Origin of the sequence: Arthrobacter sp. BPSS-3, assembly GCF_044628475.1 — a bacterium.
Taxonomy (GTDB): domain Bacteria; phylum Actinomycetota; class Actinomycetes; order Actinomycetales; family Micrococcaceae; genus Arthrobacter.
Genome location: NZ_JBIMMV010000002.1, coordinates 62,848 through 118,925, shown reverse-complemented (window position 1 = coordinate 118,925; position 56,078 = coordinate 62,848). Strand labels below are relative to the sequence as shown.

The window sequence follows — 56,078 nt, the reverse complement described above, 5'->3', positions numbered from 1 at the left end:
GTCGCCCGCGATGAGGACGACGTCGACCTTTTCGTCGCGGACGAAGGCGACCAGCTGGTCGACAAAGGACCGTTGCGCGTCAAGCATTCCGACGCCGTGGAACGACCGGCCCAGATGCCAGTCCGAGGTGTGCAATAACCGCATATAACTACGCTAACGGCTGGCACTGACACTCAAGCGCAGGCCCGGCGTCGAGGCCATGTATCGGTGTGTGAGAACGCTTACGGGGTGCGCTTGTCGAAGAAGTCGCGGGCCTCGTCGGCGCGGGCAGGGGCAGCCTTCGCCGGGGCTGTGGGTGCGGTCTCCACGACGTCGACGTCGCTACCCTCGGCTTCCGGATCGGCGGGATCCACGCCCGCTACCTGCCGATCCTCAACCTCCGGGTCGACGATGTTTGGGTCCCCGGCCACGGCAGTGGAATCGGCGGCCACGGCGTCGGGGGCGACGACGGCAGCCTGGGAGAATCCGCGGAAGACCAGGCCGGCAACAGCCGCGCCCACCAGCGGGGCCACCCAGAAGAGCCAGAGCTGGCCCAGGGCATCCGGGCTGCTGAAGATCGCGGAGGCGGTGGCACGGGCCGGGTTGAAGGGGGTGTTGCCGATGCTTTGTCCCAGCTGCAGGAGGCCGGCGTAGCTCAGGCCCACGGCATAGGGCGCGGCGGTCCGGGCGGGGTTGCGGCCGGCGCTGGTGCCGAGGAAGACCGCCACCAGCAGGGCCGCGCCGAGCACCTCCACCAGGAGGACGCCGGGCATCGGGGCCTGGATGATCGAGCGTGAGTCGAAGCCGGCGGCAACCGTGTCGAAGGCGCTTTGGGTGCCGTTGAGCTTGGGTACCGTGCGCAGCACGCCGAAGAGGGCCAGGGCACCGAGCAGGGCACCCACCAACTGCGCCGCCACGTACGCGGCACCCTCAACCAGCCGGGTCCGGCCGGCAATTATGTGGCCCACCGTGACGGCGGGGTTGAAGTGGCCGCCACTGAGGTACCCGAAGGCAAGCATGGCGGCGGTAAGGCCCAGGCCGGCGGCCAGCGGGGCCGGAAGCGGGTTGTACTGCGGCACCGCGAACATCGGGACGCCGAGTCCGATCACGACCGCCAGCAGCGTCCCTAGGCCCTCGGCGGACAACCGGGCCAGCAGCCCGGGCCGTCCGACGGCGGGCTGAACAGCAGCCGGTGCCTGGTCGGAGGGCGGAACGGCGGCGGGCCGGGCATCGGGCGCGGGGTGTGTCATCTCGTGGGGTTTCCTTCGCTTCGGGTCGGGTGCCGCCAGCAGTCTTCCAGCGAAGTCTGGACGTTCGCTGGATCCGGGCCGTATGGCAGGTCCCGTGCAAGGTCCGCGGCAACCGCGTCAGGCCCGTGGGTCCGGGACGGTAAATTTGAAACCATGAACGAGCAGCCCCCGGTCCCGTCGCACGAATCCCGCATCCACGGCTGCCTGCTGGGCGGTGCCCTCGGTGACGCGCTGGGCGCCTCCGGCGGCAGCGCCGCCGGAACGGACGGAACCGGCGTCCTCTCCGGCCGCACCCGGATGACCCTCTATACGGTGGACGGCCTGCTGGAGGCACTGGAGTGGGCCAATTCGGGGGTGGCAGCGGACGCGAACGCCTGCCTCTGGTTGGCCTACCTGCGCTGGCTGGGCACCCAGGGGATGTCGCTGCCGGAGGCGGCCCCGTTCCAGCCGCCGTGTTGGATTGACGGTCACGGCCTGCCGCGGGAGTCCCGCTCCCCCGACCCGGATTCCGTCGCCGCCCTGGTCACCGGCGAGATGGGGACGGTGCAGCGGCCGCTGAACCCGGACTCACGCGGCGGCGGCGCCCTGCTCCGCTCGGCGCCTTTCGGCCTAGTGCCCCACTTGGACGCCGCTGCCGTCTACAAGCTCAGCGCTGACGCGGCGGCACTCACGCACGGGCACCCCTCCGCCCGGCAGAGCGCCGGGGTCCTGAGCCTCACCATCCGGGCCCTGGCCCTGGGCGCGGGCCTGGCGGAGGCCGCCGGCGAGGCGGTCACCCATCTGGCAGGGGCCCCGCTCCCCCGCGGCGAGGACGCCGACACCGGCGTGCTGGAAACGCTCACCGCGGTACTCCGGGCACCGGAAATCTATGCCGCCTCCGCCGGCGGCGCGGACGCCGCGGGCCTCCTCGCCGTCGCACTGTCGGCGGTTTTGACGACGGCGCCGGACGCCACGCACGACGGCAACGACCCGGAGACGGGCCGGACCCACTTCCGGGCGGCCGTCACCGCGGCGGCTGAGCGGGCGGACGATGCCGCCGGCGCGGCCGCCCTCGCCGGTTACCTCCTGGGCGCCCACTACGGAGCGGCGGCCCTCCCGGCGGACTGGCTGGCGGAACTGGAAGCCCCGGAACCGGAGGCCGTGGCACTGGTGAAGGGCATGGCCGAGCGGCTGGCGGCGGTTACCGGCGCCTGAACGAGACGTTGTTGCAGGCCTCGCAGACGTCGGCCGGGATGAGTCCCCGGCGCTGCAGCAGGCCGAAGATGGCGCAGCCTAGGCAGAAGCCGGCGAACGCCTCGAGCGAGGCCGCCACGATCAGCAGGCCCAGGAGGACCCAGGCGGCGGGCGCCACGCCCGTGGCGAAGAGAATGGCCGCCGTCGTCGAGAGGGCGGCGCCGATGCCCTGGGCGAAGCGCTTGGGCGGCCCAGGGACCAGCCGCTTCCGGCCGAGCGCCGGCGTGAGCACCTTGACCGAGAGGATGCCGAAGGGCGAGATCCGCGGCCCGAAGAGCACCCGCAGCCAGAAGCCGACGGCGATGACGGCCAGGCCCCAGCCGGAGCCCGTGAGCAGGGTCGCCACGGACAGCAGCACCACGAGCGCCGCCGTGATGCGGGCGGAGTATTCGTTCACCGGATTGGGGAAGGCGAAGACCCTGCCCCAGTCCACTCCGCCGCGGGCGGGCGGAACGGTGACGAGGTTGGCCTGAGCAGTGTCGAAGCTGACCGGGCCCCGGGAGGCCGGCCGGGCAGGTGAAGAGATCAGTTTGCTCATCATTTAAGGCTAGAAGCCCCGGGCGCGGGGCCGAAATGAATGTTGCGTCATGTGAAGCCGGCCGGAACCGACGGCCTCAGACCGCCCGGGCCGCGGGGACGGAGTGGCCGCCCACCATCTGCAGGAATTCACCCTCGGACAGGACCTCGATGCGCTGGCCGCGCTGGTGCAGCTCCAGCACGCGCCGGGCCTTGCCCGTCAGCCGGCCGGAACGCAGGTCCGCCGCGACGAAGCCGTCGCCCACCACCAGCACGGTGGTGCGCCCGGTCACCCGGCTCTCCGGCGCGGCGCCCAGCTCGGCCGAGCGCACCTTGGCCTCCTGCCTCGGGATGGCCAGTTCGCCGGTGAAGACCACGGTCTGGCCGAAGAGCGGGTGCCCCGGTTCGGCCAGCGGGTTCGGCGGCGGGTTTTCACCCTCCTCCGGCCAGCCGGCGCGGTACGGGCGGGTCACTGCCGGGCCCTGTCCGGCGGCGAGCGCTTCCAGCGCCGACTGGCTGGCCTTGGACAGCGGGTCGCGCCGCGGGTCGAAGGCCGGTTGCCGGGACACGGTGAGCCCCAGGGACAAGTAGAGTTCGGCGATGCTGGCGGCGCCGTTGCGGGCCGCGATATCGATCAGGATCCCGGCGCAGGCACGGGCGTCCTCGGCGGCGTCGTGGTGGTTGACCAGCGGCACGCCCGCCTCTTCCGCCGCGTAGGGCAGGGAGTTGGAGACCAGCGAATAGCAGCGGCGGGAGAGCATCACGGTGCAGACGTAGTCGTAGGCCGGCCCCGGCAGGCCGGAGACCTCGAGGCCGGACCGGATGACGCCCAGGTCGAAGGCCGCGTTGTGGGCGGCCAGGATGTCCTCGCCGATGAATGCGCCGATCTCCGGGAAGAGCTCACCGAAGCGGGGCCGGCCGGCGACGTGCTCGGGCCGGATGCCGTGGATGCGCACGTTGTGGTGGTCGAAGATGTCGTGGCCGGCGGGAGGACGCATCAGCCAGGACGCCTCCTCCACCACGACGCCGTTGCGGACCTTGCTCAGGCCGACCGAGCATGCGGAGCCCCGGAACCCGTTCGCCGTCTCGAAGTCGATCGCCGTAAAGTCCAAAGCCACGCCCCATACTTTACCGCCGGAACCGGCAGGCCCTTCTCCAGTACGCTTGGAGGGTGAACCCAAATACCCTGCACGACCTCGCCGTGTCCACCCTCGGCGGCGCCGGCCCGGTCCAGCCGCACATGGCCTCGTTCCTGCCCGATTGGCTCAACCCCCAGGTCTTCCTGGCCGATCCCGCCCTGGCCCCCTGGGTCGTCCTGCTGGTCTGCGGCATCATCTTCGCCGAGACCGGCCTGCTGGTCGGTTTCTTCCTGCCGGGTGATTCCATGCTGTTCACCGCGGGCCTGCTGGTCGCCACGGGCACCATCCAGTTCAACATCTGGGCGTTCGCCGCCCTGATCGTGGTATCCGCGATCATCGGCAACCAGGCCGGCTACCTGATCGGCTCCAAGGCCGGCCCCGCGATCTTCAACAAGCCCGACTCCAAGCTCTTCAAGCGCGAGAACGTCGAGAGCGCCCACGCGTTCTTCGAGAAGCACGGCGGCAAAGCCCTGATCCTGGCCCGCTTCGTCCCGATTATCCGCACCTTCGTGCCGGTGATCGTAGGCGTCGCGCAGATGAGCAAGCGCAAGTTCTTCCTCTACAACGTCATTGGCGCGGCGCTGTGGGGCGGCGGCGTGACGCTGCTGGGCTACCTGCTGGGCGACACCGTGCCGTGGGTCCGCGACAACCTGGACATCATCTTCATCGTGATCGTCCTAGTCTCCGTGGTGCCGATCGCCATTGAGGTCATCCGCGGCATGATCGCCAAGCGCCAGGCCGCGAAGTACGGCACCGACGTCGTCGATGAATTCATCGAGGAACACGAGCCCGAAGAAGAGCGCAAGACGCCCTGACCCCCGCCGCGGCCTGAACCGTCACAACGCACAAAGGATGGCGTCCCACCGAGGTGGGGCGCCATCCTTTTTTGCAGTGCTAAACGCGGTTACCGTCCGGCCAGTGCCTCCACGATCGCCGGCAGCAGCGCGCGGAAGGCGTGCCCGCGGTGGCTGATGGCGTTCTTCTCCTCCGGGCTGAGCTCGGCGCAGCTACGGTCCAGCCCGCTCGGCTGCAGCACCGGATCGTAGCCGAAGCCGCCGGCGCCGCGCGGCTCGCGCAGCAGGGTGCCCTCCAGCTGGCCGTACTCCACTACCTCACGTCCCTCCCCCGCCGCCGACGCGGGAACGGCCAGCGCGGCGGCGCAGACGAACGCGGCGCCGCGGAAGCCGTCCGGGACGTCGGAGAGCTGGTTCAGCAGCAGTTCGAGGTTCGCGGCGTCGTCGCCGTGCCGGCCGGCCCAGCGGGCGGAGAAGATCCCCGGCGCCCCGCCGAGCACGTCCACGGCCAGGCCGGAGTCGTCCGCAATCGACACCAGCCCGGTGGCCTCCGCCACGGCGCGGGCCTTCAGCAGCGAGTTCTCGGCGAAAGTCACGCCGGATTCGACGACGTCGGGAGCCCCCACGGCGCCGGCGTCCACCACCTGCGTGTCCACGTCCAGGCCCGGGATCTGCCCCCGGAGCAGCTCCCGGAGCTCCCGGAGCTTGCCCTGGTTGTGGGTGGCGAGAACGAGGACAGGTGCGGCTGCCTCGCCGCTCACGGGGCCTCGGCCAGGGTCTCGCGCTGGATCGCGGCGAGCTGTTCGGTGCCCAGCAGGGCCAGGTCCAGCAGCTTGTTCAGCTCGTCCCGGTCGAACGGGGCGCCCTCGGCCGTGCCCTGGACCTCGACGAACTTGCCGGAGCCGGTCACCACCACGTTCATGTCGGTCTCGGCGCGGACGTCCTCGACGTAGGGCAGGTCCAGCATCGGGATGCCGTCGATGATGCCCACCGAGACGGCGGCGATGGTGTCGGTCAGCGGCTCGGCGTTGCGGGCGATCAGCTTGTTCTCGCGGGCGTAGCGGATCGCCTCGGCGAGGGCGACGTATGCGCCGGTGATCGCCGCGGTGCGGGTACCGCCGTCGGCCTGGAGCACGTCGCAGTCCAGCACGATGGTGTTCTCGCCCAGGGCCTTGGTGTCGATGATGGAGCGGAGGGAGCGGCCGATCAGGCGGGAGATCTCGTGGGTGCGGCCGCCGATCTTGCCCTTGACGGATTCGCGGGCGGAGCGGGTGTTCGTGGCCCGGGGCAGCATGGCGTACTCGGCGGTGACCCAGCCGCGGCCCTCGCCTTTGAGCCAGCGGGGCACGCCCTCGGTCAGCGAGGCGGTGCACAGCACCCGGGTGTTGCCAAATTCGATCAGCGCGGAGCCTTCGGCCTGGTTGGACCAGCCGCGGGTGATGCTGATGGGGCGGAGCTGGTCCGGGGTCCGGCCGTCGGCGCGGAGAACGGGGGCAGTGGGAGCTTCGGAAGTCATGCCCCCTAGCTTATCGACAGCCGGGCGGCCCGGTCAGACGGTGTAGTGCACCCCGGCGACGGCGACGGCGACGTGCGGTCCGAAGACCTCCTTCGCCTCCGCCATCACGGTCGTGTGCGAGGTCCAGACCGGGATGTGCGTGAGCAGCAGCCGGCGGGCCCCGGCGGCGACGGCGGCCTCGCCGGCGCGCTTGCCGGTCAGGTGCACGTCCTTGATGCCGTCGTCGCGGCCCTCCTCGAAGGCCGCCTCGCAGAGGAACAGGTCAGCGTCGCGCGCGGCATCCTCGAGCCCGGTGCAGGAGTCGGTGTCGCCGGAGTAGCTGAGCACCCGGGTCACCGGGTTGCCGTCCTTGTCCGGCTCGGTGACCTCCACGCGGAGGGCGTAGGCCTCCTCGACGGGGTGGTTGACCGCGTACGGGGTGATGGTGAATGGCCCCATCGTCACCGGGCTCCGTTCGGCCCAGTTGCTGAAGTCGAATTCCTCGTGCATCCCCGGGTCAAGGTCCAGCCCGTAGGCCGTGGCCATCCGGTCCGCCGTCGCGGCCGGCCCCCAGACGGGGATCCGCCCGCGGCCCCATCCGCCCGGCTTCCAGCGCACCGCCACGTGCAGGCCGCAGAGGTCCATGCAGTGGTCGGGATGCAGGTGGGTGAGGAAGATGCCGTCGATGTCCTCGAGGTCGGTGTAGCGCTGGATGGCGCCGAGCGCCCCGCTGCCGAGGTCCAGCACCACCTTCCAGCGCCGCTCGCCGTCGTCGGCGGTCAGCAGGTAGCACGACGCCGGCGAGCCGGGGCCGGGGAACGAGCCGGTGCACCCGACGATGGTGAGCTTCACAGGCCGCTGGTCCGCGGCGGGGAGATCTGCGCGGCGGAGGAGACGAAGTTGGAGATCCGGGGCCGGCCGACGGCGGCCTGGGCGGCGGCGATCATCTCCGGGGTGATGCGGGCCAGGCTGCCGGTGGGGTACTGCGCCGCGACGTGGTCCACGTGCCGGACGCTGAGCACCTCCGGGCCCAGGAAGCGGCGCGCCAGGTGTTCGAACTGCGCGGCGTCCCCGGTGGCGATGAAGTTGTGTTCCGGGGCGGTGCTGCCGGCGCGTTCCAGCCCGCGGGAGGCCAGGGCCCGGTAGACGTCCTTGGCGGTTTCCTCGGCGCTGGAGACGAGCGTGACGTCCTCGCCCATGACGAAGGAGATCACGCCGGTCAGCAGCGGGTAGTGCGTGCAGCCGAGCACCACGGTGTCCACCTTGGCGGCGATCAGCGGGGCGAGGTATTCGCGGGCCACGGCCAGCAGCTCGGGGCCGGTGGTGATGCCGGCCTCGACGTAGGGCACGAAGGCCGGGCACGCCGCGGAGGTGATCTGCAGGTCCGGCGCCGCGGCGAAGGTGTCCTCGTAGGCGCGGGAGCCGACCGTAGCGGAGGTGCCGATGACGCCGACGCGGCCGGTGCGGGTGGCGGAGACGGCCCGGCGGACCGCGGGCTGGATGACCTCGATGACGGGGATGCCGTAGCGGGCGGTGTAGCGTTCGCGGGCGTCGCGGAGCACGGCGGCGGAGGCGGAGTTGCAGGCGATGGTCAGGAGCTTGACCCCGGAGTCGACCAGTTCGTCCATGACGCCAAGGGCGTTGGCGCGGACCTCGGCGATCGGCAACGGGCCGTAGGGGCCGTGCGCGGTGTCGCCGACGTACAGGATGGACTCGTTGGGCAGCTGGTCGATGATGGAGCGTGCCACCGTGAGGCCGCCGACGCCGGAGTCGAAAACGCCGATGGGGCGTTCGGCCAGTGCCGAGGTCTCGGGGTCCGTGCTCGATGCTGAAGTCATGGTTCTACGAGAATAGGGCTTCGCCCCGGGCCGGACCATGACATTGTGTCGAGCAACTCGTGTGCAATGGATCACACGGCGGCGGCGGAACGGCGGGCGGTGCCGCGGTTCAACGCCAGGTGGCCGCCGAGGAATCCCGCGGCCGCGGCCACCGCATTACCGGCCAGGCCCAGCCGGACCCCGGCCGCGTGCCGGCCGCGCAGCCGGGCGATCAGCGAGCCCAGGAAGAGAAAGGTTGCGGCGTCGGTGCCGAGGGCGTGGCCGGCGCCGATCCGGTGCTCCTCCCCCTCCGTCTCGGACCAGTCCGCGGCACCGGCAAACGCCGTCGGAACCGCCGCCGCGAGGCCCGCAGCGGTCAGCACCGTGGCCGCAGGCCGGGAGGCAGGACCGCCGGCTATATCCAGGATCGCGGCGCTGAGCCAGCAACCCAGGGTGACGTCGGTGAGCATCGGGTGGACCGAGTGGCCGAGGGTTCCGCTGTGCAGCGGGGTGCGCCGCGCCCAGTCGATGACCGGCCCGTAGATCGCCTCCTGCGCGGCGCCGATCCGGCCGGCCGCGGCACTGCGGCCCAGGGCCCCGGTGAGGCGCTCCGGGAGGGAAAACTCGTCGCGGGAAAGTCCGTCCACGGCGGATCACGCTACGCCGCGGGCTGGGGGGTGTACAGGGCCGGGCGGCCTAGGCCTCGAGGGACGCCAGCATCGCCTGGACGAGGGATTCCTGCAGCCAGGTGGTGAAGTTGTAGACCAGGGCCAGATAGCTTTCGACGTCTTCGGCCTGGGACCAGTCCTGCATCCGGTGCACGTGTTCGGCGTCGGCGTCGTCGCGGATGTCGAGGCGCTCGGCGAGGACCAGGCGGACATCGTTCAGCGCGGTGGACCAGTGCCGGGCGTCGGCGGGGGTCAGCACCAGTTCCTCCTTGTCGAGGCCCAGCGAGGCGGCCTTCAGGGCGCCGATCTTGCTCTCCCGCAGCGAGCGCTCCGTGTACCGGCGGAACTCCAGGGAGGCCTCGGCGTCGTTCTTGGAGACGTTGGGCAGCAGCCGGCGCAGGGCGCGGTCGGAGGGTTCACGCGCCTCCGTGTCCAACCCCACGAGGGCCGCGAGTGGATCCTCATTGGCGCGTTCGTGCGGCTCCAGCATGGAGATGACGTCGTCGAAGAGGCTGCGCAGCAGGTCGCGCTCGGCCGGTTCGAGGTAGCCGGTGATGCCCTTGAGGCCGTATTTGAATGCCTTAGCCACGTTTTCCCTTGCCCTTGCCCGATCCGTTGCCGGGGCCGCCGCTGGCCTTCTCCACGGTGGCCCAGAGGCCGTAGCCGTGCATGGCCACCGCGTGCTGTTCGACCTGTTCCTTGCTGCCGTGCGCCACGATGGAGCGGCCCTTCTTGTGGACCTCCAGCATGAGCTTGGTCGCCTTGGCCTCGGAGTAGCCGAAGTAGCTGCGGAAAACGTAGCTGACGTAGCTCATCAGGTTCACGGGATCGTTCCAGATTACGAGGTTCCAGGGGATGTCCGGGGCCGTCAGGACGTCGGTGGACGTCGCCGTTCCGGTGTGGGTGCCGGCCTCGGTATCGGGGCCAAGCGCAACGCTGAGGGTCATTGGTCCATTCTATGGCGATGAAGGAGCCCGGCTGGAGCCGGTGGGTGGGCCCCCGACGGCGAGGGCCCCGCGTCGAAGCGGAGCGAGACGAGGGAGCCGGTGGGGACTAGAGTAAATTTCGTGAGCACCTCCGCCGGCTGGGACCACCCCCGCACGTCCTTGTACACCGACCATTACGAGCTGACCATGCTTCAGGCCGCCCTGCACTCGGGCGCGGCCCACCGCAAGTCGGTGTTCGAGGCCTTCGCCCGCCGGCTGCCCGAGGGCCGCCGGTATGGCATCGTCGCCGGTACCGGCCGCCTGCTGGAGGGCATCGCGAACTTCCGCTTCGGCCCCGGGGAAATCGACTTCCTGCGCAGCACCGGCGTGGTCAACGAACAAACCCTGGAGTACCTCGCGGACTTCTCCTTCTCCGGCGACATCTGGGGCTATGCCGAGGGCGACGCGTACTTTCCCAACTCCCCCATCCTGATCGTCGAGTCGACCTTCGCCGAGGCCTGCGTCCTGGAGACCTACATCCTCTCGATCCTCAACCACGACTCCGCCATCGCCTCCGCCGCGTCCCGGATGATCACCGCTGCCGGCACCCGGCCCTGCGTGGAGATGGGCTCCCGCCGCACCCAGGAGGAATCCGCCGTCGCCGCCGCCCGCGCCGCCGTGATCGCCGGCTTCGCCAGCACCTCCAACCTGGAGGCCGGCCGCCGCTACGGCATCAAGACCGTCGGCACCGCGGCCCACTCCTTCACCCTGCTGCACGACACCGAACGGGACGCCTTCGAAGCCCAGCTGGCCTCCATGGGAGCGGGCACGGCGCTGCTGGTGGACACCTACGACGTCGAGGCCGCCGTGCGCACCGCCGTCGACCTCGCCGGCGACAAGCTCGGCGCCGTCCGGTTGGACTCCGGCGACCTGGTGGCCCAGGCCCAGTGGGTACGCCAGCTGCTCGATGACCTCGGCAACGTCAACACCCGCATCATCGTCACCTCCGACCTCGACGAGTTCGCCATCGCGGCCCTGCAGTCCGCCCCGGTGGATTCCTACGGCGTCGGCACCTCCCTGGTCACCGGATCCGGCGCGCCGACGGCAAGCCTGGTCTATAAGCTCGTCAGCCGCACCAACGACGACGGCGAGTTCGTCGCGGTCGCGAAGGCGGCGAAGAACAAGGCGAGCAAGGGCGGCCGCAAGTACGCGTTGCGCCGCCTCAACGACCGCGGCATCGCGACCCAGGAGATCGTCGGCATCGGCCACCGGCCCGAGGACGACGGCAACGACCGCCAGCTGCTGCAGCAGTTCATCAAGAACGGCGAGCTGCTTCCCGGCTGGACCGGCCCCGAGGGCGTGGTGCGTGCCCGCGACCGGCACGCCGCCTCCATGGCCGAACTTCCGCCCGTGGTCAACCGGCTGCAGCGCGGCGAACCGGCCATCCCCACCGTCTACGAGGAGGACTGAATGTCCCGCGCCCTGATCATTGTCGACGTACAGAACGACTTCTGCGAGGGCGGTTCCCTGGCCGTTGAGGGCGGGGCGGCACTGGCCGCGGAGATCAGCGAATACGTCGACGCCCACCACGGGCAGTTCGACCACGTCGTGGCCACCCAGGACTGGCACATCGATCCGGGCGCGCACTTCTCGGACGCGCCGGACTTCGTCGAGAGCTGGCCGCGGCACTGCGTCGCCGGCACCCGCGGGGCGGAGCTGCACCCGGACCTGGACACCGAATACATCCAGGCCTATTTCCGCAAGGGCCAGTACACGGCCGCCTACTCCGGTTTCGAGGGCCTGCTTGCCCCGGACGACGCCGTACCCACCGGCGACCGGACGCCCGGCGCGCTGCCGGCGGCCGGCCCGGCCGGCGGCCAGGAGGGTGACGAGGACGCGATCGGGCTGGACGACTGGCTGCAGAGCCACGACGTCGAAGAGGTTGTGGTCGTGGGGATCGCCGCCGACTACTGCGTCAAGGCCACGGCCCTGGACGCGGTCCAGGCCGGCTATACCGTCACCGTCCCGCGCAACCTGACCGTGGGCATCGCCGACGACCTCGAGGACACCTTCGCCGAGATGGAACTCGGCGGCGTCGAGCTGGACTGAGATCGCGGCCCCGGCGCCGCGCACAGTAGACTCGGAATCCTTGCCAGTAACGTCGGAACAGTAAATCCCGGAGTACATCATCATGAAGAAGACCCTGACCGTCCTGCTCGCTGCCGGGACCATCCTCGGAGCGGCCGCCTGCTCGGCCCCGAAGATGACCACCGCCGAGACCTGCGACCGGATCAAGACGATCACCAGCTCCCCGTCCTCCAGCTCGGACAAGTTCGGCATGACCCGCCTGGCAAACCAGATCCGCCCGATCCAGGCCACCGCCTCCGAGGAACTGCAGGCACCGCTGCAGTCGATCGTTGATTACCTGGACGAGGCCGCCAAGAAGGACCCGGACCAGGGCAAGCTCGACGAGCTCAAGGGCAAGTACACCTCGGCCGGCCAGACCTTCTCCCAGGCCTGCGGCGGCGGCGCCCAGTCCGGCCAGCCGAACCAGTAGCAGCGCCCCCGAACGACACGAAAAAGGGACCGGATCACTCCGGTCCCTTTTTTTTGTGTCGTGCCCCCGGGGCGCCCGGGCGCCGGGGGCTACCGCGGGCGTGCGGCTACTTCCGGCCGATGAACCAGTCCTGCAGCTTCCGCAGCCGGCTCTGTAGCTGTTCCTCGTTGGCCTGGGCGACGGGCGGGCCGCCGCAGACCGTGCGCAGCTTGGTGTGGATGACCCCGTGCGGGGTGCCGGTCCGGGCGGACCAGGCGGCGACGTTCTTGGCCAGTTCGGTGCGCAGGTCCATCAGCATCCGGTGGTCCGGGACCGCCGGTGCCGGCTCGGAGGCCGCCGCCTGGGGGGCGCGCTTGTTCTTGCGGCTGAGCTGTTCGTGCTGGCGCTGGCGCAGCAGCGTGCCCACCTGTTCGGCGTCGAGCAGGCCGGGAATGCCGAGGAAGTCCAGCTCGTCCTCGGAGCCGACCTCGCCGCCGGTGCCGAATTCGCCACCGTCGAACAGCACCCGGTCGAAGGACGCCTGGGAATCCAGCGCCTCGAACTTGCCCTTCATCAGCGTGTCCGAGGCCTTCTCCTCGCGGTTCGCCTCGTCCATCAGCGAATCCTCGGGGTTGAACAGCCCGTCCGCGTCTTCCCTCTCCGGGCGGTCCAGTGCGTGGTCCCGCTCGGCCTCCATCGAGTTCGCCAGCGCCATCAGCTGCGGTACCGAGGGCAGGAACACCGACGCCGTTTCGCCGCGCTTGCGGGCACGCACGAAGCGGCCCACGGCCTGGGCGAAGAATAGCGGCGTGGAGGTCGACGTCGCGTACACGCCCACCGAGAGGCGGGGCACGTCGACGCCTTCGGAGACCATCCGCACCGCGACCATCCAGCGCTTCTCCCCGGCGGAGAACTCCTCGATCTTGGAGGAGGCCTTGGCGTCGTCGGAGAGGATCACGGTGGGTGACTCGCCCGTGATCCGCTTCAGCTGCCCGGCGTAGGCCCGGGCGTCCTCGTGGTCGGTGGCGATGACAAGGCCGCCGGCGTCGGGCACGGTGCGCCGGACCTCACTCAGGCGCTTGTCCGCCCCGGCCAGCACGGCCGGGATCCATTCGCCGGCCGGGTTCAGCGCGGTGCGCCACGCCTGGGATGTGATGTCCTTGGTGACGGCGGCTTCGCCGAGGGAGGCCGCCATCTCGTCGCCCGCGCTGGTGCGCCAGCGCATCTGCCCGGAGTAGGCCATGAACATCACCGGACGGACCACGTGGTCGCGCAGCGCCTTGCCGTAGCCGTAGGTGTAGTCGGCCTTGGAGCGGCGGATGCCGTCGCGGTCCTCCGCGTACTCGACGAACGGGATCGGGGAGGTGTCCGAGCGGAATGGGGTACCGGTCAGGGACAGCCGGCGCGCGGCCGGGTCGAAGGCCTCGCGGAGCCCGTCGCCCCAGGAGAGCGCCTCGCCGCCGTGGTGGATCTCATCCAGGATCACCAGGGTGCGGGCGGCCTCGGTCTTGGCCCGGTGCAGCATCGGCTTGCTGGCCACCTGCGCGTACGTGACGGCGACGCCGATGAAGCCGCGGCCGTGCTGGCCGTCGGCGTTCTTGAAGTTCGGGTCGATGGCGATGCCCACCTTCGCGGCGGCGTCCGCCCACTGGCGCTTGAGGTGGTCCGTGGGCGCCACGATGGTCACGCGGTTGACCACGCCCGAATCGATCAGCATGGAGGCCACCCGGAGGGCGAACGTAGTCTTACCGGCCCCGGGGGTTGCGACGGCAAGGAAGTCCCGGGGGTTGGTGGCGAAGTAGTTATCCAGCGCCTCCTGCTGCCAGGCACGCAGTTTCGGCGCGGTTCCCCACGCGGCCCGCTCGGGATAGGCGGGCGGCAGCACGGGACCGCCGAACAGTGTTTCCGTCACTTAGCGGGCCTCCCGTCCATACGCGTCTGTTGGTTCGGGAAAAGCCCCACTAAGCACAAAAACACCAATCTTTTTCGGTTGAACCGGATGCCACGCCCTACTTGCCGGAGCCGCCGTCGTCACCGCCGGGGCGCAGCCCCTCGTAAACCTCTTTGCATTCGGGGCACACAGGGAACTTCTTCGGATCCCGTCCAGGGGTCCAGACCTTGCCGCAGAGGGCAATGACGGGTTCCCCGGAGAGGGCCGACTCCATGATCTTTTCCTTGCGGACGTAATGCGCGAAGCGCTCCCGGTCTCCCGGTTCCACTTCCTGGCGCAGTTCCTCACGCTCGATCGTCGCCGTCGACGTCCCGGCGCCGGAAAGCTCACGCATCGGGTCGTTGTCGAGGTCGTTGTCCAGGGCGTTCTGGGGGGCCGTCGTCAGGGGTTCCGTCATGCTGGTCATGGCTTCCATCTTAGCCGCTGGCTAGAACGTCCGCCGGGGCATGGCCCGTTCGTACTGCGGCGGCCAGGCCAGCTCGTGGCCCAGTTCGAAGGCCGCGCGCAGCCACCAGTGCGGGTCGCGCAGCGCCGCGCGGGCGATCAGCACGCCGTCGGCCTGGCCGGTCGCCACGGCGTGTTCCGCCTGGCCGGCGGAGGTGAGCAATCCCACCGTGCCGGTTTTGACGCCGGCCTCGCGTCGGATCTTGGCGCTGAAGCCGGTCTGGTAGCCGGGACCCACCGGAATCGTCTGGTGCGCTACGGCGCCGCCGCTGGAGACGTCCACCAGGTCCACGCCGCGCTCGGAGGCGGCGCGGGCGAGCCGGACGGAGGCCTCGGCGTCTACGCCGCCCTCGGCCCAGTCCGAGGCGGAGATCCTCAGCAACAGCGGCATCGAGTCCGGAATGACCCCGCGCACCGCGTCCACCACGGCCAGCATGAGCCGGTTACGGCCCGCCTCGTCGCCGCCCCATTCGTCGGTGCGGTCGTTGATCAGCGGGCTCTGGAACTGGTGCAGCAGGTAGCCGTGCGCACCGTGGATTTCGATGGTGTCGAAGCCAACCTCCACTGCCCGCCGGGCGGAGGCAACGAAGTCGGCGATCACGCCCTCGATCTCGGTCCCGGTCATGGCCGACGGCGGCGCGTAGCCGTCGAAGGCACCGGTGCCCGGGCCCACCGGGTCCCAGCCGCCCTCGGAGGCAGGGACGGTGCCGGTCTTGCCGGAGAACGGCCAGTAGCTGGAGGCCTTGCGGCCGGCGTGGGAGAGCTGGGTGCCGATCTTGGTCTCCGCGGTGCCGTGCCGGTGCACGAAGTCCACGATCCTGGTCCAGGATTCGGCCTGGGCATCGTTATAGAGGCCGGCGTCCCGCGGGCTGATCCGCCCGGCGGGGTTGACGGCGGCCGCCTCGGTGAGGATCAGGGCCGCTCCCCCGGTGGCGAACGATCCGAGGTGCATCAGGTGCCAGTCGGTGGGGACGCCCTCGGCGGTCTCGGGTTCGCAGCTGTACTGGCACATCGGCGATACCCAGCCGCGGTGCTCGAGCCGCAGGGAGCGCAGGGTCAGCGGGCTGAAGAGTGCGGACGCCATTAGAACAGCACCCGGGCCAGGTTCTGGCGGGCCTTGGCCACACGCTCGTCGGTGGCGCCGACGACGTCGAAGAGTTCCAGCAGGCGCACCCGGGCGGTCTCCCGCTCCGGTCCGAAGTTCCGGCCGATGAAGGCCACCATCCGGCCCAGGCCGTCCTCCACGTGCCCGCCGGCGACGTCGAGATCGGCGACGGCCAGCTGTGCGTCCAGGTTGTCCGGTTCCTCCGCGGCCTTGGCACGGACGGCGTCGGCGTCCTCGGTGGACAGGGCCTGCAGGCGTCCCATCAGCTCCACCTGGGCCAGGCCCACCTTGGCGTCGGCGTCGGCGGGCATCTCGGTGAGGGCCTGGCGGTACGCGGCGGCCGCACCGTCGAAGTCACCTGCCTCGATCGCGTCGAAGGCCTTCTGGTGCAACGGGGGCAGCGGCGGGGCCTCGGCCTCCGCGGCGGCCGGACCGCCGCCGCCGATCCGGCCGGTGACGCCGTTGGCGGCGGCCACCTTGAGGAGTTCATCGAAGAGGCTGCGGACCTGCTGCTCGTCGGCGCCGCCCTGGAAGAGCGGCACGGGCTGGCCCTTCACCACGGCGACGGCCGTGGGAACGGCCTGCACCTGAAACGCCTGGGCCAGTTGCGGGAAGGCCTCGATATCGGCGGCGCCGAGAACCAGGCGGCCCTCGTAACTGGTGACAATCTGCTCCAGGGCGTCCACCAGATCCCCGGACCCGGGTGAATAGGAGGCCCACATGGCGATAACGACGGGCACCCGGGCGGAGAGGTCCACCAGGTCCTGGAAGTTGGCCTCGGTGACGTTGACGCGCAACGGGGCGGCGCCGCCGTCCGCTGGCTGCTGGGCGGATCCGGGCTGGGCGGCTCCGGTGTGCGTGGACCCCGGTCCGGCGGGCGGCGCGGGGCGTTGCTTCAGCGAGGAAAGATCGACGGCGCCCCGCAGGTTGATCGGGTTTGCGGCTGCGGGCGGGACCGGGCGGGATGCGGGCGAAGTCATGGAACCACTCTATCGACTCCGCCCGCGGCCGGGACTACTTGAAGCTCGCCCCGACCAGGCCGCGGGTGGCGGCCACCAGCTTCATCGGATCCTTGGACCCCGCCGGCGGCACGTAGACCGCCACGGACTCGGCAAAGTTCAGGACCATGCCGGTGCTGGTCTCCTTGCCGCCGGCCAGGGCCGCGGCGTCGTCCCCGATGGTCAGCTTGTCGCCGGAGTTCTTCGGCGTGCCGTCGAAACCGAAGTTGAGCCGGCCCAGGACCAGGGCCCCGCCGTCGGCGGTGCGGAACACAACGGTGTCCTCGGGAACGGCCTTGTGGGTGAAGGCAAAGTTTCCGTTGGCACCGGACTTCACCACGTCGGCCTGGTAGGCCAGGGTGTCGGCGATGTACGGCGAGGACTGGCCCTCGGCGAGCTTGTCCTTGAAGGCCGAGTCGGCGTTGGTCAGGCGGTCGCCCAGGCCGGCGAGGGCCTCCTGGCCGCTGTAGAGCAGGCCGGACTTGTCGTCGGCGCCCAGCGTCTCGGTGCCGCCGCGGTTGATCGCAGGGAAGGTGGTTCCCGGCTGCAGCGGCGTCGCGCCGACCAGCTTGTAGTTCTCGCGCGGGGACGCCTGGACCAGCGTCAGCAGCTGCGGGACCACGTTGCCGTCGCCCTGGGTGACTGCCATGACGGAGCGGGGCCAGTCTCGCTTGGAGCTCACCACGGTGGTCAGCAGCTTGGTGGCGCGCACGGGCATCCGGGATTCGTAGCTGCCCACCTGCGAGCGGATCTTGTAGTTCTGCGTGCGGACCTCGAGTTCGGTCCCGCCGACCCGCGGGGCGAGCTTGGCCGCGTCCTTGGCGGCGTCACCGGCGTCTGTGGCCGCGGAGACCTGTTCCAGGATCCGGCGGAACTGGGCATCCAGCAGGATCGGGGTCCCGCCGGCGGAGGGGGCGGCCGTGCCGGCGCTTCCGCTCGGGGCGGGCGACGGCGACTGGCTGGCCTGGGCGGCAACGCCCGTGCCGGCGACGGCGGTGGCGGTCAGCAGGGCCACGGCCGCACCCGCGGCGCGGCGGCGCGTGGACAGGGTCGCGATGCGGGGGGCCTGTCCGGCGTCTCCGGCGGCCGGAGTGGAGCCGGCCTCACGGGCCTTGGCCCGGTCGGCGGCGCGGGCCCGGGCCCGGCGTGCGAAGGCGCTGCCGGCGGTGGCCTCCTTGGCCTCGACATCGCCGGAGCCGGAGTTATCGGAGCCGCCATCGCCGGAACCGCCGTCGCCCGGGGTGCCGGAGCGCGGCGCGCCCTGCTTGGGCTTCAGCACCAGCAGCGCGACGCCGCCGACTACCAGCAGCCCGCCGATAACCATCAGCGGGATGGCCCACGGCGTGGAGGTGTCATTGGGGAAGGTCATCGAAATGTCCGAGGGGGCGGCCTTGGTGCCGTCGGTGGCCAGCAGCAGCGACCAGTCACCGTCGGCCGGCGGAGTCCACGAGTAGTCCAGCTCGCCGTTGGCGTTCTCGGTGGAGACCCAGAGGTCCGAACCGGCGGGCGACGGCGCGGTGGCCTCGCCGTCGGCGTGCTCGACGGTGAGGGACTTGCGGTCCTCGGAGAGCCCGGAAATGGTGTTGTGGGCCGTCTTGCCCACCCAGGCGTTGACGTCGTCGGGGCGGCCGGAGGCCAGCAGGAAGTTGCCTTCACCCTTGACGTGGATCTTGACCGTGCCGCCGTGCAGGGTGCGCAGCTTCTGGTCGACCACCGTCAGCGGCGCGGCGGTGCCGTTGGCCGGGACGCTGGCCGTCACCGTCGCCGGCGGAGCCCAGATTGTCTTCTGCCCGATCCCCGCCAGCAGTGTCAGGAGGCCGAGCAGCACAAGTGCAACTGCAGTCTTGAAACGCAAAATATTACCTATCATCAGCGGACACGTAGTTTTAAGAGTAACCGTTTTGTTACCTCCGAGTCAGATCGGGCGGCTTGTCAAGCCCCTTTCCCGGCCCGTCCCGGCCCGTCGATCCGCCCGGTAGCAAGGCTGCTGATAGTGTTTGCGGTGATCGTCACACCGGCCCCGCAGCCGCGGAATTCCGGGGAAAATTGAGAGAAAAAGGCTTGCAGCGCAGTGACTGACCCCACGGATTCGTCCCCCTCAGGACAGGCAGCTCCCCCGGAATCCGTCGCGCGGCCTGCCCAGGCTCCGGCCGGGTTCCTGGCCGCGATGGCCCGCCGCCTGCGGCAACCCCTGCCCGGCGCACAGCCCCGGCTGCGCTTCGATTTGCCGCCCGAGCAGCTGGACGACGCCGACGCCGCTCTTGAGGACACCGAGGAGACCCGCTTCGGCCGTCCCGGGCCGCGGATTTCCGCGCAGCATCCGCTCTACGTCGGGTTCATGGGGACCGTGGGCGTCGGCGTGGCCTTGCTGGTCTACTGGATCGGCTCCAACATCACCCAGCTGCTGCTCTGGATCCTGACGGCACTCTTCATCGCCCTGGGCCTCGATCCCGTGGTGCGCTGGCTGGAGAAACGCAAGGTGCCCCGCCCGGCCGGCATCCTGGTCTCGGTCGCCGTCCTGGCCCTGGCCGTCGCCGGGTTCTTCGCCACCCTGATCCCGACCATCGTCGCCCAGGTGACCCAGATCGTCCAGGAGGCCCCCAAGTGGATCCAGGACTTCATCGACTCGGACTTCTTCCGCGGCCTCGACAGCCAGTTCGGCGTCCGGGACCGGATCACGCAGGAGCTCGAGAAGTTCGTCAACAACCCGGACGCGATGGGCGGCATCTTCGGCGGCGTGGTGGGCGTCGGCTCCACCATCGCCAACGGCCTCTTCGGCGCCCTGATCGTCCTGGTGCTGAGCCTGTACTTCCTCTCCGCGATGCCCTCGATGAAGCTGTGGGGCTACCGCCTGGCTCCGCGCTCCCGCCGGCCGCGCGTGGAGGCCCTGTCCGAGGAGATCACCGGCTCGGTCGGCAACTACGTCATCGGCCAAGTCTGCGTGGCACTGCTCAACGCGCTCTTCGCCTTCATCGTGATGACCATCGTGGGCGTGCCGTTCGCGGTGCTGCTCGCCTTCGTCGTGGCGCTGCTGGCCTTCATTCCCCTGGTCGGCGGCATGATCGCCGGCATCCTGGTCACCCTGATCGCTCTGACCGCCGGCTGGCAGACCGCCGTCGTCTTCGCGATCTGCTACTTCGCCTACCTGCAGTTCGAGGCCTACTTCGTCTCGCCGCGCATCATGCAGAAGGCCGTGGCGGTGCCCGGCGCGGTGGCGGTCATCTCGGTGATTGCCGGCGGCAGCCTGCTGGGTGTACTCGGCGCGCTGATCGCGATCCCGACGGCCGCGGCCATCATGCTCCTGGTCAAGGAAATCTTCATCGTCCGCCAAGACAAGCACTAACCCCGGCAAGCACTAACCCGGCAAGCACTAACCCCGGCAGGCGCTCACCGCTCAGGCGTGCGCCGTGGCCACCGGGCCGTCCCACTCCTCGGGGAGCGGCTGCGCCGTCCCCGGCAGGACCTCGGCGACGATCTCGTTCAGCACCCGTCCGGCGTACTTCTCCCCCACCCAGAGGTGCTTGGCGCCGTCGACGCCGACGACGTCGGCCTGGGGCACCAGGGCGAAGCGTTCGGCCGCGGCGGCAGGCTGCAGGTAGTCGTCGTGTTCGGGGACCAGCACCTTGAGCGGCTTGCCCGCGGCAGCCCATTCCTTGAGGTGCACGTCCGTGGCGCGGTGCAGCGGGGGCGAGAGCAGGATGGCGCCCTCGATCTCTCCGGCTACGGGATCCACCGCGCCGTACATGAGCGCCAGCTCGGTGCCAAAGGACCAGCCCACCAGCCAGCGGTTCGGCAGGCCACGGTCCACCGCGAACCGCACCGCCGCCTCGACGTCCATCCGTTCGCCGATGCCCTCCTCGAAGCTGCCGCCGCTGGTTCCCCGGGGCGAGGACGTGCCTCGGGTGTTGAAGCGCAGCACGGCGACGCCGGACAGGGCCGGCAGCCGGTAGGAGGCCTTGCGGTAGACGTGCGAATCCATGAAGCCGCCGTGCGTGGGCAGCGGATGCAGGGTGATCAGGGTGGCCCGGACCTCGCCGGACTCCGGCAGCGCGAGTTCGCCCACCAGCAGGTGACCGTCCGCGGTGCGCAGCTCGATGTTCTCCCGCCGTGCCGGCAGCACCGTGGCGGCCCGGATGGGGGTCGGGGCGGCGGGCTGGGTGAAGTCGTACGAGGCCGGGTCGAAAGTCATGCCCTCCAGCTTAGCGAAGCTACGGGCGGCACCCGCGAGAGCAGTGAGCGCCTAGCGGTACCGGTACGTGCGCGAGGTCCAGCAGTTGGTGTGCCAGTGGCGCCGTTCGGCCAGCCCGGCGGCGGCACCGAAGAGATGGTCCTCGGACCAGACCACCAGGTGGGCGGTTCCGGGCGGGACGGCGTGGAGACAGCCAGGGCAGACATAGGTCTTGCCGGCGCGGCTGGCCGAGATGGACCGGACCATCCATTCCCCGTCCGGGGCGCTCTCCCGGCGGGCAATCCCGGTCCGGGCGCGTTCCAGGTCCAGCTCGGGCACCGGTCCGCCGTGCTTGCCGGGCTGCCGGGCGCCCCCGTTGCCCGGGGCGGGACGGCGGGGGCGGTTGGAACGGGGCATGGTCCCATTCTGCCCCAGCGGGTCCCCGGACGGTGTCCACGCCGCGGCGCCTCCCCGCTGCCGGTAGTGTTGACCGGGTGCGTTTAGTGATAGCCCGTTGCTCCGTTGATTATGTCGGCCGGCTCAAGGCCCACCTCCCCCTCGCCACCCGCCTGCTGGTGGTCAAGGCGGACGGCTCCGTGCTGGTCCATTCCGACGGCGGTTCCTACAAGCCCCTGAACTGGATGAGCCCGCCCGCCCGGCTCCGCGTGTCCACCCCGGACGAGGTCGACGTCGAGGTCGGCGTGATCGAGCAGTGGACCGTGCAGTCCACCAAGACCGACGACCGACTGATCATCAACATCCATGAACAGCTCCATGACACCTCGCACGACCTTGGCCAGGACCCCGGACTGATCAAGGACGGCGTGGAGGCGGACCTGCAGCGCCTGCTGGCTGACCAGATCGAGACCCTGGGCGAGGGATTCTCTCTGATCCGCCGCGAATACTTCACCGCGATCGGGCCGGTGGACATCCTGGCCCGCGACGCGAACGGCGGCACCGTCGCCATCGAACTGAAGCGCCGGGGCGACATCGACGGCGTCGAACAGCTGACCCGCTACCTCGAACTGCTCAACCGCGACCCGCTCCTGGCTCCCGTCCGCGGTATCTTTGCCGCCCAGCAGATCAAGCCGCAGGCAAGGGTCCTCGCCACCGACCGCGGCATTGATTGCGTAACGCTGGACTATGACGCGATGCGCGGTGTGGACGACAGCGAATCCCGCCTCTTCTAAGCGCGGCAATTGCACCCCAATCACGCACCAATTGGTTCACCAGCTTGTTACATAAAATTTGTGGATTTATCAGCCGCGCCCGTTGACCTGACTGTGGGGGCATGAAATTCTTAGAACAGTCTTTGTGTAGGTGTTTTTCATGCTCGCAAGACATGTTGCGAGCGTGAAGCTCCTGACGCCGAAACCCGGAGTCCCGGGCGGATGCCAAGGTTCTTCCCGCGGAGTGACTAAGCCCGGCGTAAGGTGCGCCGGACTTTCTCAAGTTCGACAATGAGGAGAATTAAATGGCTCAGGGAACCGTCAAGTGGTTTAACGCTGAAAAGGGCTTCGGCTTCATTACCCCGGATGACTCCGACGGCGACGTCTTCGTCCACTACTCCGAAATCCAGACCGGCGGCTTCAAGACCCTCGATGAGAACCAGCGCGTTCAGTTCGAAATCGGCCAGGGCGCCAAGGGCCCCCAGGCCACTGGCGTCACGGTCGTCTAATTAGGTTCAGGAATGCGCTAGAAGCATTCCCGGCTGAAGAAAATGATCCCCGGCTTTTGCCGGGGATCATTTTTTTGCGTTCCGCCGTCCCGCTAGCGCACGAGCGTACGCAGCAGCCGGGCGCTCTGGCGCACGGACAGGTCGGGCAGGTAGGCCCGGCTGAGCGCCCGGCCTATGGCCGGAAGCTGCAGCGGATCCTGGTAGTACAGGTAGAGCGTGCGGTACTCCGGCTTGAAGCGGGACTTGAACGTCGCCAGCGAGCGGAAGCCGTAGACCGGTTCCAGCGCCCGGCCCACCACGTCCAGGATCCCGGCCAGGCCCTCGCCGCCGGCACCGTCGGAGTCGTCGTCGCGGGATTCGTCGCGCGCCAGCGGCGATCCGGAGAGGGAAATGACGTCCACCGAGTCGCGCAGTTCCGTCACCGCCGAGGCGATCAGAAACTCCATCACCCCCGGAAAGGCGTCGCCGCGGCGCCGCATGAAGTCAAGGGTCCAGCTGACCAGCGCCCCGCCGTCGTACACGGGGAGCCAGCTGGTGACGCCCTGCACCCGGCCCTCGGCGTCCACGGCCAGGCAGCACAGCACCTCGTCGTCCATCAGCTCGTCCAGGCCGCCCAGGGTGAAGCCCATCTCGGGAACGGACTTTCGGGCCGCCCACTCCTCCGAGACCTCGCTGAGCTGCGCGCGCAGCGCCGGCGAGAAGTCGCGGTAACGGCCCCAGACGGCGTGCACTCCGGTCTTGGCCGCGCGGTTCATCGCCGTGCGGACGTTCTGCCATTCCTTGCCCTTGAAGGTCAGCTCCTGCAGTCCCAGGCGCGTCTCCTGGGCAACCGCCAGCCGCCGGAAACCGCGGGCCTGCAGCAGCGGCCAGATTTCATCCGTGCAGGAGTAGAAGCACGGAATCAGCGCATTTTCGGCGCAGAAGTCCAGGAACCCTTCGGCGGTATCCAGCCGGTTTGCCGCGGGTCCAAGCGGTCCGCCGAGGGTCAGCGCCACGTTGTTGTGCTGCTGATAGGCCACCGCACCGCGGGCGGCCTGGTTGAACCAGAACTTGTTCGGCTCCCAGAGAGCCATCCAGGAGAGCGAGTCGCCGCCCTGATGCACCAGCCGGCGTGCCACTTCCCGGTCGCCGTGGCCGGCGTCGGTGCCGTGCGCCCGGCGGAGCAGCACCAGCCACACCCCGGCCAGCGCCACCACCCAGAAGGCGATGCCGGAGTAGGCGAAGAGGAAGGCCTCCACGGGATTCCGGTCCTGGAAGACCCGGTTGTAGGTCCCCGGGATCGGCAACGGCAGGTACTGCCGCGCCAGCTCGGCCGCCAGGCCCAGCCAGCCGCCGTCGCGCTCCAGTCCCCCGGCGGCGAACCAGGCGCCGGTGTACGCGCCGGCCAGAACCAGGAAGGTCCCGCCCACGGTCAGGGCCAGGGTCCGCCGGGCCCGCCGGGTGGTCTCGACCCGGAACAGCCGGCGGTTGGCGAACAGCAGCAGCACCAATGCCAGCGGCACCGCCGCGAGCGGCAGGATGTGCACGAAGCCCGAGCCCATGATGGCCGTGTGCGGCCGGTTAGGGTAATGCGGGATGCGGGCGAAGAGGGCCAGGTAGACCGCGGCCAGCGCCGTCACGCCCAGCTGGACCAGGATGGCGATCCGCAGCGCCAGCTGCCGTCCGTGCCGCATGCCGTCGGCGCAGATGAGCAGGAGGACCACCGGCACCACGGCCAGGGCCAGGCCCAGCGGCCCGGCGAAGCCCAACCGGCCAGCCTCCAGGCACGAGGCATCCACGGCGCCGCCGCAGTTCTGCTCCAGCTGGTTCAGCGTGGGCAGCGGGTTGAGCACGACGTCGCGCAGCAAGGCCAGCGGACCGTTCGCGGTCCGCACCACCGCGGTGAGGATGGGCCCGACGGCGAAGATCGCCACGGTGAGCGAGAGCAGGTTCCGGGTCTCGCGCCCGGTGGATCGGTGCCGCTGCAGGGTGCCCTTGTCCCCCTGCAGCCACCACCCGGCCAGCAAGCCGACCACGGCACCGGAGAGGCCCACCACCGTCTCGGGGTGGCCCACGTAGAGCACCAGCAGCAGGGCCACCGAGAGCACCGCGGTCCGCAGCCGGCGCTGCCACAGGGTGGGCAGCAGCCCGCAGGCGGCCAGGGCCACGGCGAGGATTGCCGCGTAGGGTCCTATCAGCGGGGCATCGACCATCAGGCCCAGCCAGCCATCCCCGGCGTAGCGCGCCAGCTGGGTGACCAGCAGGAACAGGGACACCGCGGCGAACTGGCCGGCGAGGAAGAACGCGACCGTGCGCAGCGAGCCCACCCGCCGCTCGGCCACGCCCATCAGGCCAAGGATCATCAGCGACGCCGCGAGGTACGCCAGCGGGTTGGTGGCGAAGAACAGCGAGGTGAACATCGTCCACCAGTGCCCGGCCTGCAGCCCCTGGACGCTGACGGACGCGAAGTCCAGCAGCGCTTCCGGCGGGCCGGCGAGGAAGCTGCCGGTGGCCGCTCCGGCAAAGAGGAAGAGCGCCAGGACCGACAGGGTGACGGGGAGCTGACGGGCCTGCCGGAGGATGCCGCGCAGCCCGCTCATTGCTTGATCCCCCACCGCTGCGCGAGGAAGTCCAGGCCGCCGGGCATGCCGCGCGACGCCGCTTCCCAGGAGTGCCCGGCGTTGGCGATCCGGTGGTCCTCCACGGTGAAGCCGGCCTTCCGTGCGGCCCCGGCGAGCAGGGCCATGTACTCGATGAACTCGGGGTCGCGTTCGCCGGCGCCGAAATACACGGCGTTGCCCTCGTACCGGCGTTCCTGCATCAGGCGCAGCGGGGTCTGTGCCTCGAAGGCCGCGGTGTCGCCGCCGAAGGAGGCGTCGATGGTCTTGCGGCGCTCCTTGGCCAGGGACGGCTCCTTTTCGCTGGAGAACGCCAGGGCGGCGCTGTACACCTCGGGGTGGCGGGTCACCATCTCCATGGCACAGGTGGCGCCGAAGGAGAATCCGCCGGCGGCCCACTGGTGCGGGTCGGCGTCGACGTCGAGGGTGGCCCGGATCCAGTCAGGCACGTCGCGGGAGAGGAAGGTGTCGGCCTTGGCGATGCGGCTGTCCATGCAGAGCGTGTTGCCGGAGGCGGACCCGTTGGGGTCCACCACCACCGCGATCGGGGCCACCCCGCCGTGGTCCGCGGCGAAGCGGTCCATGCGGCTGCGCAGGGCGCCGCCGGTCAGCCAGTCGGCCGGGGCCCCGGGCTGGCCGGAGAAGAGGACCAGGACGGGGAGCGCGGGCCGGGGTGTGGCACTGTACGCCGGCGGGAAGTAGATGTAGGCGTCGCGGCTCTGGAAGCCCGACGCCGTGCCGGGAATGGTGGCCTTGCGGACCGTGCCGTCCGGCGGCAGGCCGTTCGGGGCCGTCCAGTCGGCCAACGGAACCGCGGCGGCTCCCCCGGGCTGCCTACGCAACGCGTCCTCCAGCACCGGAATGCGCGCGACGGCGGTGCCGGTCAGGTCGCTCACGGTGTGATTGAGGCCGAAGTAGGAGTTGATCTGGACGGCGGAGAGCAGCAGCACGCCCAGCAGGGCGGCCGTGGCCACCGCGGTGGCGCGGATCCGGTGCACCACCGGCAGGACGGGTCCGGGGATGGCCGCCAGGAACGGCCGGCGGCCCCAGATGCCGTGCAGCCGGAGCAGCCAGAACAGCAGGGCCGCGACGCCGGGAACACTCCAGGCGAGTGTCTCCCAGGGCAGTTCCTCGGGGAAGACGGACAGGACGTAGATCAGGAGGAGATGGACTCCGGCGACCAGCCCGGCGCCCAGCAGCAGGGCGGAGCCGACGACCACCGCCGTCGCCCCCGGGGTATGCCGGCGGCCGCTCTTCCAGAGCAGGTAGGCGGCACCGGCGGCCGCGGCAGCCCAGGCAACCCAGAGCACCGGCCCGTCCACCAGCCGGATGTCTTCGATGAAGTCCAAGGCGGTTAGCGCCAGGTGCCGACGCCGATGACGGGGCCTGCCTCAAGCCAGGAAGAGAGCCCGGTGTACGCGTCGAAGCGCATGGCCAGCAGGACGTCCCGGCCCTCGTAGCGCAGTTCGACGATGACGGACTCCGGCTGCACCTTCACCAGTTCGGTTTCGGTGGGCGGACGCCGGCCGATCAGCTCCAGCGAGCTGCGGCGGAAGGTGTATTTCGGACGGACGCTCAGGGAGGCAAGACGGAACCACTCGAGGTCGTTGTCCTGATAACGACAAACCCCCATCTGCCAGCTGTTTCCAGCTACGCAAATGGAGGCGTCCACCGTGCCCAGGGCGCGCCGCAGATTAATGCGGCGCACCCCGGAGAGGCACAGTGCAAAGACTAGCAACGCAAACGCCGTTGCCAGGATGATGAACGGAAGACCAGTATCGTCCATCAAGGTAGGGCTAGCGGATCCCCGCAGTAGCCGAATCACCCATCTGGGCGTTGTCGGCCACGATCACCACGCGGTTGTTGTCGACGGAGAAGAATCCGCCGTCAACGTCCACTGCGATGCGGTCACCGGAAACAGGCTCGATGGCCAGTTCACCTTCGGCCAGAATCGCCAGCAGGGGCGAGTGGCCGGGCAGGATTCCGATTTCACCATCGCTGGTGCGGGCCTTGACCATCTTGGCCGCTCCGGACCACACGAAGTGGTCCGCTGCGACAATCTCAACCTCAAGCTCAGCCATATTACTTGGTCTGTTCCTGGATCTTGGCCCACTGGCGCTCGACGTCATCCAGGCCGCCGACGTTGAAGAACGCCTGCTCTGCGATGTGGTCCAGCTCGCCGTCGCAGATCGCCGCGAAGCCTTCCACGGTGTCCTTGATGGACACGGTGGAGCCCTCGACGCCGGTGAACTGCTTGGCGGTGTAGGTGTTCTGCGAGAGGAACTGCTGGATACGGCGTGCACGCGACACGACGATCTTGTCCTCTTCGGAGAGTTCATCGACACCGAGGATGGCGATGATGTCCTGGAGTTCCTTGTTCTTCTGCAGGATCTGCTTCACGCGGACGGCCGTGTTGTAGTGGTCGTTGCCGATGTACTGCGGATCCAGGATGCGCGAGGTCGACGTCAGCGGGTCAACGGCCGGGTACAGACCACGGGAAGCGATTTCACGGGAGAGTTCCGTGGTCGCGTCGAGGTGTGCGAAGGTCGTTGCCGGAGCCGGGTCGGTGTAGTCATCCGCGGGAACGTAGATGGCCTGCATCGAGGTGATGGAGTGGCCCTTGGTCGAGGTGATGCGCTCCTGCAGGAGGCCCATCTCATCGGCCAGGTTGGGCTGGTAGCCCACGGCGGACGGCATGCGGCCGAGGAGGGTGGAAACCTCGGAGCCTGCCTGGGTGAAGCGGAAGATGTTGTCGATGAAGAGCAGCACGTCCTGGTTCTGCACATCGCGGAAGTACTCCGCCATGGTCAGGGCGGACAGGGCCACGCGCAGACGCGTTCCCGGCGGCTCATCCATCTGGCCGAACACAAGGGCGGTGTCCTTGAGGACGCCTGCCTCTTCCATTTCGACCCAGAGGTCGTTGCCTTCACGGGTGCGCTCACCCACGCCGGCGAACACCGAGGTACCGCCGAAGTTGCGGGCAACACGGGTGATCATTTCCTGGATCAGCACGGTCTTGCCGACGCCGGCGCCGCCGAACAGGCCGATCTTGCCACCCTTGATGTACGGGGTGAGGAGGTCGATAACCTTGATGCCGGTCTCGAGCATCTCGGTGGAGCCCTCAAGGGTCGCGAAGGCGGGGGCCTTGCGGTGGATCGGCCAGCGCTCGGAGACCTGCAGTTCGGACTCCGCGACGTCCAGGGGCTGGCCCAGGACGTTGAAGATATGGCCCTTGACGCCGTCGCCAACGGGCACGGAGATCGGGGCGCCGGTGTCGACCACGGTGGTGCCGCGGACCAGGCCGTCGGTCGCCTGCAGCGAGATGGCGCGGATGAGGTTGTCGCCGAGGTGCAGCGCAACTTCGAAGGTGATGGTCTTGGTCTCACCGTTGAGAGAAATCTCGGTGGTGAGAGCGTTGTAAATCGAGGGGATTGCGTCAGCCGGGAATTCGACGTCGACAACCGGGCCAATAACACGTGCAATACGGCCGGTGGCACCGGACGTCGCGGCTACGTGTTCGGTAGCAGTGGCAGTCATCTCTCTCACTTCACTCAGTAGATGGCGTGGGCGGTTAAGTTCGTTCTGTGGTGCAGGTACAGCTGGGCCCGTGACGGGCAGGCTAGGACGCGTTCAGTGCGTCGGCGCCGGCCACGATCTCGGAAAGCTCCTGCGTAATTTCAGCCTGGCGGGCAGTGTTGCGCAGACGCGTGTACTTCTTGATGAGCTCCGTGGCGTTGTCGCCGGCGGACTTCATCGCGCGCTGGCGGGCTGCGAGCTCGGAAGCTGCGGCCTGCAACATGGCGGCGAAGATGCGTGACTCGATGTAGCGCGGCAGCAGGGCATCGAGGACCTGCTCCGTCTCCGGTTCGAATTCGTAGAGCGGCAGCAGCTCCGACTCGGAGGCAGCCTGTTCCTCGACGACCTCCAGCGGGAGCAGACGGATAACCGTCGGTTCCTGCGTCACCATGGACTTGAACCGCGTGTAGACGACGTGGATTTCGTCCACACCGCCCTCTTCGTAGACCTCGGCGAAATCGGCCAGGAGGGCCTCGCCCACCTCGCGTGCGGTCTCGAACTGCGGAGCGTCCGTGTTGCCGGTCCAGACCCGCTCGTACGGACGGTTCCGGAAGTCGAAGTACGCCTGTGCCTTGCGGCCCATGAGGTACATCTTGACTTCCTTGCCCTCCTCGTGGAGCAGCTCGACGAGGCCTTCGGCCTGCTTGAGCACGGTCGCGGAGTAGGACCCGGCGAGGCCGCGGTCGGAGGTGACGACCAGCACGGCGGCCCGCCGGATCTGCTCCGGCTCGGTCACCAGCGGGTGGTCGATTTCGCTCTGGCTTGCGACAGCAGAAACGGCACGCGTAATCGCGTTTGCGTAAGGCAGTGAAGCCGCTACGCGTGCGCGGGCCTTGCCGATGCGCGAGGTAGCGATCAGTTCCATCGCCTTGAAGATCTTGCGCATCGACGTCGTCGAGCTGATCTTCTGGCGGTAGACCCGAATCTGGGCTCCCATACTTATCCTTTCCTAAGCTTCCGTTGGGCCGGGACTGCCGGACCCTCGAGGGATCCGGCAGTCCCGGCCTACGGAACTAGCGCTTCTGCTTGACGATTTTTTCCTGGTCGACCTGGTCTTCATCGATCGGGGCGTACTCCTCGTGCCCCGCACCGACCAGCAGGCTGTCGCCCTCGCCGAAGAAGCCCTTCTTGAAGTCCACAATCGCGGTCTTCAGTGCTTCTGCGGTGTCGTCGCTCATCACGTTGGTCTGCGCCAGCGTGGTCAGGATGGAGGACTTGTGCTTGAGGTGCTCCAGGAACTCGGTCTCGAAGCGGTTGATGTCCTCAACCGGAACGTCGTCGAGGTAGCCGTTGGTGCCGGCCCAGATGGAAACGACCTGGTCCTCAACCGGGAACGGCGAGTACTGGCCCTGCTTCAGGAGTTCCATCAGGCGTGCGCCACGGGTCAGCTGCTGGCGCGAAGCCGCATCCAGGTCCGAGGCGAACATGGCGAAGGCCTGCATGTCGCGGTACTGGGCCAGTTCCAGCTTCAAGGTACCGGAGACCTTCTTCATGGACTTCACCTGGGCGGCGCCACCGACGCGGGACACGGAGACACCGACGTCGACGGCGGGACGCTGGTTGGCGTTGAAGAGGTCCGACTGCAGGAAGATCTGGCCATCGGTGATCGAGATGACGTTGGTCGGGATGTAGGCGGACACGTCGTTCGCCTTGGTCTCGATCAGCGGCAGACCGGTCATGGAACCTGCACCGAGCTCGTCGGAGAGCTTTGCACAACGCTCCAGCAGACGGGAGTGCAAGTAGAAGACGTCGCCCGGGTAGGCTTCGCGTCCCGGCGGGCGGCGCAGCAGCAGCGACACGGCGCGGTAGGCTTCGGCCTGCTTGGACAGGTCGTCGAACACGATGAGGACGTGCTTGCCGCCGTACATCCAGTGCTGGCCGATGGCCGAACCGGCGTACGGTGCCAGGTACTTGAAGCCGGCCGGGTCGGATGCCGGGGACGCCACGATGGTGGTGTACTCCAGCGCGCCGTTGTCCTCAAGGGTCTGGCGGACCGCCGCGATGGTGGACGCCTTCTGGCCGATGGCGACGTAGATGCAGCGGACCTGCTTGTTCACATCGCCGGAGGCCCAGTTGGCCTTCTGGTTGATGATGGTGTCGATCGCGATGGCGGACTTGCCGGTCTGGCGGTCACCAATGATCAGCTGGCGCTGGCCGCGGCCGATCGGGATCATCGCGTCGATGGCCTTCAGGCCGGTCTGCATCGGCTCGTGGACCGACTTGCGCTGGGTCACGCCCGGGGCCTGGAGTTCCAGGGCACGGGTGGTCTCGGCCTTGATCTCGCCGAGGTCGTCAATCGGCTGGCCCAGCGGGTCAACCACGCGGCCGAGGAAGGCGTCGCCCACGGGTACGGACAGAACCTGTCCGGTGCGGTGCACTTCCTGGCCTTCTTCGATGCCCTTGAAGTCACCGAGGACGATGACGCCGATCTCGCGGACGTCGAGGTTCTGGGCGAGGCCCAGCGTGCCGTCTTCGAAGCGAAGCAGCTCGTTCGCCATGACCGAGGGGAGGCCCTCAACACGGGCGATGCCGTCACCTGCGGTCGTTACACGGCCAACCTCTACGCGCTCTGCGTTACCGGGTTCGTAGGACGCCGCGAACTCGTTCAACGCATTACGGACGTCGTCGGCGTTGATGGTCAAATCGGCCATCTGCAGTCCCTGCTCTCCTGTTTTCGTGATCATCGTTGCTCACGATGACCGGGGTTTCTTGTCGGTAAGTTGTGCTTGTCCGGCTGACTAGGCAAGCTGTCGCTGGAGCTGGCCCAGGCGGCCGAGGACAGAAGCGTCAACCACTTCGTCGCCTACCTGGATCCGGATTCCACCGATCAGTGCCGGGTCAATGTTCATGTTGAGCTTCAGCTCGCGGCCGTAGAGGGCGTTGAGCGCCGTCTGCAGCCGGCCGGTCTGTTCCGCCGTCAGCGGACGGGTGACGCTGACCGTGGCAATCCAGCGCTGCTGGCGCTTGGCTGCAAGCTCCGCAAAACGGCTGACGAGCCGGGTGACCTTGAGTCCTCGGGGCTGCGCGACGGCCTGGCCGATGAGGACCTTGGCCTCCTCGCTGGCACCGGGGACGAGCTTGGCGGCAAGGGCAGCCTTGGCTGCCTGGCTCGCCTGCGGCTCGGACAAGGCACGCTGAACCTCGTGGCTGGCGTCGACGGCCTGGTTGAAGCTGAAGAGGTCGTTCTCCAGTTCCTCCAGTCCGCTGAGGCCCGAGGCAGAGACTGCCGACTTGTTTTCAGCAACGGCAATGACCACCGTGGCGGCCAGGGTCTCGAGTGCATCGCCGATGTCGCGGGCCGATGCCCAGCGTGAGCCGGCCAGTCCGCTCGCGATCTGCACGGCGTCAGCGGAGACTTTCCCGCTGAACAGCTGCGTGACCAGCGCCGACTTCTCGCTGCCGGTGCGGGACGGGTCGGTCAGGGCGCGGCGCAGGCCAGCGGAGCTGTCCACCGTTCCCAGGATTCCGAAGAGTTCCTTAGCCAACTGCAGCGACGCGTTGGGAAGCGTGGGCTCCAACGCGGCGAGTGCCGCGGTCAGCGATTCGCTCGATACACCTGCCATTACTTAGCTGCACCTGCGCTCTGGTTCTCCAGATCTGCCAGGAAACGATCGACCACTCGGGCCGAACGTGCATCGTCGGTGAGGGCCTCGCCGACGATCCGGCTTGCCAGCGTGGTGGCCAGCGTGCCGACCTCCACGCGCAGCGACACAACGGCCGCCTGACGCTCGGATTCGATCTGGGCGTGCGCCTGGGCGGTGATGCGGGCAGACTCGGCAGCTGCCTTCTCCTTCAGATCCGCCAGGATCTGGGCGCCTTCGGCACGGGCTTCCTCGCGGATGCGGTTGGCCTCGGTGCGGGCATCCGTCAGCTGCTGCTTGTACTCTTCGAGTGCCGCAGTGGCCTCAGCCTGGGCCTTTTCGGCCTTGGCAATGCCGCCCTCAATCGCCTCGGCACGCTCTGCGAAGTTCTTCTCGAACATCGGGACAACGTACTTCGTCACGATGTAAAGGAGAACAGCAAAGCCTACGAGGACGACAAACATTTCCCAGATGTTGGGAACGAGGGGGTTGGACCCTTCCTCGCTGGCGGCTGAGATGATCAGCTGCTTCATATTTCACCCGTCCTTATCTACTCGGTTCTGGATGTTCGCTAGTGTTCTGAAGGTTTACTTGAGAACGAATGCGAAGACCAGGCCGAGGATGGCGAGGGCTTCAGTCAGCGCGAGGCCGAGGAATGCGATCGGCTGCAGGACGCGCTGGGCTTCCGGCTGACGTGCAACGCCGTTGATGTAAGCAGCGAACACGAGACCCACACCGATACCACCGCCAATGGCGGAGAGGCCGTAGCCGATGAGGTTGAGGGAGCCGTTGATGGAGCCTTCCATTTTTCTTCCTTTCAAGATGCCACCCGTGTGGCAGGTTGTTTGGGTTGCTTCATCCCCCGGAGGGGAAGTCTTTTGGAGCCTTAGTGGCTGTCGGCGTGCAGTGCGCCTTCGATGTAGATCGCGGTCAGCAGCGTGAAGACGTACGCCTGCAGCGCCATGATCAGCGCCTCCAGCATGTACATCGCCAGCGAGCCGGCGAGGACCAGAACCGAGGCGCCCTTGAGCAGGACGTTCTCCTGCATGACCAGGAACTCGATGCCGGAACCGGCGATCATCACGATCAGGTGGCCGGCCAGCATGGTGGCGAACAGACGGAGGCTGTGCGTCACCGGGCGGACCAGGAAGTTGGAGATGATCTCGATCGGGATAACGATCGGAAGAATGTAGACCGGCACGCCGCTGGGGACCGTGGCCAGCTTGAAGTACTTCAGGCCGTTCTTCTTGATGCCGATGGCAATCCAGGTCACGTAGACGATGGCTGCCAGCACGTAGGCGCCGCCGACGTGGGAGAAGCTCGGGAGCTGGATCACCGGGATGGCGCCGTAGATGTTGTTCACCAGGATGAAGAAGAACAGGCTGAACAGCAGCGGGACGTACTTGATGAAGTCCTTGCCGCCGATGATGTCCTTGGCGATGCCGTTCCGGACGAAACCGTAGGCGGCCTCGCCGGCGAACTGCAGCTTGCCCGGAACGAGCTGCTGCTTCCGCGCGGCCAGCACGAAGAAGGTGGCGATAATGACGACCGAGAGGATCACCAGCAGCATCTGCTTGGAGAATCCTTCGGCAGCACCCCAGGGCAGGATTGCCGGCAGGTGCATTTGTTCAATTCCGGGAGGAGTAAACTCTCCTGAATCTTGGGCCGGGAGCGCAAGCGCGATCAACGCGTTTCCTCTCTGCAGTGTCCATCATTGGGCGTTGGGCGGGGAGCGACGGCATTGCTGCCAACCAGTCCCCCTCTGAAATTTTTTGGCATTACTGTTCCGCGTCCTTGGACGGGCCACCTGCAGCGCCGTCTTCACCAGCCGTAGACCGGTGGCTGGTGAGGCCGTGCATATGAGAAAGATAGAACCCTCCCGCAGCTCCAAGCAGGGCGCCTGCGAGCACAATCCAGCGGGTTCCCCACAGATTATCCAGACCCCACCCTATCAAACTCCAGACGATGATTCCGCCAACAATGTAGCTGAACACTGCGATCCCGGCGTTGTATCCGCCGTCGTCGCCGTCCTTTGAGACGCCGGGGGCACCGGTGGTACCGCGCGGCTTCCGGGGGGTGTTCTCGTCTCGCTCTTTACGGTCCGGCATGGGGTCCGCCTTCCGTGGAGTCGGGGTCGTTGTAGATCTGCAGCCGGGCTTTGCTGAAGCCGATGATCTCGGCGGCCTGCCAGGCCACGACGGTGACGACGGCGCCGATCAGGAACCAGCGGGCGTGCAGCCAATCCGGGGCACCCAAGACAAACAGGACGACAGCGAAGCCGACGACCTTGATGAAGTAAGTGGCGACGAACATGCCGATCGCCCCGGAGGGATTGTTCCGGCCGACGAAGTGTCCGACCAGCAGGCTGATGGCGAAGAACGCCATCACCAGGACACCGCCGAAGGCGCTGGAGAGGGCACCGAAGCCGCCGTTGAAGATCCAGGCCGGAACGGCCGTCACCACCAGTGCTGCGGCGGCCGTCACCGAACTGAGCGCCAGCAGGCGCAGCCAGAGTGACGTGGTGGGTCCAGAAACGCCGACGCGTCCGCGGCCGGGCGTGCGTCCGGGCTCGGCGTTGGAGGTCATGGGATCCCAATCGTCGCTGGCGGTAAGGGCGGGGGTGCGGAGAAGTCCGCCCCTGAATTCTACACGAGATAGAACATGGCTAGGCCACGGGGAGGCGGGTGACCTTGGATTTGCGGCGGTAGCGGCGGATGAGGTCCGGGCTGGCGACGTACAGTACCAGCACCGCCAGGCTGGCCGCGACGCAGAGCGCCACGACGGGCAGCGGCGCCGTCGCGGCGGTGAAGCCGAGGACGATCACGGCAGCGGTGCAGACGGTGACAGCGGCGGAGGACTGCAGGTGCGAGAAGCCGACGTCGGTCAGCCGCTGGTAGACATGCTCGCGGTGCGAGGCGTACCACCGCTCCCCCGCCTTGATCCGGCGCAGCAGCGTGTAGCCGGTATCCGCCACGTACACCAGGATGGGCGAGAGCACGTACTCGACGTACACGCCGCTGAAGAAGCCAGCAATGGCGAGGGCGGCCACGGAGGCGCCGAGAAGGTAGCTGCCGACGTCGCCGAGGAACACCGAGCCCCGGCCCAGGTTCCAGGGCAGGAAGCCGAGGAAGGCCATGGCCAGGATGGCGCCGCCGGCGGTGAGCCAGGGCTGGTCCGAGAGGGACCCGGCGGCCGCGTAGGCGGCGCCCACGGTGACGCCGTGCAACCCGGAGATGCCGTTGATGCCGTCCATGAAGTTGGCGATGTTGACGTAGGCGGCGACCGCGACGGCGGCGAGCGGCAGCCACCAGAAGGACTGGCCCGTCATGACGATCAGCACCGCCGAGCCCGCGGCCCCGATGCCCAGCTGGGCTCCGGCACGGCCGCGGATGGAGAGCCCGCGCAGGTCTTCGGTCCAGCCGACGGCGGCACACGCGCCGATGATCAGCAGCACGACGGCGAACACCGCACGGTTGACGGTGACGGCGCCGGTAAGGACGGCCACCCCATAGCCGGCCGCGGTGGCCAGCGCCGCGGCCAGGCCCATCCCACGGATGGTGGTCTTCACGTGCGAGGACCGCGCGGACGGCACGTCCACCACGCCGAGCCGGATCAGCCAGGGCTTCACCGCATAGGGCAGCAGCAGGCTGGCCAGGAGCGTGACGGCGGCGGTGACCAGCAGGGCGGTCACGAGGCGACCCGGACGATTCTGATCGGTCCCGTCTCGTCCGACTCGTCGTCGGGGATCTCCGCGATGCTGGCGCCTTGTTCCGCCTCGCAGCGTTCCAGCCAGACTCTAAGGTCCAGCGTGGCCGGGTCCTGTTCGGTGGCGCGGGTGTGGGAAATCTTCGGGTGCAGCGGGCGCTGGTCCAGTTCGCCGGTGCCCACGAGCTCCTCGTGCAGCTTCTCCCCCGGCCGCAGCCCGGTGTAGATGATCTCCACCTTCTTGCCGGACATGGCGATCATGCGTTGGGCCACGTCAAGGATCTTGACCGGTTCGCCCATGTCCAGGATCAGCACGTCGCCGCCGGCGCCGATGGCTCCGGCTTGGATGACCAGCTGGCAGGCCTCGGGGATGGTCATGAAGAAGCGGGTGACCTCGGGATCGGTCACGGTCACCGGACCGCCGACGCGGATCTGCTCGGTGAAGAGCGGAAGCATGGATCCGCGGCTGCCCATGACGTTGCCGAAGCGGACGGAGACGAACCTGCTGCCGGTCTGGCCCGCCATCCAGGCGGTCAGCTTCTCCGCGACGCGCTTGGAGTGGCCCAGGGCGGTGGTGGGGTTCGCGGCCTTGTCCGTGGAGATGTTCACGAAGTGGGAGACCCCGGCACTCCGGGCGGCCTGCAGGACGTTCAGCGTGCCGCAGACGTTGGTCTTCCAGGCCTCGACCGGATACTGCTGCAGCAGCGGCGCGTGCTTGAGTGCGGCCGCGTGGAAGACCACCTCCGGACGGCGGTCGGTGAAGATCTCCTTCAGTGCCTCGCCGTCGCGGATGTTCGCCAGCACGGTGTCCCGGCCGGCCAGCAGGCCGCGGCCGGTGATGGAGATCTGGGTCTGCTGGAGTCCGGTCTCGTCGTGGTCGAGCATGATCAGCTCGGCGGGGCCGAACGGCATGATTTGGCGGCACAGCTCGGAGCCGATCGAACCGCCGGCGCCGGTAACCAGCACGCGCTTGCCCTTGATGTAGCCGGCGATCTCGTCGACCTTGATGTCCACCGGGCGGCGGCCGATGAGGTCCTCCACCGCGACGTCGCGGAAGTCGGAGAACCCGGCGGGGGCGGAGCCGCCGAGCATGTCCCGCAGCGGCGGCAGCACCAGCACCCGGATGTTTAGGCCGGCGACGGCGTCGGAAATGCGCCGCACCACGGACGCCTCGACGTTGGCGAACGCCAGCACCAGGACGGTGGCGCGGGTGCGCCGGATGATGGCGGGCAGGTCTTCGCCGCGGCCCTGGACCTGGACGCCGGAGAGCCGGAGGTGCTTCTTGGCAGGATCGTCATCGATTAGGCCCACCGGGAAGTACGGGGACTCCGGATCCTGGATCATCCGGGTCAGGAGGGAGTTGCCGAGGAAGCCGGCGCCGTAGATGAGGGTGTTCTGCGCGCCGTCGCCGGGCCGGGTGCGGCTCTCGACGTACAGCCGCTTGGCGTAGCGGGCGGCACCCATGAAGAGGCAGGCGAACGGGAACGCGATCAGGCCGACGCTGCGGCCAATGTTGATGGCTTCGTAAAGCACCAGCAGGCTGGCGGTGATGGAGGCGGCGACGATCACGGTCACGAAGACCAGGGCCCGCGCCTCCTGGAAGCTTCCGAACGGGTAGCGGCCGCGGTAGAGGGCCAGGGCGTAGCCGGTCAGCACCTGGACGACGACGGCGATCGCCGCGATTACGGCGGCTCCGGCGAACTGCTCGACGCGGATCCCCATCTCGTAGCGCAGCAGCAGGGCCAGGATCACGGCCACCACCCAGGACATGGAGTCCAGGATGAGCTGGATCCAGATCCAGAGGGCCGGCTTTTCGTCCCGGATCTGCTCGGATTCTCGAGCTTCAGATTTCGTAGTCAACAGAGTGTGCAACCGACTTCCAGTACTGCGGCGGCAAGGCGCCTGGGTCAAAAAAGTACCCGCGCGGGACTGTCGGACAGCGCGGAACCTAGAACGATACTAAGCCGTTTCGTTCCTGCGGCCCGCATCTGCGGGCAGCGGCGGCATGGGTTTCCAGGCCCGGTCGCGAAGGATTTCGCGCGATTCCCGCCATCCCTGCCAGAGCGCGGCGACCCCCTTGAGGGTGCGTTCGACAAGGACCAGTCGAGCGATTTCCTTGCCGAACGTCAGCGCCGTTCCGGCCGCGAACCCTGCACGGTTGTACCGGCCGTGGGACCGGAGGTACTGGGCGACGTGGCCGCGGTTGCGCATCACGTAGCGCCGGCTCAGGTCGGAGGAATCGTTGAGGTGGCGCAGGCCGAGGTCCACCTGGCGCTGCGCCCGCACCTTCCGGATCACGAAGGCATTGACGTACACCACCGGCGTGCGTTGCGCGGCGAGCCAGCCGTAGACGGCGTCGTCCCAGGTGATGAAGAAGCGCGGATCGGGAAGGCCGATCTCGCGCGCCACGGACGCCCTGATCAGCATGCCCTCGAAGTTGCCCACGTTGGTGCGGAAGACGTCGGAGTGCTTGAACACGTCGCGGGATACCGGGAGGAAGACGCCGAGGGCGTCGACGAAGTGGTGCTGCCAGAAAAAGGGTTGACCGTTGGCGTCGTAGCGGCGTCCCACGATGCATGAGTAGTCCGGCGTGAACCTCGCCAGCGCGTCGACAGCCCCGGGGAGGACCTCGACGTCGTCGTCCATCAGCCAGAGCCATTCGGCGCCGGCCGCCAGCGCGAGTTCGACGCCACGGGAGAAACCGCCGGCTCCCCCGGCGTTGGTCTCCAGCCGCTCGTACTGCAGGGGAAGGTCGCCCGCAGTCCTGGCCCGGTCGATCACCGCGGCGGTGCCGTCCGTGCTGGCGTTGTCGACGACGATGATTCCCTCGGGTTTCGTGTCGAGTCGGGCGAAGGAGTCCAGCAGGTTCGCCAGGAACTCCGCCCGGTTGTAGGTGACGACGACGGCGTAAAGCTTCTCCACGCCGCCTAGCCGTTCCGGGCCATCAGGTCCGCGGGTGCGCCGAAGCCCTTGCCCAGGAATCCTGTGGAGTATGCGCGGAACCAGTGTGCCAGCCCCTTCAGGTCGCCGGTCTTCAGGAAGTAGTACGGGAAGCCGACCACGTCCGCCCCGAACCAGCGCAGGTTGCGGTATTTGCGGGTCAGGTAGCCACGGTTGCGGAAATAGCAGTAGCGCTTGAAGTTGCCCTCCGGAATGACCGGGGTGATGAAGCCGCCGAAGACCGGCTTCATCTCGGTCCAGGTGGCGGGGTGCTGGACGGCGACGCTGGCCAGGGTGCCGTACTTGAGCCCGGCCTTCTTGACCCGGGACAGGAAGTCGACCTCGTCGCCGCGGATGAAGAACTTCACGTCCGGAATGCCGATCGTGTAGAAGACCTCGGTGCGGATCAGGGCGCCGTTGAAGAAGTGGACCATGTCCGGCAGGTAGCCCATCGGGGCCAGGCGGGACCGGTCGTTGGTGAGCAGGCCGTTGATCCGGAAGTTGAAGGAGAGCCGGTTGGGATCGGCCGTGGCCGCGACCAGGGGGCTGATGATGTCCAGCCCATGTTCGTCGGCGGCCTTGAGGAGCTCCTCGAGGCAGCTGGCGTCCTCCGGGTGCCCGTCGTCGTCCATCATCCAGATCCACTCCGCGCCGGAGGCCATGGCGGCCAGGATCGCGTAGGCGAAGCCGCCGGCTCCGCCGAGGTTCGCCTCGGAGCGCAGGTAGTTGATGTTGTCCATGCCCTGTTCGGCGACCAGCCGGTCGGCCGGGTCCGTGCCGGAGTCCACCAGGGCGATCGAGTGGATCTGGGCCGTCTGTGCGGCGAGGCCCTTCAGCAGCAGGGCGAGTTCCTCGTGGCGGTTGAAGGTGACGGCCGCGACGGCGACTTTGGGCTGCACTCTAGGCCTCCGGGGTTTCTGCGGTCTCGACAGTCGGTTCCTCGACAGCCGTTTCCCCCGCGGCGAGCTCTTCCGCGGCCGCCGGTTCCTCGCCGGCACCGAGCACGCCGGGCACCACCTCGCGGATCCGTTCCAGGCTGATGGCGCCCTGCCGGACCACGCGCAGCGGCAGCGACGTCGCGTCGATGATGGTCGACGGCGCGGACTCGGCCTCGCCGTCCACTGGACGGCGGCCGCCCTCGAGGTAGACCTCCACGGACTCGGCGAGCATCGCCTCGGCCTCGGCGGCGGTCTGCGCGGCGGGCCGGCCGGTGCGGTTGGCGGAGGAGACCGCCAGCGGCCCGGTCAGCGTGAGCAGGTCCTGGGCGACGTCGTCGGCCGGCAGGCGCAGCGCGACGGTGCCTTTGGTCTCCCCGAGATCCCAGTCCAGGGAGGGCTGGGCGTGCAGAATGAGGGTCAGGCCGCCGGGCCAGAAGGCCTCGGCCAGTTTGCGGGCCTCCGCGGGAACCTCGGTGGCCAGGCCGTCGAGGGCATTCAGCCGCGGAATCAGGACCGGCGGCGGCATCTGCCGGCTGCGGCCCTTGGCGGCCAGCAGCAGGGTCACGGCCATCGGCGAGAAGGCGTCCGCGCCGATGCCGTACACCGTGTCGGTGGGCAGGACGACGCATTTATTCTCGCGGATCGCCTTCTGGGCGTGTTCCAGTCCGGCCGCGCGCTGGGCCGCATCGTTGCAATCGTAGCTAGTGGTCACTGGCCTATCCTTTCATTCCGGGCTGGGCTTCGCGGTCCGCGCCGCCGGTGGGACTTGCCAGGCGCCGGGCGCTGGTGGCCCGCTCCCGGCCGTTGAGGTCCAGATGGGTGGTGATACCGGTCCAGTGGCCGGTGGCCTCCATCATCCGGGCGATCCAGCCGGCCTGCACCTCGGCGTGCTCCATCACGAAGTAGCCGCCGGGGACCAGCAGCCGCGCGGCGGACGCCGCGGCCGCCGCCGGGAGCTCCATGCCGTCCGCTCCCCCGCCGTACAGCGCCTCGGGCGGATCGTGCAGGGCCACCTCGGGTTCGTTGGGCACTGCTTCGGCCGGGATGTACGGCGGGTTGGACACGACGACGTCGAACGTTCTGTCGTGCTCCGGCAGCGCGTCGCGCAGGTCGCCGCGGACCAGCCGGACCCCCAGCGGGAGCAGGTTCTTCGCCGCCCAGGCGTGCGCGAATTCGCTGTATTCGACCGCGTGCACCTCCGCGCCGGGGACCTCGCGCGCAATCGACCCGGCGATCGCCCCCGAGCCGGTGCCGAGGTCCGCCACCTTGGGCCTGGCGGGCCGGCCTGGCGCCGCCAGCCAATCGATGACCAACTGGACCACGGACTCGGTCTCCGGACGCGGGATGAAGACTCCGGGGCCGACGGCGAGTTCGAGGTAGCGGAAATGCGCCACCCCGGTGATGTGCTGCAGCGGGATCCGGCGCGCGCGTTCGGCCACAAGATCCGCGTACCCCTCCGGGGCCGGACTGTCGCCGAGCAGGAGGGCGCGGAGCCGCCCCGGCCCGACGCCCAAGAGGTGGCCCGCGAGGAGCTCCGCGTCGACCTTGGGGCTCGGCACGCCGGCGGCGGCCAGCACCGCCGTCGCCCCGCGGACGGCGTCGGCGAGGCTCTGTGCGGGATCAGGCGTCATCGTGGTCGGTCATCAGTCTCGTCGGATGGTCGCGCCGGGGCGCTAGTCGCCGATGGCGTCGAGGCGGGACTGTTCGTCCATCTCGATGGCGGACTGGATCACCGGTTCCAGGTCGCCGTTCATCACCTGGTCGAGGTTGTACGCCTTGTAGCCGGTGCGGTGGTCCGCGATCCTGTTCTCCGGGTAGTTGTAGGTGCGGATGCGCTCCGAGCGGTCCATGGTGCGGATCTGCGACTTGCGCTGCGCCGAGTTCTCGGCGTCGATCTGCTCCTGCTGGTGGGCCAGGATGCGGGCGCGGAGCACGCGCATGCCGGCCTCGCGGTTCTGCAGCTGGGATTTCTCGTTCTGCATCGCGACGACGATGCCGGTGGGAAGGTGGGTGATGCGCACCGCGGAGTCGGTGGTGTTCACGGACTGGCCACCCGGGCCGGAGGAGCGGTAGACGTCGATCTTGAGGTCGTTCTGGTTGATTTCCAGTTCCTCGGGCTCGTCCACCTCGGGCAGCACCAGGACGCCGGCGGCGGAGGTGTGGATCCGGCCCTGGGATTCGGTGACGGGCACACGCTGGACGCGGTGGACGCCGCCTTCGAACTTAAGCCGGGCGAAGACGCCTTCGGCGGGGTCGTTGGAGTTGCCCTTGACGGCCATCTGGACGTCCTTGTAACCGCCAAGGTCCGACTCGGTGGACGAGATGATCTCGGTCTTCCAGCCGCGGGATTCCGCGTAGCGGCTGTACATCCGCAGCAGGTCGGCGGCGAACAGGGCGGCCTCGTCGCCGCCTTCGCCGCCCTTGACCTCGAGGATCACGTTGCGGGCGTCGTCCGGGTCGCGCGGGATCAGCAGGCGGCGCAGCTTGGCGGCGGCCGTCTCAAGGGACTCCTCCAGCTCGGGCACCTCGGCCGCGAACTCGGGATCCTCGGCAGCCATCTCCTTCGCCGCGGCCAGGTCATCGTTGAGTGCCTCCCAGCGGTGGTAGGCCTCCACGATGCCGTTCAGCTGCGCGGACCGCCGCCCCAGCTTCCGGGCCAGCTTCTGGTCGGCATACACAGCAGGATCCCCGAGCTGCGCCTGGATGGCAGCATGCTCATCCAACAGCCCCTGTACGGACTCAAACATTTCAAAACCTCTTTCGACTTCTACAAGTCTAGTAACGCGACGACAAAGGTGGGAAAACAGCGAAGCCGTTCGGTTTCTGCCGCCCCGGGAGTGCGATCGATGACTCCCAACCTTCGCAAGCTCAGGTCGGGGCCCGTGTCATCTTTCTTGCGGGCCTGTCGGAGCCGGGTGGCTTGCGATCGGAGATCGCAAGCCAACCGGCGGAGGGGCGGGGGCGGCAAAACCGAACGGCGAAGGCGGGGGCGGAAACCCACGCGGCTCACCGCGCGGGAGTTCCGGCACCCCGCCTTGTACTCAGCTACTTGTCGTTATCGGACTTCGCACCAAGCGTCGTCTTCTGCACCTGCATGAGGAACTCGACGTTGCTCTGGGTCTCCCGGATCTTGTTGGTCAGCAGCTCAAGGCTCTGCTGGGTCTCGAGACCGGAGAGGACGCGGCGCAGCTTCCACATGATCTTGACTTCCTCGGGCGAGAGGAGGTTCTCCTCACGACGGGTGCCGGAGGCGTTGACGTCCACGGCCGGGAAGATGCGCTTGTCCGCCAGCTGACGGGACAGGCGGAGCTCCATGTTGCCGGTGCCCTTGAACTCTTCGAAGATGACCTCGTCCATCTTGGAGCCGGTCTCGACGAGAGCGGTGGCCAGGATGGTGAGCGAGCCGCCGTTTTCGATGTTGCGGGCGGCACCGAAGAAGCGCTTCGGCGGGTAGAGCGCCGCCGAGTCCACGCCACCGGAGAGGATGCGGCCGGAGGCCGGCGCGGCCAGGTTGTAGGCACGGCCCAGGCGGGTCATGGAGTCCAGCAGGACCACCACGTCCATGCCCATCTCGACGAGGCGCTTGGCGCGTTCGATGGAGAGTTCGGCCACGGTGGTGTGGTCGTCGGCCGGACGGTCGAAGGTGGAGGCGATGACCTCGCCCTTGACGGTGCGCTGCATGTCCGTGACTTCTTCGGGACGTTCGTCGACCAGAACCATCATGAGGTGGACCTCAGGGTTGTTCGTGGTGATGGCGTTCGCGATGGACTGCAGGATCAGCGTCTTGCCGGCCTTCGGCGGGGAAACGATCAGGCCGCGCTGGCCCTTGCCGATCGGGGCCACCAGGTCGATAACGCGGGGGCCGATCTTCTTGGGGTCGGTCTCGAGGCGCAGCCGCTCGGACGGGTAGAGCGGCACCAGCTTGGCGAACTCCACGCGGTCCTTGAGTTCCTCGGCGGTCTTGCCGTTCACCGAGGTGACGCGGACCAGCGCGTTGAACTTCTGGCGGGCGGACTGCTGGTTGCTGCGGTCTTCGCCTTCGCGCGGGGCGCGGATGGCTCCGACGACGGCGTCGCCCTTGCGCAGGTTGTACTTCTTGACCTGGGCGAGGGAGACGTAGACGTCGTTCGGGCCCGGCAGGTAGCCGGAGGTGCGGATAAACGCGTAGTTCTCCAGCACGTCCAGGATGCCGGCGACCGGCAGCAGGACGTCGTCCTCGGTGACCTCGACGTCGTCGACGTCGGGACCCTGGTTGCGGCCGCGGCGGCGTTCGTTGCGGTCGCGGAAGCGGTCGTTACGGTTGTTGTCCTGGCGGTCGTTACGGTCGTTACGGTCGTTGCGATCGTTACGGTCCCGGCGGTTGCGGCGGTTCCGACGGCTGCCGCCGTCGTTGTCGTCGTTGTTGTCGCGGTTGTCCCGGTTGTTGTCGCGGGCGTTCTCGCGTCCGGCGTTCTCGTCACGGTTGCCGCGGCCGCGGGTGTTCTCGCGGCGCTGGGCGTCGTCGTTGCTCTGCTCGGCCTGACGCTGTTCACCCTGTCGCTGTTCGGGCTGGCGCTGCTCGGCAGCGGGCTGCTCGGCCGGAGCCTCAGGGGCCTCCGCCTGGCCGGCAGCCTGGGCTGCTGCTTCGCCGCGGCGGCGGTTACGGGTCCGCGGCTGGCGGGCGCGGTCGTTGGTCTCGGCGGGCTGTTCGGCCATAGCGGTCTCGACGGCCGGCTGGGCTTCCACGGCGGCGGGAGCCTCGGTGGCGGTGCTGATGATGCCGTCGCTGCCGGCGCGGCGGCTGCGGCCGCGGCGGGCACGCGGGTTTTCCTGCGCCGGGGCCTCGGCAGCGTTGGAAGAGGCAGCGCCGTTGGAAGAAGCGCCGTTCGACGCAACAGAGCCGTTGGAGATGATTCCGTTGTCGCTGGCCTTCTCGGCAGCGGCGGGGGCCTTGCTCACCGGGGTGCCGGCGCGGTGGGCGGAGATGGCGGTCACCAGATCGCCCTTACGCATCCGGGAACCCCCGGAGATTCCCAACTGGCTGGCCAGGGCCTGCAGCTGGGCGAGCTTCAGGCCGGCGAGGCCGCTGCTCTTGGCGGGTGCTGCCGAAGCAGCAGAAGATGATGAGTCCACAGCTGGAGACAGCTCGGTGGTTTCGGTCACGAAGGATCCTTCCCCCTCGACGGCGTCCAGGCTAGGAGCTGGACGCGGTGATTGATCTGGGCTGCAGTTCAGATCTGCAGCCGGGATTTGCGGCCTTGCCGGACTCAAACCGGCCGGCAGGGCCGGATACTGCTACACCAGGACACGTTCCGAAATGGAGGAACGGCCGGCTGACTTTTCAGGGGTACAGAGTGCTTCTGTAGCGTCCTGCGCCAGACGGAAGCAGGTGGCACCGGAAAATATTGCGCAGTGAAAGATGAGAGTGGGCAACGTGGCCGACATCGCGGTCTTTTGAAAAAGCTAGCGTGATTACCGCCGGTGCACTTCCACTTTAGCACCTTCACTGTCCACGGCCAGCGTCATCACGCGCCAGGACACGCCCGGCGTGTTGGCCGCGGTGTACTCGGCGATGAAGGCCTGCGCCTCGGCCGCCCGCTCCGCACCGTCGGCGAGCACCAGGACCGTGGGTCCGGCACCGGAGACGACGGCGGCGTGGCCGGCGCGGCGCAGGGCGGCTATCAGGTCCGCGCTGGGGCGCATGGCCTGGGCCCGGTAGCTCTGGTGCAGGTAGTCCTCGGTGCCGGGCAGCAGGAAGGCGGGGCTCTGGGTCAGGGCGTGGATCAGGAGCGCGGCGCGGCCGGAGTTCATGGCCGCGGCATGGTGCCCCACGGACGCCGGCAGCAGCGCCCGGGCCGCCTCGGTGGAGAGTTCGTAGTCAGGAACGGCCACCACGGGAACGATGTCCGCGTGCACGACGGCGCAGGTGCTGCTGTACTGGTCACTGTCCTGCCATGACAGCGCCAGTCCGCCGAAAATGGCGGGTGCGACGTTGTCCGGGTGCCCCTCCAGGGTGGAGGTGAACTGCAGGATCCAGTCCCTGCCGCGACGGTCCGCGGCCGGGACCAGGGCGTTGGCCGCCGAGGCTGCCGCCACCACCGCGGCGGCCGAGGACCCGAGCCCCCGCCCGTGCGGGTTGACGTTGTCCGCGGTGATCCGGAGGCCCGCGTGCCGGTATCCGAGCCGGTGCAGTGCCTCAGTCAGCGCCCGGGCCACCAGGTGGCTGGCGTCGCGCGGCAACGTGTCCGCCCCCTCGCCGCTGAGGTCGAATTCCAGTTCCCCGCTGTCGAGGGTCTCCACCGTAAGGGTGTCGTGGAGCGACAGGGCCAGGCCCAGGCTGTCGTAGCCGGGGCCCAGGTTGGCACTGGTGGCCGGGACCCGGACGGTGACGGACTGTCCGGCCGCCACCGTGGGCGTGTCGGCGGCGGACTCCGCCGGGACGGTGAGGGTGGTCTCCACTGCTAGTGCTCTTCCAGTCCCAGTTCCGCGGCGACGGTGACGACGTCGTTGGCGACCTTCACCGGCTGGACGTCGCTGCCATCCTCGGTGCGGAGTGCCCACTGCGGGTCTTTCAGGCCGTGGCCGGTGACGGTGATGATGATCGTCTTGCCGGCCGGGACCTCGCCTGCCTCGTGCTTCTTGATCAGGCCCGCGACGCCGGCCGCGGAGCCGGGCTCGACGAAGACGCCCTCGCGGGCGGACAGCCAGCGGTGCGCGGCGAGGATTTCGTCGTCGGTCACGGCCTCGATCACGCCGCCGGATTCGTCCCGGGCGGCGACGGCAGTCTCCCAGGAGGCGGGGTTGCCGATCCGGATTGCCGTGGCGATGGTGTCCGGTTCGGTGATCGGGTGGCCGGCGACGAACGGCGCGGCACCGGCGGCCTGGAAGCCCCACATCACCGGGGTGCGGGTGGCGACGGCGGGCAGCGACCCGGCGGTGGCGGACTCGTAGGGCGCCGAGTATTCCTTGTAGCCCTTCCAGTACGCGCTGATGTTGCCGGCGTTGCCGACCGGGAGGATGTGGATGTCCGGTGCGTCACCGAGGGAATCAACCACCTCGAACGCGCCGGTCTTCTGGCCCTCGATCCGGGCCGGGTTGACCGAGTTCACCAGGAACACCGGGTAGGACTCCCCGAGCTTCCGGGCGATCTCGAGGCAGTCGTCGAAGTTGCCGTCCACCTGCAGCAGGGTGGCGCCGTGGGCGATCGCCTGGCTGAGCTTGCCCATGGAGATCTTGCCCTCGGGCACCAGCACGGCGCAGCGCAGGCCGGCGGAGGTGGCGTAGGCCGCCGCGGAGGCGGAGGTGTTGCCGGTGGAGGCACACACCACGGCCTTGGCTCCGGCGGCGACGGCGGCCGTCATGGCCATGGTCATGCCGCGGTCCTTGAAGGAACCGGTGGGGTTCATGCCCTCGACCTTGAGGTAGACCGTGCAGCCGGTGAGCGCGGAGAGTTTCTGCGCGTGGACCAGCGGGGTGCCGCCCTCGCCCAGGGTGATGACCTTCGTGGCCTCGGTGACCGGCAGGCGTTCGGCGTATTCGCGGATAACTCCGCGCCATTGGTGAGCCACTTAGACCCCTTCTACCCGCAGTACGGATGTGACTGAATTGATGACGTCCAGGCCCTTGACGGCCTGGACGGTGGCCGCGAGGGCGGCCTCGCTGGCGCGGTGCGTGACAATCCGCAGCTCCGCCGAGGTGGCCGGAGAGGACGGTTCGCGGTGCACTGTCTGCCGCATGGTTTCGATCGAGACGCCGTGTTCGGCAAACAGCTGCGCGATCCGCGCAAGCACGCCGGGCTGGTCCGCCACGTCCAGGCCGATGTAGTAGCTGGTGACGGCGGCGTCGATGGGCAGCGCGGGCACGTGTCCGGTGGTGGTCTCGGTGCGGCCGGGGCCGCCCAGGACGATCCGCCGGGCCGCGGACACCAGGTCACCGAGCACGGCGGACGCGGTGGGGGTGCCGCCGGCGCCCTGGCCGTAGAACATCAGCTCGCCGGCGTTCTCGGCCTCGATGAATACCGCGTTGAAGGCGCCGCGGACGGCGGCCAGCGGGTGTTCGCGGGGCAGCAGGGTGGGGTGCACGCGCACCGACACGCCCTCGTTTCCGGCCGTTTCCGTACCGGAGCCGCTGAGCTTCTCGGCGATGGCGAGGAGCTTGATGACGAACCCGGCGTCCTTGGCCGCGGCGATGTCGGCCGCGGTGACGCCGGTGATGCCCTCGCAGTACACGTCTTCCAGGGCGAAGCGGGTGTGGAAGGACAGGGAGGCCAGGATGGCGGCCTTCGCCGCGGCGTCGAGGCCCCCGACGTCGGCCGTGGGATCCGCCTCCGCGTAGCCGAGCCGCTGGGCCTCGGCGAGGGCATCGGCGAACTGCGCCCCGGTACTGTCCATCTGGTCGAGGATGAAGTTGGTGGTGCCGTTGACGATCCCCAGGACGCGGGTGATCCGGTCCCCGGAGAGGCTGTCCCGGATGGGACGCAGGATGGGGATCGCGCCGGCGACGGCGGCCTCGTAGGAGAGCTGCACGCCGGCCTTGTCCGCCTCCTCGTAGAGGGTGGGGCCGTCCTGGGCCAGCAGGGCCTTGTTTCCGGTGACCACGGAGGCGCCGTGCCGGATGGCGGTGAGGATGTGGGTGCGCGCCGGCTCGATGCCGCCCATCAGTTCGATCACCAGGTCCGCGTCCTTGACCAGGGACTCGGCGTCGGTGGTGAACAGGTCCGCCGGCAGTTCGACGTCGCGGCGGGCGTCCGGCGTGCGCACGGCGATGCCGCTGAGCTCCAGGCGGGCACCGGTGCGGGAGGCGAGGGCGTCGGCGTCGTCAATGAGAATCCGCGCTACCTGGGCCCCGACGTTGCCACAGCCCAGCAGGGCCACTTTCAAGGTACGCATTTCGCTCATTCAGGCTCCCATGTCGCGGTTCAGCAGGTCTTCTTCGGTTTCGCCGCGGACAATGAGCCGGGCTTCTCCATCGCGCAGGGCAACAACGCCCGGACGGGCCAGATAGTTGTAATTGCTTGAGAGGACCCAGCAGTAGGCGCCGGTCCCCGGTACAGCGAGCAGATCACCGGCTGCCACGTCCTCGGGCAGATATACATCTCTAACAACTATGTCGCCGCTCTCGCAATGTTTGCCCACCACGCGGGACAGCTGCGGGGCCGCGCTGGAGCTGCGGGAGGCCAGGACCGCCGAATAATCCGCGTCGTACAGCACCGGGCGGGCGTTATCGCTCATGCCGCCGTCCACCGACACATAGCGGCGGGGGTACGTAACGTTATCCAAGCCTTCGGCGCCGCCGGCGGGCGCCGGGGCGTCCACGCGCACGGTTTTCAGGGTGCCGACCTCGTAGAGCGTGAAGGTGCTGGTGCCCACGATCGCGCGTCCGGGCTCGATCGAGATCCGCGGTGCGGTGATGCCAAGCTCGGCCACCTTGGCGCGGACGACGGCGGCCATCGCCCGGGCAATCTCCGCGGGCGGGCGCGGGGTGTCCACCGGGGTGTAGGCGATGCCGTAGCCGCCGCCGAGGTCCAGCTCGGGCAGTTCGACGGAGTACTTCGAGCGCATCGCGGCGAGGAAGTCCAGAAGCTTCTCCGCGGCCACGGCGAAGCCGTCGGGTTCGAAGATCTGCGAGCCGATGTGGCAGTGCAGGCCCAGCAGCTCGATGCTGGCGTGGCCGGCGGCGGCGGCCACGGCCTCCTCCGCGGCGGAGAGCCCGGCCTGCTCGGTGGAGTCGCCGGCCATGGAGAGGCCGAACTTCTGGTCCTCGTGGGCGGTGGCAATGAATTCGTGCGTGTGGGCGTGGACGCCCGGGGTCAGCCGGAGCATGACCTTGGCGGTCTCGCCCCGGTTGGCGGCAATCGCCGCGACGCGCTCGAGCTCGGGAAGGCTGTCCACCACGATCCGGCCCAGGCCCATGTCCAAGGCGCGGTGGATCTCGGCGTCGGACTTGTTGTTGCCGTGCAGCGCGACGGCCGCCCCGGGGATGCCGGCGCGGGCCGCGACGGCCAGCTCGCCGCCGGAGGCCGTGTCCAGCCGGAGGCCTTCCTCTTCGACCCAGCGGACGACGGCGGTGCAGAGGAAGGACTTACCGGCGTAGTAGACGTCCACTCCCCCGCAGATGTCGGCGAAGGCCTCGTTGAAGGCGTCCTGGAAGGCGCGCGCCCGGGCCCGGAAGTCGGTCTCGCTCATGACGAAGAGCGGGGTGCCGAACTGCCGCTGCAGCTCGCTGACCGGAACCCCGTCGATGGCGAGCTCGCCGCCGTCGGTGCGGGCGACGCCGGCGGCCCACATCGGCGCGTACAGGGCATTCAGGTCGGCCGGGACGTCCAGCCAGTCCGGGGCGAGCGGGGACGCGGCGTTGTTGGCGGGGCTTGCGGTCATGATGGTCACATCCGTTCCGGCGCCGAGACGCCCAGCAGGTCAAGTCCGTTGGCGAGCACCTGGCTGGTGGCGTCGTTGAGCCACAGACGGGTGCGGTTGAGGTCGGTGACAGCTTCCTCGCCGAGGGGAGCCACCCGGCAGGCGTCGTACCAGCGGTGGTAGGCGCCGGCGATGACCTCGAGGTGGCGGGCCACGCGGTGCGGTTCGCGCAGCTCGGCGGCCTTGGCCACGATCGAGGGGTAGCTGCCCAGGTGCGAGAGCAGTTCGTTCTCCGTGGCGTGGTCCAGCAGGGCCGCGTCGAAGGCCTCCCGGCCGTCCACGGTGCGCTCGACGCCGGCGGCGGCTGCGTTGCGGGAGGCACCGCGGGAGCGGGCGTGGGCGTACTGGACGTAGAAGACGGGGTTCTCGTTGCTGTGCTTCTTCAGCAGTTCCGGGTCCAGGGTGAGCGGCGAATCGGCGGGGAACCGGGCCAGGGAGTAGCGCACGGCGTCCTTGCCCAGCCAGGAGATCAGGTCCTTGAGCTCGATGATGTTGCCGGCCCGCTTGGACAGCTTGGCACCGTTGACGGACACGAGCTGGCCGATCAGGACCTCGATGTTGACCTCGGGGTCGTCGCCCGCGGCGGCCGCGATGGCCTTAAGCCGGTTGATGTAGCCGTGGTGGTCGGCGCCGAGGAGGTAGATCTTTTCGGTGAAGCCGCGGTCCTTCTTGGACAGGTAATAGGCGGCGTCGGCGGCGAAGTAGGTCGGCTCGCCGTTCGCGCGGATCATCACGCGGTCCTTGTCGTCGCCGAAGTCCGTGGTCCGCAGCCAGACGGCGCCGCCGTCGTCGTAGACGTGGCCCTGCTCGCGCAACCGGGCCACGGCACTGGCGATCGCCCCGGCGTCGTGGAGTTCCTGCTCGGAGAAGTAGACGTCGAAGGCGACGCCGAACTCCGCGAGGGTCTGCTGTATGTCCTTCAGCTGCGCCTGGTAGGCGGAGGCCCGGATGACCGGCAGCGCTGCCACGTCCGTCAGCTCCCGGATGGCCGGGTGCTCGGCGAGGACCTCGTGGCCCAGGTCGGCAATGTATTCGCCCGGGTAGCCGCCCTCGGGGACATCGCGGCCGTGCAGGCGGGACAGCACGGAGTTGGCGAAGACGTCCATCTGCGAACCGGCGTCGTTGATGTAGTACTCCGCCGTGACGTCCGCGCCGGAGGCCCGGAGCACGCGGGCGATCGAATCGCCCAGGGCGGCCCAGCGGGTGTGGCCGATGTGCAGCGGCCCGGTGGGGTTGGCGGAGACGAACTCCATGTTCACGGTGCGGCCCGCGAGCGCGGTGTTGGTGCCGTAGCCGGCCCCCGCCTGGACGATGGCCTTGGCCAGCGCGCCCGCGGCGGCGGCGTCGACCGTGATGTTCAGGAACCCGGGCCCGGCGATGTCCACGGCGGCCACCCCGGCGATCCCGGCCAGACGCTCGCTCAGGAGCCCGGCCAGCTGGCGGGGGTTGGTCCCGGCCGGCTTCGCCAGCTGCAGGGCGATGTTGGTGGCCCAGTCCCCGTGGTCCCTGTTCTTCGGCCGCTCCACGCGGACAGCCTCCGGAATATCGGTGGCGGCGAGGGCGATCTCACCGGCGGCGACGGCGTCCTGGAGGCAGGCGGATATGGCAAGGGAAAGTTCTTCTGGGGTCACGGTTCAAGCCTACCGGGGGCCCGCATCTGCGCGGAATTCCGGCACCCGCTGCGTCGTTTTCGTTTGCGGCCCACCTTCCTGCTAAGCTCTAGGACGTCCCGCCGGTGACGGCAGGAATCCCTGATTGCCCTCGTAGCTCAGGGGATAGAGCGTCTGCCTCCGGAGCAGAAGGCCGTAGGTTCGAATCCTACCGAGGGCACAGTGAGAACCCCTCCGCTTCAGCTGAAGTGGAGGGGTTCTTTGCGTTGCGCCCGGGTTCTCCGGCTAGGGGGTCGCGCCTTCCTTGTCCGCGCTGATGTGCAGGGGCTGCTCGTCCGGCGTCGCCAGGGTCAACACCGCCTCCTCGACCGTCTCGTGGTCCTCGAGTTCGCGTTCGATCCGGCGAAGCGCCACGGCCACCTCATGCTCGGGGTGGTCGCCCTCCAAGTCCACGGCCGCGACCAGGTAGAGCTTCCGCGGGCCGACAAATTCGAGGTGCAGGTAGGTGAGTCGGGCGATATCCCGGTGCTCCAGCACGCGGCGGGCCATGGACTGTTCGATGTCGCTGGTGACGCCCTGGCCCACCAGGAAGCGGCGGTTCCGGTCGATCAGCACGACGGCGACGACGGCCAGCAGGACGCCCACGACGATCGAGCCGATCGCATCGGGCAACGGGGAACCGGTGACCTGGTGCAGGAAGACACCGACGAAGGCGACCACCAAGCCGATCAGCGCCGCGGCGTCCTCGGCGAAGACGGCCCGCAGCGTCGGATCGGAACTGATCAGCACCTGCTCCAGGGTGTGGCGGTCCAGTTCGTGCGCTGCCTTACGGGTCTGCCGGAACGCCTGGACGAAGGAAATCCCCTCGAAGACAAATGCCGCTGCCAGGACGATGTAGGCCACCATGAAGTCCGCCGCGGGCTCCGGCGCGATGATCTCCTGGATGCCGTGCATGATCGAGACCACGGCGCCGGCGGTGAAGAGTCCGAACGCCGCGAACATGGACCAGACGTAGGCCTCACGGCCGTAGCCCATGGGATGGCTCTTGTCCCGCGGCCGGGCCGAACGCCGCTCCGCAAAGAAGAGGAAGACCTGGTTGCCCGTGTCCGCCCACGAGTGCGCGGCCTCCGCGGTCATCGACGCCGAACCGGAGAGGACCGCCGCGACCGATTTGGCGGCCGCCACCAGCACGTTCATCGCGAACGCGATGATCACGGTCAGCAGCGTGGAGCTGGACTTCTTCTTCTCTTTACCGGAGTGTGCCATGGGCTTACCGTACCCGCCGGGACGACCGCCCGACGGATCCGGCGGCACCCCTGCCAAATGTCGCACCCCGCTCGTAGGCTGGTCGCATCGGCTAGAGCAAAGGGGTCTCACATGTACTGCTCCATCATCCCGCCCTACCTGTTGCGCCGGCTGGCGGCACAGACGTCGGAACCCCGGCTGGAGGCGGCCGCGCGCGCCGCCCGGGAGGCGTTGCTGCACGTCAAGAGCTTCCAGGCCGCACGGGCCGCGACGGCTCCGACGGCCCCGCCGGGAATTCGCCAGGTGGCGCCAGGTCCGCCGCAGCGCACCATCTATGACGCGAAGGGCTCGGAGAACCTGCCCGGAGTCCTGGTCCGCAAGGAGGGTGAGCCGGCCACCTCGGATCCGGCCGCCGATGAGGCGTATGACGGGCTCGGCCACACGCACCGGCTCTACGCGGACGCTTTCGGGCGCAACTCGGTGGACGGCAACGGCCTGCCCCTGGACGCCACGGTGCACTACGGGCAGCGCTACGACAACGCGTTCTGGGACGGCCACCAGATGGTCTTCGGCGACGGCGACGGCCAGGTGTTCAACCGGTTCACGGTGGCGCTCAGCGTGATCGGCCACGAGCTCACCCACGGCGTGACCCAGTTCTCGGCGGGGCTGACCTACCGGAACCAGTCCGGTGCGCTGAACGAGTCCGTCTCGGACGTCTTCGGTGCGTTGGTGGAACAGTTCGTCCGGCAGCAGGACGCGGCGCAGGCCAGCTGGCTGATCGGCGAGGGCCTCTTCACCGACCAGGTCCAGGGCGTGGCGCTGCGCTCGATGAAGGCGCCGGGCACGGCGTACGACGACGACGTCCTGGGCAAGGACCCGCAGCCCGACTCGATGGATGGCTACGTTCACACCAGCTCGGACAACGGCGGGGTGCACCTGAACTCCGGCATTCCCAACCGGGCGTTCTACCTCACGGCCACCACCCTCGGCGGGAACGCATGGGAGGCCCCGGGACGGATCTGGTACGAGACCCTGACCGGAGGATCGCTGAAGCCGGCGTCGACGTTCAGCGCCTTCGCCAAGGCCACGGCGGCCTCCGCCCAGGAGCTGTTCGGAGCGGATTCACCGGAGCATGACGCGGTGCGCTCGGCGTGGGAAACTGTCAAAGTCAGGCTGTAAGGCGGCAGCCGGCCGTAATCCTGGTGGCTGGAGACGAACCCATGAAGATCACCGTGCAGCGCAGCGGCGGCGTCGCGGGATTCCAGCGCGTCTGGAGTACCGAACCCGCGACGCAGGACGCCGTGGACCGTTGGCGGGGCCTGATCGAGGCCTGCCCATGGGATGACCTCCCCGGGGACGCGGACGAGGCCCCGCAGCCGGACCGGTTCGTCTACAGCATCCGCGCCGGCCGGCGCCGCGCGACCCTGCCCGAACGGCACGTCACGGGTCCGTGGCGCGAGCTGGTCGAGTGCGTGCGCGCCGACGCCGGGGACTCGCCCCGGGAGTAGCCCTCCCTAAACCGCAGCGAGGTGGCCGCGGAAGGCTCTCCGGTATGACTGCGGGCTGGTGTCGAGCACCTTGGCGAAGTGGTGGCGGAGCAGGACGGGGTGGCCAAACCCGGACTCCCGTGCAACCTCATCGATGGTCAGGTCCGTCGTCTCCAGCAACTCCTGGGCGCGGAGCACGCGCTGGGAGTTCAGCCACGCCGCCGGCGTCGCCCCGGTTTCGGCCCGGAAGCGCCGGGCAAAGGTCCGCGGCGACATGTGAACCCGCCGCGCCAGCTCGTTGACAGGGTGCTCCTCCCCCAGGTTGCCGACCATCCAGCGCAGCAACTCCTCCATCGGCTGGGACCCGCACCGGGGAACCGGCCGGTCGATGAACTGGGCCTGTCCGCCGTCGCGGTGCGGGGGCACCACCATGTCGCGGGCAATGCTGGCGGCCACCGCCGCGCCGAATTCCAGCCGCACCAGGTGCAGGCTCGCGTCGATCCCCGCGGCGGTCCCGGCGCTGGTGATGATCCGGCCGTCCTGGACGTACAGCACGTTCTCGTCCACCACCGCCTCGGGGTACCGCTCGGCAAGTTCGCGGGAGTAGTGCCAGTGGGTAGTGCAGCGCCGGCCGTCCAGCAGCCCGGCCCGGGCCAGGGCGAAGGCCCCCGAGCAGATGGACATCACCCACGCGCCGCGCTCGTGGGCGGCGCGCAGGGCCTCGATCACGGCGTCGGGAACATCGGAGTCCTTGCCGAACGGGGTCATGATCACCAGGTCCGCGTCCGCCGCCGCGTCCAGGCCGAGTCCCACGTGCAGGGTGGGGCCGGACTGCATCGGGACGTCCCCGGGGACGGGGGTGACGATCCGGAAATCAAAGGCCGGCAGGCCCGCGCCGCGGCCGGAACGGTCAACGCCGAACACCTCGAAGGCGGTGCCGAATTCGAAGATGGAAAAGTTGGGAACCACGATCATTGCCACCGAACGGATCATGATTCAAGTGTGGCAGAAATTTTAGCTTTTTGGGCTTTTCTGCCACTTATTTTTGACCCGTCACCGGCGAACCATAGAGCTATGGAAATCCTCGGAATCGCCGTCATCATCCTGGTTATCGCCGTCGCCGCGGCCACCCTCCGCGCCCTCCGCAAGGATGGACTGGGCCACAATCCGCCCGTCCGCTCGGAGGACTACTGGATGGCCCACGACCTGCCAAGCACCGGCTACACGCTGCGGAATCTCTAATCGCGGCCGCCGGCTTCACACAGCGGCGGGGGGGGGGGGGGGGGGGGGGCCAACGCGCAAGCACAG

The 56,078-nt window shown here is 68.8% G+C and carries 57 protein-coding genes and 1 tRNA gene (1 of these 58 running past the window's edge); 12 read left to right on the top strand and 46 right to left on the bottom strand.

Annotated elements, in window-relative coordinates:
* Both ACFVY3_RS03540 and ACFVY3_RS03535 read right to left on the bottom strand, forming a co-directional pair.
* A protein-coding gene (locus ACFVY3_RS03540) for an exonuclease SbcCD subunit D (protein WP_400158783.1) crosses the window boundary here: on the bottom strand, nt 1-144 show its beginning. It extends 1,029 nt beyond the left edge of the window; 144 of the gene's 1,173 nt are visible here — the first part of the coding sequence; it begins with the start codon at nt 142-144; its stop codon lies off the left edge, out of view.
* Nucleotides 145-221: 77 nt separating this feature from the next.
* Nucleotides 222-1,229 carry an MIP/aquaporin family protein gene (locus ACFVY3_RS03535; protein ID WP_400158782.1) on the bottom strand — a complete coding sequence of 336 codons (1,008 nt, stop codon included), beginning with the start codon at nt 1,227-1,229 and terminating at the stop codon, nt 222-224.
* Between the two features lie 153 nt (nt 1,230-1,382).
* Between ACFVY3_RS03535 and ACFVY3_RS03530 the strand changes: the two genes are divergently transcribed.
* Nucleotides 1,383-2,423 (top strand): ADP-ribosylglycohydrolase family protein, encoded by a 1,041-nt coding sequence (locus ACFVY3_RS03530; RefSeq protein ID WP_400158781.1) that lies wholly within the window; start codon nt 1,383-1,385, stop codon nt 2,421-2,423.
* Here the strand turns inward: ACFVY3_RS03530 and ACFVY3_RS03525 are convergent.
* Nucleotides 2,410-3,000: a DUF4395 domain-containing protein gene (locus ACFVY3_RS03525; RefSeq protein ID WP_290257434.1), complete on the bottom strand. Its 591-nt coding sequence runs from the start codon at nt 2,998-3,000 to the stop codon at nt 2,410-2,412. The genes ACFVY3_RS03530 and ACFVY3_RS03525 overlap by 14 nt on opposite strands.
* 76 nt (nt 3,001-3,076) lie before the next feature.
* Complete coding sequence (locus tag ACFVY3_RS03520) at nt 3,077-4,096, bottom strand: exonuclease domain-containing protein (protein ID WP_290257433.1); 1,020 nt, start codon at nt 4,094-4,096, stop codon at nt 3,077-3,079.
* A gap of 68 nt (nt 4,097-4,164) precedes the next feature.
* Between ACFVY3_RS03520 and ACFVY3_RS03515 the strand changes: the two genes are divergently transcribed.
* On the top strand, nt 4,165-4,932 hold the full coding sequence (locus ACFVY3_RS03515; RefSeq protein WP_290257868.1) for a VTT domain-containing protein: 768 nt from the start codon (nt 4,165-4,167) through the stop codon (nt 4,930-4,932).
* A gap of 89 nt (nt 4,933-5,021) precedes the next feature.
* Here ACFVY3_RS03515 and rdgB read toward each other — a convergent pair whose 3' ends face one another.
* The 7 genes from rdgB to clpS all read right to left on the bottom strand — a co-directional run bounded on the left by rdgB (nt 5,022) and on the right by clpS (nt 9,838).
* Entirely contained in the window at nt 5,022-5,672 is a 651-nt protein-coding gene (gene rdgB, locus ACFVY3_RS03510) for an RdgB/HAM1 family non-canonical purine NTP pyrophosphatase (protein ID WP_364134790.1), read from the bottom strand.
* On the bottom strand, nt 5,669-6,427 hold the full coding sequence (rph, locus tag ACFVY3_RS03505) for a ribonuclease PH (protein ID WP_290257430.1): 759 nt from the start codon (nt 6,425-6,427) through the stop codon (nt 5,669-5,671). Before rph ends, rdgB begins: the two co-directional genes overlap by 4 nt.
* Before the next feature lie 33 nt (nt 6,428-6,460).
* Nucleotides 6,461-7,258 carry an MBL fold metallo-hydrolase gene (locus tag ACFVY3_RS03500; protein WP_400158780.1) on the bottom strand — a complete coding sequence of 266 codons (798 nt, stop codon included), beginning with the start codon at nt 7,256-7,258 and terminating at the stop codon, nt 6,461-6,463.
* On the bottom strand, nt 7,255-8,244 hold the full coding sequence (murI, locus tag ACFVY3_RS03495; protein ID WP_364134785.1) for a glutamate racemase: 990 nt from the start codon (nt 8,242-8,244) through the stop codon (nt 7,255-7,257). Before murI ends, ACFVY3_RS03500 begins: the two co-directional genes overlap by 4 nt.
* 71 nt (nt 8,245-8,315) lie before the next feature.
* Entirely contained in the window at nt 8,316-8,870 is a 555-nt protein-coding gene (locus tag ACFVY3_RS03490) for a DUF2231 domain-containing protein (RefSeq protein ID WP_400158779.1), read from the bottom strand.
* A gap of 49 nt (nt 8,871-8,919) precedes the next feature.
* The gene (locus tag ACFVY3_RS03485) at nt 8,920-9,480 is read right to left on the bottom strand and encodes a DUF2017 domain-containing protein (RefSeq protein WP_290257426.1); all 561 of its coding nucleotides are present in this window, start codon (nt 9,478-9,480) and stop codon (nt 8,920-8,922) included.
* Nucleotides 9,473-9,838, bottom strand: coding sequence for an ATP-dependent Clp protease adapter ClpS (clpS, locus tag ACFVY3_RS03480; protein ID WP_290257425.1), 366 nt, complete (start codon nt 9,836-9,838; stop codon nt 9,473-9,475). Before clpS ends, ACFVY3_RS03485 begins: the two co-directional genes overlap by 8 nt.
* 120 nt (nt 9,839-9,958) lie before the next feature.
* Here clpS and ACFVY3_RS03475 point away from each other — a divergent pair, with 120 nt between their 5' ends.
* The 3 genes from ACFVY3_RS03475 to ACFVY3_RS03465 all read left to right on the top strand — a co-directional run bounded on the left by ACFVY3_RS03475 (nt 9,959) and on the right by ACFVY3_RS03465 (nt 12,374).
* Nucleotides 9,959-11,287 carry a nicotinate phosphoribosyltransferase gene (locus ACFVY3_RS03475; RefSeq protein ID WP_290257424.1) on the top strand — a complete coding sequence of 443 codons (1,329 nt, stop codon included), beginning with the start codon at nt 9,959-9,961 and terminating at the stop codon, nt 11,285-11,287.
* Complete coding sequence (locus ACFVY3_RS03470; RefSeq protein ID WP_400158778.1) at nt 11,288-11,926, top strand: isochorismatase family protein; 639 nt, start codon at nt 11,288-11,290, stop codon at nt 11,924-11,926.
* An 82-nt stretch (nt 11,927-12,008) separates the two neighbouring features.
* A complete protein-coding gene (locus tag ACFVY3_RS03465) occupies nt 12,009-12,374 on the top strand; it encodes a hypothetical protein (protein WP_400158777.1) in 366 nt (121 codons plus the stop codon).
* Between the two features lie 106 nt (nt 12,375-12,480).
* Here the strand turns inward: ACFVY3_RS03465 and ACFVY3_RS03460 are convergent, their stop codons facing one another.
* From ACFVY3_RS03460 to ACFVY3_RS03440, 5 genes are all read right to left on the bottom strand, one after another.
* Complete coding sequence (locus ACFVY3_RS03460) at nt 12,481-14,265, bottom strand: DEAD/DEAH box helicase (RefSeq protein WP_400158776.1); 1,785 nt, start codon at nt 14,263-14,265, stop codon at nt 12,481-12,483.
* Nucleotides 14,266-14,362: 97 nt separating this feature from the next.
* Nucleotides 14,363-14,710, bottom strand: a complete 348-nt coding sequence (locus ACFVY3_RS03455; protein ID WP_290257420.1) for a DUF3039 domain-containing protein — start codon at nt 14,708-14,710, stop codon at nt 14,363-14,365.
* A gap of 21 nt (nt 14,711-14,731) precedes the next feature.
* Entirely contained in the window at nt 14,732-15,832 is a 1,101-nt protein-coding gene (locus tag ACFVY3_RS03450) for an NADH:flavin oxidoreductase/NADH oxidase (RefSeq protein ID WP_290257419.1), read from the bottom strand.
* Nucleotides 15,832-16,833: a co-chaperone YbbN gene (locus ACFVY3_RS03445; protein ID WP_400158775.1), complete on the bottom strand. Its 1,002-nt coding sequence runs from the start codon at nt 16,831-16,833 to the stop codon at nt 15,832-15,834. The genes ACFVY3_RS03450 and ACFVY3_RS03445 overlap by 1 nt, the downstream gene beginning before the upstream one ends.
* Before the next feature lie 34 nt (nt 16,834-16,867).
* Complete coding sequence (locus tag ACFVY3_RS03440; RefSeq protein WP_400158774.1) at nt 16,868-18,721, bottom strand: hypothetical protein; 1,854 nt, start codon at nt 18,719-18,721, stop codon at nt 16,868-16,870.
* A gap of 201 nt (nt 18,722-18,922) precedes the next feature.
* Between ACFVY3_RS03440 and ACFVY3_RS03435 the strand changes: the two genes are divergently transcribed.
* On the top strand, nt 18,923-20,194 hold the full coding sequence (locus ACFVY3_RS03435) for an AI-2E family transporter (protein WP_400158773.1): 1,272 nt from the start codon (nt 18,923-18,925) through the stop codon (nt 20,192-20,194).
* Between the two features lie 51 nt (nt 20,195-20,245).
* On the opposite strand, the gene ACFVY3_RS03430 is transcribed toward ACFVY3_RS03435, so the two are convergent.
* Together ACFVY3_RS03430 and ACFVY3_RS03425 are read right to left on the bottom strand one after the other, a co-directional pair.
* Nucleotides 20,246-21,040 (bottom strand): alpha/beta hydrolase, encoded by a 795-nt coding sequence (locus tag ACFVY3_RS03430; RefSeq protein ID WP_290257416.1) that lies wholly within the window; start codon nt 21,038-21,040, stop codon nt 20,246-20,248.
* A gap of 51 nt (nt 21,041-21,091) precedes the next feature.
* Nucleotides 21,092-21,436, bottom strand: coding sequence for an ATP/GTP-binding protein (locus ACFVY3_RS03425; RefSeq protein WP_290257415.1), 345 nt, complete (start codon nt 21,434-21,436; stop codon nt 21,092-21,094).
* Nucleotides 21,437-21,513: 77 nt separating this feature from the next.
* Here ACFVY3_RS03425 and nucS point away from each other — a divergent pair, with 77 nt between their 5' ends.
* A complete protein-coding gene (gene nucS, locus ACFVY3_RS03420; protein ID WP_290257414.1) occupies nt 21,514-22,209 on the top strand; it encodes an endonuclease NucS in 696 nt (231 codons plus the stop codon).
* A 284-nt stretch (nt 22,210-22,493) separates the two neighbouring features.
* Nucleotides 22,494-22,697, top strand: coding sequence for a cold-shock protein (locus ACFVY3_RS03415; RefSeq protein WP_003804766.1), 204 nt, complete (start codon nt 22,494-22,496; stop codon nt 22,695-22,697).
* Nucleotides 22,698-22,789: 92 nt separating this feature from the next.
* On the opposite strand, the gene ACFVY3_RS03410 is transcribed toward ACFVY3_RS03415, so the two are convergent.
* The 26 genes from ACFVY3_RS03410 to argS form a co-directional block, all read right to left on the bottom strand.
* Nucleotides 22,790-25,276, bottom strand: coding sequence for a rhomboid family intramembrane serine protease (locus ACFVY3_RS03410; RefSeq protein ID WP_400158772.1), 2,487 nt, complete (start codon nt 25,274-25,276; stop codon nt 22,790-22,792).
* Entirely contained in the window at nt 25,273-26,643 is a 1,371-nt protein-coding gene (locus ACFVY3_RS03405) for an alpha/beta hydrolase (protein WP_400158771.1), read from the bottom strand. The genes ACFVY3_RS03410 and ACFVY3_RS03405 overlap by 4 nt, the downstream gene beginning before the upstream one ends.
* 5 nt (nt 26,644-26,648) lie before the next feature.
* Entirely contained in the window at nt 26,649-27,080 is a 432-nt protein-coding gene (locus ACFVY3_RS03400) for a DUF2550 domain-containing protein (RefSeq protein WP_290257409.1), read from the bottom strand.
* A gap of 10 nt (nt 27,081-27,090) precedes the next feature.
* On the bottom strand, nt 27,091-27,375 hold the full coding sequence (locus ACFVY3_RS03395) for a F0F1 ATP synthase subunit epsilon (RefSeq protein WP_290257408.1): 285 nt from the start codon (nt 27,373-27,375) through the stop codon (nt 27,091-27,093).
* 1 nt (nt 27,376) lies between these two features.
* The gene (gene atpD / locus ACFVY3_RS03390) at nt 27,377-28,831 is read right to left on the bottom strand and encodes a F0F1 ATP synthase subunit beta (protein ID WP_290257407.1); all 1,455 of its coding nucleotides are present in this window, start codon (nt 28,829-28,831) and stop codon (nt 27,377-27,379) included.
* An 82-nt stretch (nt 28,832-28,913) separates the two neighbouring features.
* Nucleotides 28,914-29,807, bottom strand: coding sequence for a F0F1 ATP synthase subunit gamma (locus ACFVY3_RS03385; RefSeq protein ID WP_364134744.1), 894 nt, complete (start codon nt 29,805-29,807; stop codon nt 28,914-28,916).
* A gap of 76 nt (nt 29,808-29,883) precedes the next feature.
* Nucleotides 29,884-31,521 carry a F0F1 ATP synthase subunit alpha gene (gene atpA, locus ACFVY3_RS03380; protein ID WP_290257405.1) on the bottom strand — a complete coding sequence of 546 codons (1,638 nt, stop codon included), beginning with the start codon at nt 31,519-31,521 and terminating at the stop codon, nt 29,884-29,886.
* Nucleotides 31,522-31,608: 87 nt separating this feature from the next.
* The gene (locus ACFVY3_RS03375; RefSeq protein ID WP_400158770.1) at nt 31,609-32,433 is read right to left on the bottom strand and encodes a F0F1 ATP synthase subunit delta; all 825 of its coding nucleotides are present in this window, start codon (nt 32,431-32,433) and stop codon (nt 31,609-31,611) included.
* Nucleotides 32,433-32,984 carry a F0F1 ATP synthase subunit B gene (locus ACFVY3_RS03370; protein ID WP_400158769.1) on the bottom strand — a complete coding sequence of 184 codons (552 nt, stop codon included), beginning with the start codon at nt 32,982-32,984 and terminating at the stop codon, nt 32,433-32,435. The genes ACFVY3_RS03375 and ACFVY3_RS03370 overlap by 1 nt, the downstream gene beginning before the upstream one ends.
* 54 nt (nt 32,985-33,038) lie before the next feature.
* Nucleotides 33,039-33,257, bottom strand: a complete 219-nt coding sequence (atpE, locus tag ACFVY3_RS03365) for an ATP synthase F0 subunit C (RefSeq protein ID WP_003804776.1) — start codon at nt 33,255-33,257, stop codon at nt 33,039-33,041.
* An 80-nt stretch (nt 33,258-33,337) separates the two neighbouring features.
* On the bottom strand, nt 33,338-34,138 hold the full coding sequence (atpB, locus tag ACFVY3_RS03360; RefSeq protein ID WP_146337178.1) for a F0F1 ATP synthase subunit A: 801 nt from the start codon (nt 34,136-34,138) through the stop codon (nt 33,338-33,340).
* Between the two features lie 91 nt (nt 34,139-34,229).
* A complete protein-coding gene (locus ACFVY3_RS03355; protein ID WP_290257398.1) occupies nt 34,230-34,559 on the bottom strand; it encodes a hypothetical protein in 330 nt (109 codons plus the stop codon).
* Complete coding sequence (locus ACFVY3_RS03350) at nt 34,546-35,037, bottom strand: hypothetical protein (RefSeq protein WP_364134735.1); 492 nt, start codon at nt 35,035-35,037, stop codon at nt 34,546-34,548. The genes ACFVY3_RS03355 and ACFVY3_RS03350 overlap by 14 nt, the downstream gene beginning before the upstream one ends.
* 79 nt (nt 35,038-35,116) lie before the next feature.
* Nucleotides 35,117-36,142 (bottom strand): glycosyltransferase family 4 protein, encoded by a 1,026-nt coding sequence (locus ACFVY3_RS03345; RefSeq protein WP_400158768.1) that lies wholly within the window; start codon nt 36,140-36,142, stop codon nt 35,117-35,119.
* Complete coding sequence (locus tag ACFVY3_RS03340) at nt 36,139-38,016, bottom strand: polysaccharide biosynthesis protein (protein WP_400158767.1); 1,878 nt, start codon at nt 38,014-38,016, stop codon at nt 36,139-36,141. Before ACFVY3_RS03340 ends, ACFVY3_RS03345 begins: the two co-directional genes overlap by 4 nt.
* Before the next feature lie 99 nt (nt 38,017-38,115).
* Nucleotides 38,116-39,078: a glycosyltransferase gene (locus ACFVY3_RS03335; protein ID WP_400158766.1), complete on the bottom strand. Its 963-nt coding sequence runs from the start codon at nt 39,076-39,078 to the stop codon at nt 38,116-38,118.
* Between the two features lie 5 nt (nt 39,079-39,083).
* Entirely contained in the window at nt 39,084-39,995 is a 912-nt protein-coding gene (locus ACFVY3_RS03330; protein WP_400158765.1) for a glycosyltransferase, read from the bottom strand.
* A 1-nt stretch (nt 39,996) separates the two neighbouring features.
* Complete coding sequence (locus ACFVY3_RS03325) at nt 39,997-40,746, bottom strand: L-threonylcarbamoyladenylate synthase (RefSeq protein WP_400158764.1); 750 nt, start codon at nt 40,744-40,746, stop codon at nt 39,997-39,999.
* 4 nt (nt 40,747-40,750) lie between these two features.
* On the bottom strand, nt 40,751-41,665 hold the full coding sequence (prmC, locus tag ACFVY3_RS03320) for a peptide chain release factor N(5)-glutamine methyltransferase (protein WP_400158763.1): 915 nt from the start codon (nt 41,663-41,665) through the stop codon (nt 40,751-40,753).
* Nucleotides 41,666-41,707: 42 nt separating this feature from the next.
* Nucleotides 41,708-42,781 carry a peptide chain release factor 1 gene (gene prfA, locus ACFVY3_RS03315; RefSeq protein WP_400158762.1) on the bottom strand — a complete coding sequence of 358 codons (1,074 nt, stop codon included), beginning with the start codon at nt 42,779-42,781 and terminating at the stop codon, nt 41,708-41,710.
* A 298-nt stretch (nt 42,782-43,079) separates the two neighbouring features.
* On the bottom strand, nt 43,080-45,176 hold the full coding sequence (gene rho, locus ACFVY3_RS03310; RefSeq protein WP_400158761.1) for a transcription termination factor Rho: 2,097 nt from the start codon (nt 45,174-45,176) through the stop codon (nt 43,080-43,082).
* A 309-nt stretch (nt 45,177-45,485) separates the two neighbouring features.
* Entirely contained in the window at nt 45,486-46,472 is a 987-nt protein-coding gene (gene thrB / locus ACFVY3_RS03305) for a homoserine kinase (protein WP_400158760.1), read from the bottom strand.
* Between the two features lie 2 nt (nt 46,473-46,474).
* The gene (thrC, locus tag ACFVY3_RS03300; protein ID WP_400158759.1) at nt 46,475-47,581 is read right to left on the bottom strand and encodes a threonine synthase; all 1,107 of its coding nucleotides are present in this window, start codon (nt 47,579-47,581) and stop codon (nt 46,475-46,477) included.
* Nucleotides 47,582-48,910, bottom strand: coding sequence for a homoserine dehydrogenase (locus ACFVY3_RS03295; protein ID WP_400158758.1), 1,329 nt, complete (start codon nt 48,908-48,910; stop codon nt 47,582-47,584).
* Nucleotides 48,911-50,389, bottom strand: a complete 1,479-nt coding sequence (gene lysA, locus ACFVY3_RS03290; protein WP_400158757.1) for a diaminopimelate decarboxylase — start codon at nt 50,387-50,389, stop codon at nt 48,911-48,913.
* A gap of 5 nt (nt 50,390-50,394) precedes the next feature.
* Complete coding sequence (gene argS, locus ACFVY3_RS03285) at nt 50,395-52,059, bottom strand: arginine--tRNA ligase (RefSeq protein ID WP_400158756.1); 1,665 nt, start codon at nt 52,057-52,059, stop codon at nt 50,395-50,397.
* Nucleotides 52,060-52,185: 126 nt separating this feature from the next.
* Between argS and ACFVY3_RS03280 the strand changes: the two genes are divergently transcribed.
* Nucleotides 52,186-52,258: transfer RNA gene (locus ACFVY3_RS03280), tRNA-Arg, on the top strand.
* Nucleotides 52,259-52,323: 65 nt separating this feature from the next.
* Here the strand turns inward: ACFVY3_RS03280 and ACFVY3_RS03275 are convergent.
* The gene (locus ACFVY3_RS03275; protein ID WP_400158755.1) at nt 52,324-53,304 is read right to left on the bottom strand and encodes a cation diffusion facilitator family transporter; all 981 of its coding nucleotides are present in this window, start codon (nt 53,302-53,304) and stop codon (nt 52,324-52,326) included.
* Between the two features lie 111 nt (nt 53,305-53,415).
* Here ACFVY3_RS03275 and ACFVY3_RS03270 point away from each other — a divergent pair, with 111 nt between their 5' ends.
* Nucleotides 53,416-54,462 (top strand): M4 family metallopeptidase, encoded by a 1,047-nt coding sequence (locus tag ACFVY3_RS03270; protein ID WP_400158754.1) that lies wholly within the window; start codon nt 53,416-53,418, stop codon nt 54,460-54,462.
* Between the two features lie 41 nt (nt 54,463-54,503).
* Nucleotides 54,504-54,791 carry a protealysin inhibitor emfourin gene (locus tag ACFVY3_RS03265; protein WP_400158753.1) on the top strand — a complete coding sequence of 96 codons (288 nt, stop codon included), beginning with the start codon at nt 54,504-54,506 and terminating at the stop codon, nt 54,789-54,791.
* Between the two features lie 6 nt (nt 54,792-54,797).
* On the opposite strand, the gene ACFVY3_RS03260 is transcribed toward ACFVY3_RS03265, so the two are convergent.
* The gene (locus tag ACFVY3_RS03260) at nt 54,798-55,763 is read right to left on the bottom strand and encodes a GlxA family transcriptional regulator (protein ID WP_400158752.1); all 966 of its coding nucleotides are present in this window, start codon (nt 55,761-55,763) and stop codon (nt 54,798-54,800) included.
* A gap of 81 nt (nt 55,764-55,844) precedes the next feature.
* Between ACFVY3_RS03260 and ACFVY3_RS03255 the strand changes: the two genes are divergently transcribed.
* Entirely contained in the window at nt 55,845-56,012 is a 168-nt protein-coding gene (locus ACFVY3_RS03255; RefSeq protein ID WP_400158751.1) for a hypothetical protein, read from the top strand.
* The last annotated feature ends 66 nt before the right edge of the window (nt 56,013-56,078 follow it).

Coding starts and splice junctions, on each gene's coding strand:
- ACFVY3_RS03355 (WP_290257398.1), bottom strand. CDS start 34,559: ATGCCGGACCGTAAAGAGCGAGACGAGAACACCCCCCGGAAGCCGCGC.
- ACFVY3_RS03450 (WP_290257419.1), bottom strand. CDS start 15,832: ATGGCGTCCGCACTCTTCAGCCCGCTGACCCTGCGCTCCCTGCGGCTC.
- ACFVY3_RS03430 (WP_290257416.1), bottom strand. CDS start 21,040: ATGACTTTCGACCCGGCCTCGTACGACTTCACCCAGCCCGCCGCCCCG.
- ACFVY3_RS03260 (WP_400158752.1), bottom strand. CDS start 55,763: ATGATCCGTTCGGTGGCAATGATCGTGGTTCCCAACTTTTCCATCTTC.
- ACFVY3_RS03295 (WP_400158758.1), bottom strand. CDS start 48,910: ATGAGCGAAATGCGTACCTTGAAAGTGGCCCTGCTGGGCTGTGGCAAC.
- ACFVY3_RS03395 (WP_290257408.1), bottom strand. CDS start 27,375: ATGGCTGAGCTTGAGGTTGAGATTGTCGCAGCGGACCACTTCGTGTGG.
- ACFVY3_RS03470 (WP_400158778.1), top strand. CDS start 11,288: ATGTCCCGCGCCCTGATCATTGTCGACGTACAGAACGACTTCTGCGAG.
- ACFVY3_RS03410 (WP_400158772.1), bottom strand. CDS start 25,276: ATGAGCGGGCTGCGCGGCATCCTCCGGCAGGCCCGTCAGCTCCCCGTC.
- ACFVY3_RS03525 (WP_290257434.1), bottom strand. CDS start 3,000: ATGAGCAAACTGATCTCTTCACCTGCCCGGCCGGCCTCCCGGGGCCCG.
- atpD (WP_290257407.1), bottom strand. CDS start 28,831: ATGACTGCCACTGCTACCGAACACGTAGCCGCGACGTCCGGTGCCACC.
- atpE (WP_003804776.1), bottom strand. CDS start 33,257: ATGGAAGGCTCCATCAACGGCTCCCTCAACCTCATCGGCTACGGCCTC.
- ACFVY3_RS03400 (WP_290257409.1), bottom strand. CDS start 27,080: ATGGACGATACTGGTCTTCCGTTCATCATCCTGGCAACGGCGTTTGCG.
- prfA (WP_400158762.1), bottom strand. CDS start 42,781: ATGTTTGAGTCCGTACAGGGGCTGTTGGATGAGCATGCTGCCATCCAG.
- ACFVY3_RS03465 (WP_400158777.1), top strand. CDS start 12,009: ATGAAGAAGACCCTGACCGTCCTGCTCGCTGCCGGGACCATCCTCGGA.
- ACFVY3_RS03265 (WP_400158753.1), top strand. CDS start 54,504: ATGAAGATCACCGTGCAGCGCAGCGGCGGCGTCGCGGGATTCCAGCGC.
- ACFVY3_RS03375 (WP_400158770.1), bottom strand. CDS start 32,433: ATGGCAGGTGTATCGAGCGAATCGCTGACCGCGGCACTCGCCGCGTTG.
- ACFVY3_RS03530 (WP_400158781.1), top strand. CDS start 1,383: ATGAACGAGCAGCCCCCGGTCCCGTCGCACGAATCCCGCATCCACGGC.
- atpA (WP_290257405.1), bottom strand. CDS start 31,521: ATGGCCGATTTGACCATCAACGCCGACGACGTCCGTAATGCGTTGAAC.
- ACFVY3_RS03445 (WP_400158775.1), bottom strand. CDS start 16,833: ATGACTTCGCCCGCATCCCGCCCGGTCCCGCCCGCAGCCGCAAACCCG.
- ACFVY3_RS03440 (WP_400158774.1), bottom strand. CDS start 18,721: ATGATAGGTAATATTTTGCGTTTCAAGACTGCAGTTGCACTTGTGCTG.
- prmC (WP_400158763.1), bottom strand. CDS start 41,665: ATGACGCCTGATCCCGCACAGAGCCTCGCCGACGCCGTCCGCGGGGCG.
- ACFVY3_RS03425 (WP_290257415.1), bottom strand. CDS start 21,436: ATGCCCCGTTCCAACCGCCCCCGCCGTCCCGCCCCGGGCAACGGGGGC.
- murI (WP_364134785.1), bottom strand. CDS start 8,244: ATGACTTCAGCATCGAGCACGGACCCCGAGACCTCGGCACTGGCCGAA.
- ACFVY3_RS03275 (WP_400158755.1), bottom strand. CDS start 53,304: ATGGCACACTCCGGTAAAGAGAAGAAGAAGTCCAGCTCCACGCTGCTG.
- ACFVY3_RS03385 (WP_364134744.1), bottom strand. CDS start 29,807: ATGGGAGCCCAGATTCGGGTCTACCGCCAGAAGATCAGCTCGACGACG.
- lysA (WP_400158757.1), bottom strand. CDS start 50,389: ATGACCGCAAGCCCCGCCAACAACGCCGCGTCCCCGCTCGCCCCGGAC.
- ACFVY3_RS03270 (WP_400158754.1), top strand. CDS start 53,416: ATGTACTGCTCCATCATCCCGCCCTACCTGTTGCGCCGGCTGGCGGCA.
- ACFVY3_RS03370 (WP_400158769.1), bottom strand. CDS start 32,984: ATGAAGCAGCTGATCATCTCAGCCGCCAGCGAGGAAGGGTCCAACCCC.
- ACFVY3_RS03350 (WP_364134735.1), bottom strand. CDS start 35,037: ATGACCTCCAACGCCGAGCCCGGACGCACGCCCGGCCGCGGACGCGTC.
- ACFVY3_RS03455 (WP_290257420.1), bottom strand. CDS start 14,710: ATGACCAGCATGACGGAACCCCTGACGACGGCCCCCCAGAACGCCCTG.
- clpS (WP_290257425.1), bottom strand. CDS start 9,838: ATGACCCTCAGCGTTGCGCTTGGCCCCGATACCGAGGCCGGCACCCAC.
- ACFVY3_RS03255 (WP_400158751.1), top strand. CDS start 55,845: ATGGAAATCCTCGGAATCGCCGTCATCATCCTGGTTATCGCCGTCGCC.
- ACFVY3_RS03415 (WP_003804766.1), top strand. CDS start 22,494: ATGGCTCAGGGAACCGTCAAGTGGTTTAACGCTGAAAAGGGCTTCGGC.
- ACFVY3_RS03535 (WP_400158782.1), bottom strand. CDS start 1,229: ATGACACACCCCGCGCCCGATGCCCGGCCCGCCGCCGTTCCGCCCTCC.
- rph (WP_290257430.1), bottom strand. CDS start 6,427: ATGACTTCCGAAGCTCCCACTGCCCCCGTTCTCCGCGCCGACGGCCGG.